Below are 57,671 nucleotides of genomic sequence, written 5' to 3'. Positions count from 1 at the left end.
ATTACCGTCACAATTCCGCTCACAACCATCGCAAGACTCGATGCCGCCGCAACTTCGTCGCCCATCTCCGCCGCTTTAGAAGTTCCGATGGCGTGACTTGCAGAGCCCAGTGCGAGCCCCTGTGCAATCGGATTTTTAATTTTAAATAGTTTAAAAATTCCGTTTGAAATAATGCTTCCAAAAATTCCCGTCATAATAATTGCAAAAACCGTTATCGACGGAATGCCGCCAATCGCTTCGCTCAGTCCGATGCCGATTGCGGTTGTTATACTCTTTGGAAGAAAACTCATAAAATGTTCGCGCTCAAGATTAAACACGAGCTTGATTAAAAAAATCGATGCGCCGCTTGTGATTACTCCGACGACCACGCCCACCAAAATCGCTTTCATATGCTTTTTGAGTTTTTTCATCTCGCGTCTCAATGGAATTGCAAGCGCAATAGTCGCAGGTGTCAAAAACAAATTTATAACGTCAGCGCCTTCTTTGTAGCTCTCGTAATCGATTTTTGTAAACATAAGAATCAAAATTATTGTGATAATACTTAAAAATAGCGGATTTAGATAATCCTTTCCAATTTTTTCCTTCAGTTTATTCATAATTAAATAAACTATAAGAGTCAATAAAATTCCTAAAATCATTTCTTTTTCTCCACCAACTTTTGTGTTACAACGCCCACCGCCGTCATTACAATAGCCGTCGAAAGAGTTATAACAAACACCATCGGAACGGCAACAATTTTTAATACGTCGAGATATTTAATAAGTCCGACCCCCGCCGGGACAAAAAGTATCGGCATAATTTTTATCAAATAGTCGCCCGTCATTTCCACGTCTTCGGTCTTTAATACTTTTAACTCCAACAGCACAAACAAAATTACAATGCCTATGATTGACGGTGGAATATTTATCGGCAAAAGTTTTGCTATAATTTCCGAAATAAAAGTAATGCCGCAATAAATTGCTAGTTCTTTTAATAGTTTCATCTCTACCTCCAAAGATATTATAACAAAAAATAATTTATTAAACTATATATTATGCTAATTTAAATTATAAAGCTTCTATCTATTAAATTTTACGCAGTAAAAATACAGTTTTGAAATATTTACAAATTTGTTAATTTCTAAAATTCAAAAACAGTTATCACTAATTATTATTTTTTATTATTAGAAATTGAAATCCATTAAACGCTTAATTTCAAATATATTTTTATATGTTTACACTCATTTGATAATTATTCCTTGCTTTTAATTATATAGAATAATTAAACTTTTTGAAAGAATTTAATATATATATTGTAAACAGTGTTAAAAATAAAATAAAATGATTACAATTTGTTTAATATGCTCAAAATCTCTTTATTTTCTTCCAATATTTTTGTATAATAAAAAAAATCAAAACATGGAACGAGAACGGGTCAATTTCTGCTTGATTTTTATACAGAAATTGTAAAGTACTAAATTTATTTCAGGAGGTTTTTATGGAACTACAAGAAAAAAAGATTAGCACAAAGACTATGACTTTTATGTGCTTTTCAACTCTTTGGGGATTCGGCAATGTTTTAAACGGATACGTTTATTTCAACGGCGTTCAAGTCATAATTCCTTGGCTCTGCATGTTTTTATTATATTTCATTCCATATGCCCTTATGGTGGGTGAGCTCGGCTCCGCATTCAAACACTTGGGCGGCGGCGTGACTTCGTGGATTCAGGAAACGACAAATGCAAAACTTGCTTATTATGCAGGATGGACCTATTGGGCGGTCCACATCGCATATATTGCAGGAAAAGGCTCGGGCGGACTTAAAGCCTTAAGCTGGATTATTTTTAGAAATGCCGACATATACGACAACTTTAAAACCATCTACGTTCAACTCGCAACGATTGCAATACTCTTTTTCTTCTGTTGGATGGCGACAAAAGGCATCAGCCCTTTGAAAAAATTAGGCGCATTGGCAGGTTCAAGCATGTTCATTATGGGAATTTTATTTATAATTATGATGTATGCAGCACCTATGATAAGCCCGAATTCAGCATTTTTGAAACAAGACTATTCATTTGCATCGCTTCTTCCGAAAGTGGACAAAAACTTTTTGAGTAACCTCGCAATTCTCGTGTTTGCAGTCGGCGGTATTGAAAAAATATCTCCTTATGTAAACAAGATGGACGGCGATCCTGCGAAGGAATTTCCAAAAACAATAATGCTCTCAACGCTCATGGTCGTTGTTAGCGCAATTTTCGGAACTATTGCGATGGGCATGATGTTCGACGTTGCAGAAATCAACGCAAACTTCGACTCATACGCCGCAAACGGTGCATATTGGGCATTCCAAAGACTCGGCGAATACTACCACGTCGGAAATCTATTTTTAATCATCTATGCACTCTGCAATATGATTGGACAGTTCTCAACTCTTCTTATAAGCATTGACGCACCTTTGAGAATGCTTCTCGAAGACCCGAACGCAAGCCAATTCATTCCGAGAAAACTTCTTAAGAAAAACGAAAAAGGTGCATACACTCGAGGCATCGTTATGGTCGCTTGTCTCTCCGGACTCATTGCAGTTGTGCAAATGTTCGGTCCGGGCGCCGCAACGGTTATGAGACAGCTCACTAAATTAGGCGGTGTCACAATGCCTCTAAGATATCTTTGGGTGTTTGTCGCATATATTGCACTCAAGAAGAATCGCGGCGAACTTGAACGCGGCTACTCATTTATAAAAAATAAGAGCCTTGGAATTTTCGTCGGTGCTTGGTGCTTTGTAATCACACTCGCATGTTGTATTATGGGCATGTGGTCACCGGACAGAGTTCAAATGGCTCTAAATATTGCAACACCTGCAATTATAATTTTACTTGGGCTGCTCCTTCCGGTTATCAGAAAATCCGAAGACAAAAAGCTCGTTTAGAATATTTTTAAAAGGCTATGAGAAAAAACTCATAGCCTTTATTTATTAATCATACATATTAAGTTTTCTGAAATCCGGAAGAATCTCTCCCGCTCCTTTTTCATTTTTAAGAACTTCGGAAATCAAGTTCTGTGCAACCGAAATTTTCTTTTCGTCGAGCTCATCATTTGCAGCCAAGACTGCAACAAGTCCTCCCAAGAGGTCGCCGGTGCCGTGGAATTTTTCGGGAATGTATTTCGATTTTATAGTGTGAATTTCTTCGCCGTTTGTAAAAGTGTTCACAAAATTTTCGCCGTCAAATTCACCTTTTAACAAAATATTTTTTGCGCCCATATGTTTTAATTTTTTTAAGATTTCCAATTTTAAACTCTCGTCATTTTCGCTGAAATTCGAAAGCTCGATTCCCGACAAAATCATCCCCTCTGTAGTGTTCGGCAATATTATTTCGGCGTGCGGAATGAGCGATTTGTAAAAATCTATCTGGTCCGGTCCAGTTCCCGAATATAGCCTGCCGTTATCGCCCATTATCGGGTCCAAAACAGTCTTTGTCTCCATGTGCTTGATAACAAATTCGGTTATTCTTTTAGAGACCGCTACGTCGTCGATAAAGCCGATTAAAGTCGCATCGAAATTTCCGTAGATGCTTTCAATTGAATTTACATAATTTTGAAACTCCGGCATTTTATTTCGAACGAAACCTTTGTAGTTCATAGGCGCCGAAAAAATTCCTGTCGGTACCGAAACCGCTTCGATTCCGTTTGCCATAACTGCGAGCATATTCATTTTAAGTGCGACTGTTCCAATTCCGCAGAAGTCGTTAAATATTATTATTCTTTTTCTTTCCATTATTTCTTCAAACTCCTTAAAAGCTCAATCTCAACTCTGTGTCCCTCTTCGTCGGTCGGCGTTTCCAAAATGAGCGGAAGTTTTTGTAATCTTTCGTCGTTCACAATCTCCGAAAAAGTTTCAAGCCCGATGCTTCCCTTTCCTATTAGCTCGTGTCTGTCCTTTCTTGCGCCGCATTCGTTCTTCGAATCGTTTAAATGAAGTGCGACAAGTTTCTCGAGTCCGATTTCTCTGTCAAAGTTTAAAAGAAGCTCATCAATTCCCTCTCTTACATCCATTCCCGACTCGAACACGTGACAAGTGTCGAGACATACTCCAACTTTTTCCTTTAAATCAACTCCATCAATTATCCTTTTTATTTCGGAAAAGTTTCGCCCAATTTCCGTACCTTTTCCCGCCATTGTTTCAATCGCAACAATCGTCGTCATATCTTCACTCAATACTTCATTTAATAAATTCGTCGTATATTGGATTCCAACGTCAAGCCCCTGTCCGACGTGACTTCCCGGGTGAAAATTATAAATATTTCCCGGCATCATCTCCATAATTTCCAAATCTTCTTTAATAACACTTCGCCCGAATTCCCTGACATATTCCTTGTCGGAGCACGGATTTAATGTGTAAGGAGCATGGGCGACAACTTTTCCGAAATTGTTTTCCAGTAAAAATGCATTAAATAATCTCATATCTTCTTCGTCAATTTTTTTCATCGAACCTCCGCGCGGATTTCTTGTGAAAAATTGAAAAGTATTTGCGCCGATTTCTTTTGCAAGTTTCGCCATGCTGAAATAACCTCTTCCAATCGACAAATGGCATCCTATATAATTCATCTAATCACCCTTTTACATAAATTTTAATATAAATACAATTCTTAATTAATATTATAACATATATCATTGAAATTGTTTTATTGAAAGCGCTTCTATATATGTGGTATAATTTTTATGGAGGTGCGATATGGATAATGAATTAAAACTTTTCTTCTATAAAAACAGACGTTGGATTTATTGTTTGGAATATATATTGTATTCCGTGATTTTGCTTGCAATTGTTACATATGTCGATTCGACCTATTCAAGCGCCGAGAGTCATATTCCGCGCTTCATGCTCTCGAGCGTGAGCCTTGCAAAGACGGTACTCTCTTCACTTGTAGCAGCTCTTCTAACAATCACAACTTTTACGTTTTCGACAATTTTAACAGTTTTTTCTCTCTATCACAATTCTTTTACCCCAAGAAGCGTTGAAAACTTTTTAGATAAGAAAATCACCATGAAAGTTTTGGGAATTTTCATCGGCGGTTTTGTATACTGTCTTGTTAGTTTGAATTTTATGGAAGCTTCACAGGACCAAAGACTGGTAATTGCCGGAACCGTCGGCGTTATATATGCAATTTGGGCGGCGATTTATTTTGTGATTTTCGTTCAAACTGTTTTAAACGGCATAAATTATACAAATCTTCTTGAAGAAATTTCCGAAAATACAGAAAAACTGATAGAAAAAGAAATTGAAGCAAGGAATTTTGAATATGTAAATGAAGATGAACTTACAAAAAATCAAGTCGAGCTCTTAGCCAATGAAACGGGATATCTTGAACTCATAGGAATGGATAAATTAAAAAGCCTAATCGAAGAAGAGGACGTTGTTTTGACAATCGCATCTTCAATCGGCGATTTCGTCATGAAAGGTGAAACTATCGCTTATTTAAGTAGAGATGTTTTTGACTACGAAACAATCGAAAAAATACAAAATCAGTTCACCTTTACCCAAAAAAGAATTGCCGAAGAGGACTACAAGGAAGGGATTCGAAAGATTTCAGAAATAGCAGTTCGTGCACTCTCGCCCGGAATCAATGACCCGAACACCGCAATTCACTGTATAAGAAAAATATGTATTTTGCTTGCGGAACTTGCAAAAGTCGACGGTCACTACCACTATGTCGAAACTGACGGCATGGCTCGAATCTACTATACAAGTAAAGCTTTCAAGGAAACTTTGGTTGAGCATATTTATCCCATTTTAAACTACGGCGAATCCGATGCGTCAGTTCTTCGTGCAATATTTCAAGGACTGCTTCTTATAAAAATGGGTGCAACTCCGACCAACAGAAAAATCGTTACAGAAATGTGCGAAGACATATACAACAACGCGGTTCAAAATTTCCATAGAGAAATGGATTTAGAGCTTTTTATGGATGTATACCAAGAGATAATAACCGGCTCTAAAGAAGAAAATGAAATAGAATATGAGATAATAATAAAAAATGACTAGTTTACGCTAGCCATTTTTTTATTCTTAAAAACTATTCTATTCAAAAGATATATCGATATAATACATGTTAAAATTTCCGAAACCGCCGGCACAAACCATATTTTGTCATCTTGAAATGCAAGTTCATAAATCTTCATTACAATTGTTATGAAAATCGGCGTTCTTAAAAGAGAAATGAGTATTGCACATTTACCCTTTCTGAGACTTGCAAAAAGCGTGACCATCAAAACATTTATCCCGATAAATATATAGGCACTCGAATATTTCTTAATTGCAGCTGTTGCGCTATTAAAAAGTTCGGAGTTTTCATTTAAAAAGAATCCGACGATTTCACTCGAAAACAGTTGGAGCACAAAAATAAAAACTGTTCCTATAAATACAACCGATAAAAATCCCAATTTAATAAGTTGTTTTATTTTACCCATGTCGTTTCTTCCGCTTTCATAGCTGAAGAGCGGAGCAAGTCCTTGTGCAATTCCCGTCATTGTGACCGTTGCAAAAATCGATACATATGAAATGACGGTATAAATTATAACTCCTTCTTTTCCCATATATTTTTGGAGCGTGGTATTAAAAAGTAGAACTGTGTAGCCTATTGCAATTTCAGCAAGTGCATCCCCTCCGCCGAGTGGCAGTGTTTTCTTTAAGTTTTTAAAATTTATACTTTTTGAAAAAGCGATGTTTCCCCTTCGTTTTAAAAAGTGTGCAGTCATCAACGCCGTGCTTACAACTTGAGCAATTCCCGTTCCAAGCGCTGCTCCGTGAAGTCCCCAATCGAATTGAGCGATAAAAACATAGTCGAGGAGAAGATTCGTGAATGCGGCAACCAATACAGAAACCGCAGAAATAATTGGAAAGCCGTCGACTTTTACCAATACCTCGAGCTGATAGGTAGTCATAAAAAACACTCCGAAAGGCACGACTGTCCTTAAATATTCATAAACATATTCATGTGTTTCACTTGTAGATCCAAGAAATCCAATAACATCTCTCAAAAAAATAGAAATTAATATTGTGTATAAAATTCCAACAAACAAAATCGAAACAATGCCCGTTGTAAAAACCTCATTCGCAGTCTTTATATTTTTTTGTCCCAAATTAAATCCGACCAAAGCCTGCGTTCCAATGCTGAATAAAATTCCAAGCGCAAAGAAACTTGTGACAATAGGCATCGAGATATTTATTGCACTAAATTCGACTTCACCGCAAAAATTTGACACAAAAAAACCGTCAACCATTGTGTAAAGTGCATACACCCACATCGAAAGAATCGATGGGATGATATATTTTAAAAAGCGTTTCATATTTAATTCTCCTTTTCGCATTCTAAAGAAAGTCAGTAAACTGACAGCTTAAAATTAAATAAAACGCTAATTGCACCTGTCCCAATAATTGGCGGGATTTTTATATCTAAACATTTAAAATCTCCATGAGTATTTCGCACCAAAATTTTGATTTACATCTAAATCATACAAATATATTTTAGCATTTCATAAATATAAAGTCAAAAAAAGAGAGGCTCTTTCGCCTCTCACAATTTTATTCGTTGTCGTGTTTGAAATCTTCAGGACTCCAGAGTTCTGAAAGAAGTTCATCACTTGATTTTTCATTTGTAACGATGCCGAATTTTTTATAGTCATCTAAAATGTCTTTTAGAGTTTTTTCAGTCATATCGTTTGAACATTGCCAATCATATGATTCCATCATTCTTACAGCTTGTTCAAAGTCTCCGCTTGCCCAATTGTTGTCGAACAATACTTGAGTTGCTTCTTTAACATTGTGTGCAACATAATCTGAAACTTCGAAAAGTGCAGCCGTCATTTTCTTTGCAGTAATAGGGTTTTGGTCGTTGAAATCTTTGTTGAATGCATAGATACAGCAAGTTTCTTTTTTGAAGTCGTCATCCCATGTCAAACTTCTGATAACAGCAAGTGTACCATCATTCATGAATTTTTCAGCAAATTGGTCGGAAAGAATTACAGAGTCGATTTCGCCGTTTTGAAGAGCAAGAATTGAAGCTGATGATTCAACCGGTTTCCATACGATTTCGTTAGGGTCGATTCCATCGTGGTTCATAAATCTGATTGCAATATTGTGGTCTGAGTTACCGATTCCATTAGGAAGTCCTACGCTCTTTCCAACTAGATCCTTTGTGCTTTTGATAGGACCGTCTTTAAGAACATAGAGTGATTTACAACCTGTTTGAACGCCTTTTTTAAATACCATATTTACACCGTTTGTTGCAGGAACAACCATTGCAGAGATGTGGTTTGTAACCATATCAACTTTACCTGTTCCGACAGCGTCAACTGTTCCAACAGTTCCGTCCATCTTTACAAGTTCAACGTCGAGTCCTTGTTTTTTGAACATTCCGAGTGTGTCTGCAATTCCAGGTGCACCTGTGCAAAGTCCGCCGTTGTATCCGATTTTAACCGGTTTACCGTATGCAGGTTCTTTTTTCCAAGCTTCTTCTTCAGACATTTCTGAATTTGCTTCTGTGGTGTCTTTGTTTTCTTCAGTTTGTGTTTCTGTGGTTGTGCTATCTTTCTTTTCTTCATTTACCGTTGTCTTACATGCGGTGAATAACATTAAACATGCAAGAACAACCGCCATAATTGCTGTTAATCTTTTCATTAATACCTAAAACCTTTCTTATTTAATTTCGTGTTTAAAATCTTCTTCGTGCCATACTTCACTCAAGAGTTCATCTGATGATTTATCTGATGTGATAACGCCGAATTCTTTATAGTCGTCCAAAATATTTTTTAGAGCTGTGCTTGTCATTTCATTTGTAACTTGCCAGTTGTATGATTTCATCATTCTTACAGCTTGGTCGAAGTCTCCGCTTGCCCAGTTGTTGTCAAAGAGTGTTTGTGTTGCTTCTTCAATATTGTTTTGGATATAATCTGAAACTCTGAAGAGAACTTTTGTGATTTTCTTTGCTGTAATAGGATTTTCTTTTGCAAATGTTTTGTTGAATGCATATACGCAGCATGGTTCAAGTTTGAAGTCTTCGTCATATGTGAGTGAACGAATCATTTTGATTTTACCGTCATTTACAAATTTTTCTGCAAATTGGTCGGAAAGAACAACTGCTTGGATTTCTCCGTTTTCAAGTGCCAAAATTGAAGCACTTCCTTCTACAGGTAAGAATTTAACATCTTGTGGAGCTATATCGTCGTGGTTTAAGAATCTTAGAGCGATATTGTGGTCAGAGTTACCGATTCCGTCAGGAAGTCCGATAGCTTTTCCCTTTAAGTCAGCTGTAGAATTGATTTCGCCGTTGTCCAAAACATAAAGAGATTTACATCCTGTTTGTGCAGCAGCTTTAAATTCCATATCTACTCCGTTTACAGCAGGAACAAGCATTGTTGCGATGTGGTCACATGTGAGATCAACTTTTCCTGTTCCGATAGCGTCAACTTTTGATTGAACATTAACGATTTCAGTTTCAATTCCTTCGTCTTTGAACATTCCAAGTGCTGAAGCAAGTCCAGGACCGCCTGTGCAAAGTCCTCCGTTGTAACCGATTTTAATAGCCTTGCCATATGCCGGTTCTTTCTTCCATGCTTCGTCTTCAGATTCAGCATCTGTTGATGTTTCTTCTGTCTTGTCTGTTGTTGTTTCAGTCGGAGCTGTTTCGTCTTTTTTGTCATTATTTACTGTTGTCTTACATGCTGTAAACATAAAAAGGCAAGCCATAATAACGGCAATAACTTTAATTAATTTGTTCATTTAAATTACCCTCCTTGTGACCCATATCCAATAGGTCCATAATTATTTTTCTGTATTCCAGAAATTCATCCGAAATTCTATTTCTAAAGCCTTCTTCGAGATCTATTTTGATATCTTTTAGAACTCTGCCGGGCCTTGGGGCCATAACTATAATTCTTGTGGACATATAAATCGCTTCGTCCACATCGTGAGTAACCATAATCATTGTGTTTCTCTTTTGAAGCCACAAACTTATGAGCTCATCTTGTATATTCATTCTTGTAAATGCATCAAGCGCTCCTAGCGGTTCGTCCAAAAGAAATACCGCCGGTTCGTTGATCATCGTCCTTATAAGGGAAACTCTTTGAGCCATACCGCCGGAGAGTTGATTCGGATAACTGTCCTTAAATTCAGAAAGTCCAATCATATCGAGAAGTTCATCTACTCTGTGGAGTTCTTCTTTTTTATTTTGAACATTGAGACCGAAAGCGACGTTTTCTCCAACCGTGAGCCACGGAAAAAGTGTCGGTGCTTGGAAAACCATTCCTCTCTTTGCGGAAGTGCCATCTATTAATTCACCGTTAAGAGTAAGAGTTCCGCTTGTCGGTGGAATAAGGCCTGCAATAAGTCTTAAGATTGTAGATTTTCCGCATCCCGATGCTCCTACAATGCAGACGAACTCTCCGTCGTTTATCGTAAGATTGACATCTTGAAGTGCATGCGTGATTCCATCTCTGTCAGCTCTTGCAAACGATTTTGAAACGTGGTTTAATTTTAGCTCAGTCTTTAATCCTCCTGCCATTTCAAAACTCCTTTCTTAATCTTTGTGAGTATCCAGTTTACAATAATAAATGTGATACAAATTATTACGATTGCGGCGTACATCTTCGGAAACTCCGCCCATGATTTTTGCCATGTAATATACCAGCCGAGTCCGGATTCAACTCCGAGCATTTCAGCAACCAAAAGCGCAGTACAAGCGCTGCTCATACCTTGTGTCATCCCTTGTAAAATACTTGGAAGCGCACTTGGAATAGCAATCTTTGTTATAAGTTGATTGCCCTTTGCTCCAAGAGTTCTTGCCGCAAGAAAATATTCTCTATTTACATTCGTTATACCTGTGATTGTTGCAATTGTTACCGAAAACCAAACGCCGAGCGCGATGATAAATACAGCACCTTTAAAAAGCGAACTCATAAGAACCATAACGAGCGGAAGCCATGTTGTGCTTGGAATCGGCCCCAAGAGTTTGATAAATGGCATAACCCAATAGCTTACCCTTTTGCTGTATCCACAAAGAATTCCCGTTATAATTCCAAGCGCTACACCGATAAAATATCCGGTAAATAAAAGTATGAGAGAATTCTTAACGCAGTCAATCAAATATGCTCTGTCTTGAATTGCAGCATTCATAATTTTATCGACCCAAGGGAAATACGGCATCATAAGTTTTCCGCTTTTAAGCGTGAGCATATCGTAGCCCATCAAAAGAAAAAACACAAATGTGTAAAAAGGCGCCTTGTGTCTGTAGTAGTAAAATGTTTTCTTATTAAACAAAGATATAATCGCTCCGATAAGGCATGCCAAGCCCAAAACTATAATAAATCCACCGTAGACATGCGTGTTTGTGTTTGCCCCGTAATTCGGCATGTAATAATACTCGGCCAAATGTAAGAGAGCCATAAGGATTGGAAGAAACATAATGACTCTGTCCAGAATTCTTTGTGCTTTTGTCTTCGGTTTTTCTTCCATTGCCATCAACTCGTCTTTGTTTTTGGCGACGTATTTGGTTTTTTCACCAGAATTATATTCCATCATTACCTCCATAAATATATTTTTTCGATTGGGAATCGTAGTTTTTAATTTCGTAAACTCTTTACTTGCCTAACAGCATTAAAGTTCTTATGAAATTAAAAAGTGAATTAAAATTCACTTCTAATCATTTTGCCTGAGTAATAGTCCAAGTTCGTCCTTGTTCATCTTCTTTATCGAGCGAAGAGTTGAAATCGGACCCATAAGTGTTGCAATAATGAGAACCGCTAAAAATATAACTACAAGCACTGCAAAATTCGGTGCCAAGAAAGGCATTTTGAAACTTTGTGAGAACCATCTTCCGAATAAAATTGAAATTACAAATCCAAGCGTTGCACCTGTAATAGCGCCGATGAAATTTATAATTAAAACTTCATATAGTATTATATTTGAAAGCGTTTTCTTTGTCGCCCCCAAAATTCTCATTGTTGCGAGCTCGCGTTTTCTCTCTTTTATAGTTATCGAATAAACGAGCGATAGAACTATGAATGTGAGAATCCAGACAAGTGCAATCAATATATATACATAATTTATCATATCGAGTGCGGAGTTGCTTACTTCATTCATCATCGATTTAGAAAGAAGCGGGAAAACTCCGTCATTTAAACATTCTCTTCTGATTGCGTTTTGCACTTTTGTCGGCTCAACGCCTTTTTTTATCTTTAGCATTATTGACGAAATCATATTGTCGTCATATTTGTTTTCAATTTCAAGAATTTTTTCGTATTCCTTCGCAAGTCTTCTTGCTTCGTCGAAATTTAAAAATACCGTGTTGTCAAAGCCCATTCCCGTTTTTTGGAGACGACCTTTGATTTTAAATTCCTGTTCGAAAAATTTGACATTCGAGTTGACATCTCCGACAACATTGTTTCCAACAACAACTTCTCCCTTTTCAAGAGGCAATTTCATTTGTTCTTGGAGCCATGGAGTTACAACGAAATCCGTTTCGGCGTCAAACCCGATTATTTGAATCGGAAATGAACAACATCCTGCGGAAAGTGTTGCAAGAAAAAGTTGCGGCGTCGCTTCTTCTACACCGTCTATGCCTTCAATCTTTTTAAGAATTGACTTATCCATAAAAAATGTATTCGGTTCGCCTCTTAAAATCGCGCCTTCGACTTTTGTGTCATATCCTTCCGGGACGACTATGATGTCCGCTCCCATTCTGTCGGAAAGAGAATTCATCCCGTTCTTTAAAGAAAAAATCAAAAAGCTGGACAAAAAGAGAACCAGCGCAAGTACAGCCGTCAAAATGACAAGCGATGCGCTTCTTCCTGATTTATTATTTATATTTAAAAGTGCAATTTTTTTACTTGTCAGCATTTTGAACCACCTCTTTCAGTTTTCCGTCACTCATCTCGAGAAGTCTCGAGCCGTATCTCAGAAGGTCGTCATCGTGCGTAACAATTATAATCGTCGTTCCGCCATCATTTATCTTTTTTAACATCTCCATAATTTCATATGAAGTTGCGGAATCCAAATCGCTTGTCGGTTCGTCTGCAAGAAGAATTTTCGGCTCATTCATAAGTGCCCTTGCGATCAAAACTCTTTTTACTTCGCCTCCCGAAAGATTTCTCGGGAATTCATCCTTTAAATGTAAAATTCCGCACATATCGAGAAGTTCTTCAGCCCTTTTCATTCCGTCTCCGTCTCTCTTTATAAAGAAGTGAGGAAGACGTACATTGTCTATAACATTTAGAGTCGAAAGCGTTCCCAAAGATTGCGGGACATATCCGACGAACTCATTTCTATAATTGCTCTTTTCGTCGTCAGTCATTTCAGAAATCTTTCTTTCTAAAACCTTGACTTCGCCTTTTGTAGGTTCCTGTATTGCTGACAAAATAGTGAGAAGCGTTGATTTTCCGCTCCCGCTTTTTCCTATAATGTTAATAAAATCCCCTGAATTTACGGAAAAACTCACGTCGTTTAACGCTGTAAAATCTCTTCCGCCTCTTTCAAAGATTTTATAAACATTATTCACATCTATTAGAAGCATTTTTTCTCCTATTTAAAATCATAGCAGCAATAGCTACCAGTGTGTATATGCCTGCCAAAATGTAAACAGTCGGCATAGTTTTTGCTTGGCACATCATTTCCTTGTTCATGCATCCGCCTATCAAATAAGCCGGAATAAGAATTGTGTAAATTCCAACAATGAATGATGAAAAGCCAAATGCAAATTTAACATTTGATGAGCATACATAAAAATATGCGCCGCCCAAAATCGCCATCATTACACCTGCGCCTGTGACAGCACGTCCCATCCAGTGACATTTCATAAACATGCCGTTTTCCATAGGACCGCATGTCGGTGCAATTGTGCACGGTGTTAGTGCTACGAGAATTCCAAGGGCAATAAATATAATGCCGATAATCTTGTCTCTTTTCATAAAAGCCTCCATAGAATATATTTGAAAAAGCCTTAACTTTTTCTTAATCAAATTTCCTTTTAACTTACGTATTTTACACCACTTTTAGGTAATAGTCAACCCGAAATTATTAGTTATAGAAAATTCAAATACCGAATAAAAATAAATAGGTTTTCATTATATTTAGGTTACAATAAGTTTAAATTTTTCACAAAAAAATACCCCTTAAGTCCAAATATGGATTTAAGGGATATTTTAATTTTTTAGATTGTTTTTATTTATCTTCTTCTATATTTTTTACAATCTCAACTTCGCTCTCCGGAGCTTCGATTTTATCTTCCGGCGAAACGTGCCTATTGAATATTTCCATAAACTCGTCTCCGGTAATTGTTTCTTTTTCGATTAAATGATTTGCAATATCGTGTAGTGCTTCTTCATTTCTCTTTAAAATATCAACTGCCTTTTCATGTGCAGATTTTATTAAATCAAGAACAACTTCATCCGCTTCTTTATGGGTACCTTCACTCACAATCACTTGCGAACCGCCTCCAAGATATATGTTACTATCTTGAACAAGAGTTGCCATTCCGAATCTGTCGGTCATACCATATCTCATAACTATTGCATTTGCAATATTTGTGATTTTTTCAATATCGTTTGACGCTCCCGTCGTTTGCGTGTTAAAGATAACCTCTTCAGCTGCACGACCTCCCGAAAGAGTGACCATTTGATTGTATAGCTCTTCTTTACTCATGAGGAATTTTTCCTCTTTGTCGATTTGAAGAGTGTAGCCGAGCGCACCGCTTGTTCTCGGAATAATTGTAATTTTTGCAACAGGCGCCGAGTGTGTTTGACTTGCGGCGACAAGAGCGTGCCCAACTTCGTGGTATGCAATTATTCGCTTTTCAGCCGGCGAAATGACCATTGATTTTCTTTCATATCCGGCTATAACGACTTCAACGCTTTCAACGATATCCCTTTGGGTTACTTCAGTTCTACCTTCTCTAACGGCTCTAAGCGCCGCTTCATTTATCATATTTGCAAGATCCGCACCGCTTGCGCCTGCAGTTGCAAGACCGATTTGCTCGAAGTTTATATTGTCCTCGTGTCTTACATTTCTTATATGAACTTTTAGAATGTCAATTCTTCCCTTTAAGTCAGGAAGCTCAACCGGAATTCTTCTATCGAAACGTCCCGGTCTTAAAAGTGCAGGGTCCAAAATTTCAGGTCTGTTTGTTGCCGCCAAAATGACAACGCCTTTTTTTCCGTCAAAACCGTCCATTTCAGCCAAGAGCTGATTGAGAGTTTGTTCTCTTTCATCATTTCCGCCTAATTGCGAATCTCTTCTCTTTCCGATTGTATCAATTTCGTCGATAAAAACAATACATGGTGCTTTTTCGTTCGCCTGTTTGAAAAGATCTCTCACACGGCTTGCGCCCATTCCGACAAACATTTCAACAAATTCCGAGCCGGAAATTGAGAAAAACGGAACATGTGCTTCTCCCGCAACTGCTTGTGCAAGAAGAGTTTTACCCGTTCCCGGAGGACCCACAAGAAGCGCACCCTTCGGAAGTTTCGCACCGATTCTTGCGTATTTTGCCGGGTTATGAAGGAAACTTACGATTTCGCTCAGCGCCTCTTTCGCTTCCTCTTGTCCCGCAACGTCTTTAAAAGATTTTCCCGTGTTCGCCTCAACATAAACTTTGGCGTTACTCTTTCCGAAACTCATCGGACCGACGCCACCCATGCTCTTTGCAAGTGAACGTGAAAGTATTCTTCCTCCGACGATTATTATGATTATAGGTAAAAACCAACTCAATACGCTTACAAATAGCCCCGGCTCTTCTTGAATCTTTGAGCCGAAATCAATATTCTTTTCATGAAGAAGTTTTGTGAGTCCCGGGTCATCCCACGGGCCTGTTTTATAAATGACTTCCTTACCGTCTTCTTCCGCTACAAATAACCATTGATTTGATTGTTTTTCAACTTTCTTTACAACTCCGGCTTCTATCTTTTCGAGCATGTCCGAATACCCGACTTCCGTTACACTCTGTTTAAGTAAATAAGGATATAGAACTAAATTAACGAGAAGTAGTATTCCGACAACAATACCGTAATATATAAATATGGAATAAGATTTCTTCGGTTTCTTCATTTTCATCTTCCTTTCCTGATAATATAACTTATTTATACCCTCAGTTTTTCATATCTAACCACTTAACGCTACATTATAAATTATGCGCAAATAAAAACGGGGTTTCCCCCGTTATATATTAACCTGCAAATGCAAGTGTTCCTTTTTGCTTTGTATCAAATCCTCTGTATTGATAAACTTGACCTTGATAGAACATATATACTTTTCCTGTGTATTTATCCACAAGGAAGTCCCAAACAACAGGGATTACATAATATCTGTCATTTTCGTCCTTGACGGAGAAGCCTTCTTTGATTTTCCATCTCATTTCGTCCTCAGGAGCGTTTCCTTGGGTTTCGCCTTCCTTCGGCTCTGTCCATTTTTTGCCGAAATTGGTTTTATATGCTTTTTTAAGTTCTTTCGTCAAAATCTTTATCGCTTCATCTTTTGTAAGAGGCTCGGATTTTTCAGGATATTTCCAAACGAAAATTTGTTGGAAATTCGGAATTAAAGGAGCAACTTCACTCGATTCATCTCCGAGAACGTATTTTACATTGAAGTTGAAATATTCAAAGAATTGTTTAAGTGGAACATAAACAATCTTTCCTTCTCTTACAGGAAGGACGTCTAAAAATTCAGGTTTATCATTTAGCTCAGCCGATTGGTCATTGAGTCTGAATGTGATTTTTGTCTCTTTTGTTTTTATAGTGAACTCGTCACCGTTTTGCGGATTTACTTTAACCTCTCCTCCGACAATGTCACTTAAAACATCGACCGGAAGCATCGAGGAGCCTTCCACAATTTCAATGTTGGAACTTTTTATAATATTTCCATTTGCAACAAGAAACATTCTCGGTGGATTTCCAAGTGCAATCTTGTCATTTTGACCAAATTGAATATATTTTTCTTCGTCGGTGGAAATATCCACTCCATCAATATTCGTTTCGGCGATTCTTGCCGATGACTTTGGTCTGAATATTACAAATAAAACGATTATAAGTAATACAGCGAGGACCAAATAAACCTCTTTTCTCAATCTTACTCTCATGTTATCCTCCTTTTACAATTTAAGACTTTAGTTATTTATATTATACCCAACCATATAAAATAATAACTCAAATTGCTATTCCTTTGATTTTTTTATATCTAATTTTGTATCAATGTCTGTAAGTGTAATTTTCACTTTTTTTATTCTTCTGTCCTCAACTTCGAGCACTCTTATGCTTGCGTTTTCGAATTCGATTTCAGAAATTCTATTTGTGTTCGGAATATATCCCAATTTATTTATTATAAATCCGGAGATTGTGTCATAGTCCATATCCTCAGGAAAATTTGTGCCGAGCATATCATTGATATCCTTTATCGACGTGCTTCCCTGAACGACCGCTTCGTTTGTTGTAAGCGCATATACATCAGGCTCATCATTGTCAAACTCGTCGTCGATGTCGCCCATAATTTCCTCTGTCAAGTCTTCCATTGTGACTATTCCGCTGAATCCGCCATATTCGTCCATGAGAAGCGAAAGATGTCTTTGCTCTCTTTGCATCTCTTGAAAGAGCATATGAATATTTTTTCTTTCCGGCACAAAATATGCCGGCTTTATTAGTTTTTTTATATCGAGATTTTTAATCCCCTCTTTATAGACAACTTTAAAAATATCCTTGAGATAAATTACACCTACAATATTGTCGATGTCATCATCATACACAGGAATTCTCGAGTATCTGTATTCCGCGAGTTCATCCATATATTCTTCCGGCTTTTTGTTTATATCCACCATGAAAACTTCTGTTCTCGGAGTCATAATTTCCTCCGCAACTCTCGAGTTAAATCCCATAACTCCGTCAATCATTTCTTTTTCAGCGGAGTTTAGAATGCCTTGTTCCTCTCCGAGTTCAACCATCGATGTGATTTGATCAATCGTCACGACCGGTTTTAAATCCGGAAGATTAAAAATTCCTATAATCGTATTTTTGAGCCATTTCTCCGCTTTATAAATCGGAGTTATAATAAGAACAAAAAGATATATAACGAATTTTAAAGACTTGATATTCTTGTCCGGATTTACACTTCCGAATCTGTCAGGAAAGTCAACCGTCAAAATGTTGTAGATTAAAAGAGAAATTAAAACAACCAATGTGACAACAATAAACGAAAGTCCCTTTTCAAGTTCAAGATTTATATACATATTTTGAGCAAGAAGCAGCAGTTCAAATATAAATGCAAGTTTTATAAGATTATAAAACAAGTCCAAACTCAAAATCATATCCTCTTTTTTGTCCGAGAAATCCATTTCTTCTTCTCTGTCGAGATTAAATTCGGCACACATTACAGTAGTTCTTAAAAATCTTGTAAAAAATGATAATATTATATTTATTAAAAAAAATACCACAAACCTTATACACGAGTCAGTGTCCATTAAGCATTGTTCTCCTTCTTATAGTCTTCGATTAAAATTTTCAAAATTCTTTCCGCCGCAAAACCGTCTCCATACGGATTTTTAGCGTGGCTCATACTTTTGTACATATCGCCCTTTTCTATTAATTCTTCGATGTTTTTTCTTATATTGTCATAATCCGTTCCGACCAATTTACATGTGCCGGCGTCTATTCCCTCAGGTCTTTCGGTTTCCTCTCTTATTACGAGCACAGGCTTTCCAAAGCCCGGCGCTTCCTCTTGAAGTCCGCCGCTGTCCGTGACGACAAACGAAACTTTACTCAAAAGGTGAACCATATCATGATATGAAAGCGGCTCTATCAGTTCCACATTTTTCATATCTCCGAAATATTTTTTCGCATATTCTCTAATCTTCGGTGTAAAGTGCATCGGGAAAATGAGTTTCACATTCTTTTCCTTTATAGCATCTTTCACAGCGCCGAAAATATCGTCCAAATGATTTTGATTTTCCCTTCTGTGACAAGTCAAGAGAATTATATCTTCGTCCCTCAAATGGTTCAAAGCATCATATGTGAAGGTGTAATTGTCTTTTTTCGAAAGTCTCAAAGTATCAATTACAGTATTTCCCGTAACAAAAACACACTCTTTTTTAACTCCTTCATTTATAAGATTTTCCATCGAAAGAGATGTCGGTGCGAAATTTAAGGATGCCAAAGAGCTTACCATCTTTCTGTTCGCTTCTTCAGGGAACGGACTCAAAATATTGTTTGAGCGTAGACCCGCTTCTATATGACCGACCTTTATACCGTTGTAAAAAGCCCACAAAGCGCCAGCAAAAACAGTCGTCGTGTCCCCTTGAACAAGACAGTAGTCAAAATCCTTGTCCTCAAGGCTTTCAAGAGCATTGAGTGCGTGCGATGTGATGTGTGAAAGACTTTGTCCCGATTCGAAAATTCTAAGATTTGTGAAATTTTCAATGTCCAAATCCTCTATCATCATATCGAGAAGTTCTCTATGTTGCCCCGTAAAAACCACACTCAAGTCGAATTTACCGTCTTCACGCATCGCTTTTATTATCGGATAGCATTTTATAATTTCGGGTCTTGTCCCGATAATTAATACAACCTTTATCAAATTAATCCCCCTCAGTGATTTCATCTTCGTTTTTTTTGCCGTCTTTTCTGAAAAGACCGAATATTGTAGCCAAAACTATGATCATAATTATTGTGAGCGCACTCAAAACCATACCGAAAGCAGGTGGAACTTTTGAAATTAAAAGTCCCATGAGCGAGCAGGTGATGGACAAGCCATACATAATTAAAACAGCTTGTTTTACAGTGTATCCGCTTTGTACAAGCCTGTGGTGAAGGTGTCCCTTGTCCGCCATCATGATTTTTTTGCCGTTGATTGCACGTCTGAAAATTGCAAAGAGCGTGTCAAAAACAGGTAGCGCAAGTATTAAAACCGGCACAATCAAAGTCATTGTCGTGACCGATTTCATAACGCCCTCAACCGAAAGACATGCAAGTATAAATCCAATCGAAAGAGCCCCCGTGTCGCCCATAAAAATTTTAGCCGGGTTGAAATTGTACGGTAAAAATCCAAGTGTACTTCCTGCAATTGCAAGAGAAAGCGTCGGAACAAAGCCAACTTTTTCACTCGAAAAATAAAAAGTAAGTGCACTTATTGTGGAAAGTCCGGCGCAAAGTCCATCCATTCCGTCAATAAAATTTAGAGCATTTGAAACACCCACAATCCAGATGACCGAAAGAACAGGTCCGACAACGCCGAGACTTATAGTTTCCTGCGGACGGAAAGGATTTGTTATATGGGTTATTTTAACTCCCGCCGAAACCACTATGACCGCTGCAATTATTTGAAGAATAAGTTTAACTTTCGGTTTTATGTCAATCTTGTCGTCGACCATTCCTGTAATGACAAGAATTCCGCTTCCCGCCAAAATTGCAATAAGCTTCGGCGAAAGGTCGACAAATAGAAGAATTGTTATTAAAAACGCGATGAAGATGCCGAGCCCTCCAATCGTCGCAACGGCATCTTTGTGCATCCTTCTATTGTCTTTCGGAATATCTATAAAACCGTATTTTTTTGATATATAAATATTAATAGGTGTAAGTGCAAAACTTATGCAAAATGCCACCATAAAAATATAAAAAACGTTCATTATTTAGTACCGAAAAGTCTATCTCCCGCATCTCCGAGTCCAGGTATAATATACTTGTTGTCATTGAGTTTTTCGTCAACCGAGCATACATATACATCAACATCCGGATGAACCTTGTGGAATTCTTCAATTCCTTCCGGAGCGCCTATAATATTTGCGACTTTAATATTTGTAACGCCCATTTTTTTGAGTTCAGAAACTGCGTCGATTGCGCTTCCGCCGGTTGCAATCATCGGGTCAATAACAATGACTTGACGATTTGTAATATCTTCCGGCATCTTGCAGTAGTAACTTACCGGTTTGAATGTCTTCGGGTCTCTGTAGAGTCCTATGTGTCCGACCTTTGCGGCAGGAATAAGATTTAAAAAACCGTCGACCATGCCGAGACCTGCTCTTAAAATCGGTACAATTGCAACTTTTTTACCCGAGATTGACTTTACATGTGTCTTTCCCATCGGAGTTTCAATTTCCACTTCTTCGAGCGGAAAATCTTTTGTGAGCTCATATCCCATAAGCATTGCAATTTCAGTTACAAGTTCTCTGAACTCTTTTGCGCCTGTGTCTTTTTGTCTTAAAATCCCCAATTTGTGTTGAATTAAAGGATGATCACAAATAATAGTTTTTCCCATCATTATTCCTCCATTTTACTAATTTTATCTAATCTTTTTTGGTGTCTTTCGCCTTGAAATTCTGCATTTAAAAATGATTTTACAATCTTTATCGCAAGTTCTTCGCCCAAAACTCTGCCGCCAAGAGCAATCATATTTGCATTGTTGTGCTCTTTTGCCATTTGAGCTGAAAAACAATCCGAAAGAAGAGCACATCTTATTCCCTTGACTTTGTTTGCAGCAATCGAAATCCCAATTCCCGTTCCGCAGAAAAGAATCCCCAAATCGACTTCCTTGTTTACAACTGCATCAGCAGTCTTTTTTGCATAGTCCGGATAGTCGACTCTTTCGCCTTCGAATGAGCCGTAGTCGAAAAGTTCGTATCCTTCTTCCTTCGACAAAGCTTCCATAACTTTCAATTTTAAATCGTATCCGCCGTGGTCACTACCAAATCCAATCTTCATCTTTATCCTCCAAAATTCTGTGTTTTGAGCTCTTCATCATCCTTTCATAAAGCGCGAGCCCAATTCTATCTTTCTTAAAAGCTTGAACAATAATTATGTCGCCGTCCATTTTATCCGCATCTCTTAGAGCGTGAAAATATCTGTGACTTGCTTCCTCAGGTTTTTCATAGTCGCCTATAACAATGCTGTTGTCACGTTTTCTGTTTTGCTCCGAAAGAATATAAATACCGTTTATATTTAGTTTGTCCAAATATTCGTCCGTGTCTTTCGGATCAATATCCATAAGAACCGTCGGTTTACTTGCCATATAGTGGCCGTACTTTTGTCCCGGACTGAGTGGCTTTTCCTTTGTCTTCATATCAATCAGACAATCTCCGACTTCCCTTGCGATTTCTTCCCTCGTAATTTTTCCCGGGCGAAGAATCACAGGCGGATAACTCGTACAAAGCACAACCGTGCTTTCAAGTCCGATTTCCGTATCGTCTCCCTTTATAATCGGCACGTTTTTTTGACTCAAATCGTAGTAAACATCGTCAAATGTCGTCGGCGACGGTCTGCCCGAAATATTTGCGCTCGGTGCCGCAATCGGAACTCCGCACGCATCTATAAAATCGCGCGCAAGCTTTAAGCTCGGCATCCTTATAGCAACAGTGTCGAGTCCCGCTGTAACCGCTTTCGGCACAGATGCATCCGCCGGCACAATCATGCTTAACGGACCCGGCCAAAATTTTTCCATCATAACTTTTACATACGACGGATAACTTGCTGCAATTTTGTCAAAATCTTCTTTGTGTGCGATGTGAAGAATGAGAGGATTGTCCCCCGGTCTTCCCTTCGCTTCGAAAATTTTCTTTACAGCGTCGGAATCAAATCCGTTTGCGCCGAGACCGTAAACCGTTTCGGTCGGAAATGCAACAATATTTCCGGATTTTATAATCTCCGCCGCTCTTTTTATTCCTTCTTCATTTGGTTCTATTATTTCACTCATTAGAAACTCACTTCATCCAACTTTCTTAAATTATTGTCGTTTATAATTTTTATAAGTTTGCCCGGATAACCCGAATCGGTTGCGTATCCGGCTCTTCTTATCGCATATGCTCCTCTCACATAGTCAAACATAACATCTCTGAAAATTTGATATCTTTCTTTTGTGAGAAGCAGTTTTTTGTGGTCATTCCAACTTTCGTTCACGCTGTTATACGCTCTGAAATAGTCGTCGATTCTATATAAAACTCCGTTGTATTCTTCCCAAGTGTTTGAGATTATGGAACCTGCAGAGCCCTTGCCTTTTATACCGAAAAGGTTTCTGGAAATCCTTCCCGTGTATTTATCTACAGGAACATATTGTCCCCATCCCGTTTCAAGAATGGCTTGTGCCATTTGAATCGATGCCGCCATTCCGGTTTTATTCATCGCTTCGATTGCAAGCGGTGAAAATTCTTCGATAAATTTATTCTTCTGCACTATCGGAGCCGGTCCGAAAATCTTTTCATTGTGAATTTTTACACTCACAACATCGCTCTTAAGTTTTCCTTTATTTGTTTCGATTTCAGCGTAAATCTTGTATGTTCCGCTCTTTCTGTTTGCCGGAGAAAATTTTGTCTTTCCGCCGACAATACCTTTTACTGTGAAGGATGACGGTCCGCTGAAGACATAATTTACACTCTTTGCTTCGAGATTCGAGTCGTATGAAAGTTCCGTTTCGCCCGTGATAACTGCATTAGGTCCAACCCCTTGAAGAAGAAGTCTTCTTCCGCCCTTAATCGTGACATTAACCTTATCGGTCGATAAAATTTCACCGTTTGGAAGGGTGACCTCCGCTCTCAAATAATAGCTTCCGTTTAAATCTTCGGATGGATTAAAAATATACTCACCATAAGGTTTTTCCTTCAGTAGTGTTTCTCCTGCAACATTTCCGAGATAATATCTGGTCGAGGTGACGTCAAAATTTCTATTTACATTTAACGTAACCGTCTTATTTATAACCTCATTCGGTTTAACTCCCGTAAGGGCAAATCTTCTTGAAGTTTGAATTTCGAAATTGACGGGATTTGAAATATAATTGTTTCCGTCGATGTCAACCGCATTTATTGTAACTTGAACATTTCTCGATTCTCCACCCGGCACTTCAAATTGCCAAGGTGCAAACGGGTCTTTGTTTTCGTATTTTTTTGCCTTTCCGCTGTTGTTGTCAAGAACTGTATAGCTCAAAGACACCGGAACAAAATTGAATTTCGGTGTAAGTTCCGCTTTTTCGTAAACTACTGCGCCTTCCGTCACTCCTTCAAGCGATACTTCAGGAACGAGTTTCGTATTCACTTTCTTTCCGCGACCGGTGACAATATTTCCATTTTTGTCATAACTTGCGATCAAAATTATACTAAAATCCTTCGCCTTTACCGGAGTGTATGAAATATTCAAATTTGTAGACTTTGCATTTATAATACCTTTTTTCGTAATCGGGTCAACTATGAACAAATTTGATTTTACAATTCGCGGCGCTATATTTTTGCCCGGAATTATAGTATAGTTTTGAATTGTCCTTGCGACGTCGTCAAAACCTTGAATTTGGTATGAGTCGTCGGGATTTGGAGTTCCCTCCTCAATTGTAACCGTGTTTGTCGGAAAATCGTAGCTTACAGCCATGTTAAAACTTTCCGCAATAACTCTCACCGGCACATATGTTCTGTCATTAATAAGTTGAGCCGGAACGTCGGACAATATATATTCTCCGTTCGGAAGTTCTATCAAACGACTTCCGATTTGAAGAGTCATCTTTCCCGATGTGTCGCTTATAACAACTTCCTTTGAATAATCTATATAATTTACTTCCTTATTCAGCGCTTCCGAAATAAATCTTATAGGCACAAGGATTCTGTCATCTTTATTCACAGACTGTGCAACATCCGTTATATCATTTCCATTCACAATAATCTTCGTCTTTGGACGAGCATATATTTTTGAAATGGACAAAAAAATAATTCCAAATATAAGTAAAAATTTTGATATTCTTTTCATATTGTCCCTCCGTCTTTTATTTATATTGTACTTAACTACATTATATATTAACGGCGTGCTTTTTTCAAGATTTTCATCGCATGATATAATATTGTAACATAATGAAATGCTTGAAATATTAATAAAACGTGATATAATATATGTATTAATTTAGGTGGTGAGAAAAATGGAATTATTAAAACAAAAAATATTAACTGAGGGAAGAGTTGAAGATGGCGGAGTTTTAAGAGTCGACAGCTTTTTAAATCACAGATTGGATATAGAATTTTTAAACGAAGTAGGACTTTATTTCAGAGACAAATTCAAGGGGCTCGGCATAAACAAAATTCTCACAATTGAAAGTTCCGGAATTGCAATTGCTACAATAACTGCTCAATATCTTCACGTGCCGGTTGTGTTTGCAAAGAAAAACGTGCATATAAATTTGCCGGACGAAGTTTATATTGAAGACGTCCATAGCTTCACGCAAAAGAAAAACAACAAACTTGTCGTTGCAAAAAAATATTTGAACGAAGACGACAAAATTCTTATCGTTGACGATTTCCTCGCAAAGGGAAATGCTTTAAGAGCGCTTCTCAGTATGGTAAAAAAAGCCGGAGGTTCCGTAGAAGGTATCGGCATCGTAATCGAAAAAACTTATCAAGGCGGCGGCGATGAAATCAGAAAAGAAGGCTACAATCTTGTATCGCTCGCAAAAATTAAATCAATGGAAAACGGCACCGTTCAATTCGCCGATTAAGAAATCATGGAGATGTCCATGATTTTTTTTATTTGCTTTATAATATCTATGGTGAAATAAAACTCTCCATAGATATTTTTATGTAAAAAAATAACGAGATAAATCTCGCTATCTTCTATATTTTCCACCTGATTCATTGTTTTTTTCAAGAATTTCAACCCAGTCGAGGCTCTTTCCCGTTCCAATTGCCACACATTCGATTGTGTTTTCGGCAACTCGAACATTGATTCCGGTTCTTTCCTGAATGATTTCAGGAAGCCCTTTTAGAAGCGCTCCACCGCCGGTCAAAATAATTCCTTGATTTGAAATATCCGCTGCAAGTTCAGGCGGAGTTTTTTCAAGCACATAGTGAACAGCTTCGAGAATTTCCTGAACAGGTTCCTTCAAAGCTTCGAGCATATCGTTCGAGCTTACAACAACATTCATCGGAAGTCCGGAAACAAGATTTCTTCCCTTTACTTCCAAGAATTGTTCCTCTTCGAGCGGATATGCACAGCCGATATTTACCTTAAGTTCTTCAGCCGTTCTTTCTCCAATCATCATATTGTGTTTCTTTCTTACATATTTTGTGATTGATTCATCGAAATTGTCTCCGGCAACTTTGATTGACTTTGAAACAACAATTCCTCCGAGGGAAATTACTGCAACGTCTGTTGTTCCTCCTCCGATATCGACAACCATATTTCCGGTCGGCTCTGTTATATCAAGACCTGCACCGATTGCAGCAGCAATTGGCTCTTCAATCAAATAAGTTTTAACAGCGCCTGCTTCATTTGCAGCTTCAATAACCGCTCTCTTTTCAACTTCCGTACATCCCGAAGGAACGCAAACAATCAAGCGCGGCTTCAAAAGCATTCTGCCGAGAGATTTCTCGATAAAATATTTAAGCATCCTTTGAGTAATATTGTAATCTGAAATGACACCTTCCTTTAAAGGTCTTACAGCAACAATATTTCCAGGTGTCCTTCCAAGCATTTTTCTCGCTTCTTCTCCAACGGCGAGAAATTTATTTGTAAATTGATCAATTGCAACGACCGACGGTTCTTGAAGAACAATGCCCTTGCCTTTTACATAAACAAGCACACTCGCCGTTCCAAGGTCAATTCCAACGTCGTTTCTAAGCATAAAACCCATAATTATCTCCTTCTTTGTATATTACATTACTCTCTTTATATCTGCACCCAAAGCTCTAAACTTCTCTATTACATCCTCATAGCCTCTGTCTATATGATAGACGTCGCCTATTTCCGTTTCACCTTTAACAGTTAATGCCGCAATTATAAGAGCTGCACCGCATCTCAAGTCGGTCGCCTTCACCTTTGCCGCTCTAAGTTTTTCAACACCTTGCACAATCGCCGTTCTTCCGTCGATATTAATATTTGCGCCCATTCTCTTAAACTCGTCGGCGTGCATGAATCTGTTTTCAAAAACCGTTTCGATGACCACGCTCGTGCCTTCCGCAATCGTTGCAAGTGCCATAAATTGCGCCTGCATGTCCGTCGGCATGCCCGGGTATGGAAGTGTTTTTATGTCAAAACCCTTTACTCTTCCGTGGTGGCTGACATTTATCGTGTCTCCGTTTTCCGAAATATTCACTCCACATTCCTTGAGCTTCGCAATAACCGGTCTCATGTGACTTGTGATAACATTTTCGATGATTATATCTCCGCCCGTTGCCGCCGCCAAAATCATAAATGTGCCCGCTTCAATTCTGTCCGGAATAATTTGGTGTCTGCAGCCGTGAAGTTTTTTTACTCCTCTGATTTTTATAGTCGAAGTTCCGGCGCCTCTTACTTCCGCGCCCATTTTATTTAAAAAGTTCGACAAATCAACAACTTCAGGTTCCATAGCCGCATTTTCGATTGTGGTTTCTCCCTCAGCCAAAACTGCCGCCATCATAATATTTTGCGTTGCGCCGACACTCGGGAAGTCGAGATAAATATCGTCGCCGATAAGTTTTTCGGCGCTTGCATTTACCATACCTTTTGAAATGCTGACTTCAGCTCCCAAAGCCTTGAATCCCTTTATGTGTAAATCAATCGGTCTTGTGCCGATTGCACAACCGCCCGGCAAAGCATTTCCCGTGTGACCCATTCTTGAAAGAAGCGGACCCATAACGCAAAAACTTGCGCGCATCTTGCTCATAAGCTCTTCGCCGGTAACCGTATTCGTAATACTTTCCGCATTTATAACATATAAATTTTTATCTCTATGCTCAACTTTTACTCCGAGTCCTCGTAAAACTTCGCATAGTATTTCAACGTCTTTTAATTCAGGCACATCCTCAAGTACAATTTCCTCTCCGCAGAGAATTGTTGCACACAAAATAGGAAGCGCCGCATTTTTCGAACCGCTTACTCGAACACTTCCCTTTAATTCACCTGTGCCTCTTACAATAAATCTTTCCAAAAGTTATCATCCTTTGTATATAATCAATTAATTTTACCATATATAAAAATTTTAATCAAGATAAAAAATTTATACGATGTAGATAATGGCGTTTAGACCGTAATCTTTTCCCTCGCGTCTATAGCTGTGAAAACGCCTGTCGCAATAGGTGTCGATGTCCTCAATAAAAATATTCTCCGGTTTTATGCCGAAATTTATAAGTTCAAATTTTACAAAGTTTTTTAAATCATATAAATATTTGCCAGGCACTTTGTCCTTTGTCGCAAATGTTCGAAAACCGTATCTTTCCTTGAACTCGTCCATAAAATCTTCGCCCACTTGAAAAGACGGCTTTGAAATCGAAGGAAGAAGATAAATGTCCAAATCTTTTTTGTCTTCATCCATTTTGTTTATCGCTTCAAAATAAATTCTCTTTTGAACGCCTCGCCATCCCGCATGAACAAGAGCGGTCCGCTTTTTACCTTTAATTAAAATCGGAATGCAATCCGCCGTCACAATCATAATCGGATTGGACGACGTTACGAAGCCGTCCACATTATAATATTCACCCGGATGTGGATTTAAAACCACATTTCTCGTGTGTTTTTGAAAGGTCTTGGCAATATTTTTTTCGGTCAAACCGTAAAATCTTAAAAATTTATTTGTGTTTTTTAAATTGTACTTTCTGAAATTAAAATCAATCCCGGTCATAATCAGACTCGAATTGTCCGAAAAATCTTTTCTATAAAAGATTTTATCCTTTATTTTTACCGGCTCTAAAAAATTACTTCGCATAATAAATTACCAAAATTATCGCCGCCGGCACACCGAAAATCCCGACTAAAATACAGTTCAAGTTTGTGAGAGGAACAAATAAGTCGAAATTTGAAAGAAGAAAATTTACAATCAAAAGTAAAACCGCTCCCGCAATTGCATTAATAATAAGTTTAAATATAATTTTAAATGGAACTGACAATATTTTTAAAATTAAAAATAAAATCACTCCGCCGATAATAAAATACATTCTATCACCTAAGCCAATCTCTTAATCCATTTTTTCTTGAGTATTCTCGGTGTTCCGATTGCAAGTTTTACAACTTCATCAGTCGACGAAAGAAGAAGTGCGCCCCAAAGCGGCACCCCGAAAAATACAACTCCAATTGCTGCAAAAGGAATTCCCACGCACCACGAGCAGAACAGTTCCAATAACATCGAATACTTTACGTCTCCACCTCCACGAAATACTCCGACAATAGAAACGGAGTTATACATTCTGAAAGGATATGTCGCGCCGAACGCCATTAATGCTAGTCTTGCCGATTCACGCACGCCCGGAGTTAAGTCCGGGAAGACCTTCAGCAAAATGTGCGGAATAAAAATTAAAACCGAGCCTAAAATCACACCCGCCGTAAATCCGACAGTCAAACTTTTAAGCGCCATATCGTGTGCTCTGTCGAGCTTGTTTTCACCAATTTTTATGCCGAGAATAACAGCAGATGCCGAGGAAACTCCTCTCGCAATGACATAAAGCATATTTGAAATTGCCTGTGCAACTTGAATTGCCGCAGTCGCTTCAACGCCGATTTTTGCATATATTGCTCCGTAAACCACTTGCGCAAGACTCCAAAGCGTTTCTTCGACAGTTACAGGTGCAACAACGCGCACAAAATACTTTCTGAAGTCCTTGTCGATTGAAAATAAATCCTTGACATTCGCATAAAGAGGACCTTTGTATTTTCTGATTACATAAATAAGTACAAAGCATTCGGTAAATCTTGCAAAAATCGTTCCGACTGCGGCACCCTTTACTCCGAGAGCCGGAAAGCCGAATTTCCCGAAAATGAAACAGTAGTTAAAAAATGCATTAACAAAAAACGAAATAAAACTTGCGATGAACGGGCTTCGTGCATTTCCGGTGCTTCGCATTGCAATCCCGATTGCAAAACTCATGCCCGTTACGATGTATGAAAGGGAAACCACTTTCATATATTTTGCGCCTTCGGCAATTACTCCCAAATCATCCGTAAAAAGCGAAATCAAATATTCAGGAACAAAATAGGCAAGTATGTTGAAAACAATAGATACCGCAATCGAAAATTTGAGGGCGTAACCGAGAGTTTTCTTAACTCTGTCCATCTCATTTGCACCAAAAAATTGAGCAAGCATGATTGACGCCCCCGTATTTATTCCAAATAGTATAAAGCTGTAAAAAAAGAAAACCTGATTTGCAAGTCCGACTCCGGCAATCGAGTTTGTGCCGAGCTTCGTTATCATGAAAGTATCGAGTGTATTGAGGCTGCTCGTAATTAAACTTTGAAGCATAACCGGTACAGCGATTTTTGTCAGCGAACTTGTAAATTCTTTGTCCTTAATAATTTTTCTCCACATATATTATCCCTCAATTCATTATAATTATCCACTATTATACTGTTTTTATATGTTCTAAATTTTATCTCATAATTATATTCATCTTTAAACCATCTGTTTAAAAAATTTAAGTAGTTGTCTCCTTCTCTCGACTTCACACGAAGTTCACGTTTTCTTTTGTCCGCATTCACAAAAAATCCCAAATCTCTGTACTTGTCAAGATTCGGAGTCGAGGTGTAACTTCCCTCCAATATCGTTATGTCCCCTTCCGGAATCCATTTTTTATAAAACTTGCCGCTCCTGCAATCATACGCTCTAATAAAGAAGCCACTCCCACTTTTTATTTGAGGAATGACTTCTTTTATAAATCGTCTTACATTAAAATTGCCGGCTCTTTTATCTCTCTTTTCTCCACGTCGGTAGAAAAAATCATCCGCTTCTATTAACCTTACTCCGGAAATATTGCACTCAAGTTTTTTCGCCAGTGTCGATTTCCCGCTTCCGGAAAATCCGTCTAATGTAATAAACATATCTTATCTGTTGTTGTTTTCAAGCAATTTTCTGAGCATAATAACAATCGGCGGAACTATTACGACAAGCATTATGATGCCTGCGATAACCATTGCGAATGCTCCCGCGATAAATGCTTTGAATGTGAAAGGTTCAACCCCTGCAACAACTTGAACTTCGATAAATTTCATAAGTGCATAAACAACTCTTCCTGCAAGCATTGCGAGCACCAAAGAGATGAGTGTTCCAACATAGTCTTTTTTAAACATACGTTGGAAAAGTCCTGCAAAAAGTCCATAGCTTGCGAGTTCAGGAATCATTACGAGCCATTTTGCAACCGGTGGCATTCCTGTTATAAGTCCGCTTAAAACTACGGAAAATGCTCCGGTTAAAAGACCGCTTACCGGTCCGAGTAAAAGTCCTGCCACAAGTGCCGGAAGATGCATAGGTAAGAATGTCCATGCATTCGGAACACTGTGAAATGCCCATGGTATTATTACGCCCAAAGCAATAAATACAGCAGTTAATACCATTTCTCGTGTAGTAATTTTTTGTTTCATAAAAACCTCCTAGCTTAATTCTCCGTCGCCGTAAACGGCAAAGAAGAATCTTTCATCTGTATCCTCTATTTTTTCGAGTAAATCGATACAGGTGTCAAGACTTATATTTCTTGTTGTAATAACAAAACTGTCTTGCGTTTCAAAAATCGAGTGCACATACGGAAGCAAAATTCTTTCGATTTTATAGGAGCCTTGGTCAAACGAAAAATAAAATCTGTGTGTGATTCTAGTTTCGTCAATTTTAGCTTTTTCAGGCAGGGTCAGCTTTATATCATCGCCATTAATAATTTCTATCAAATCAAGTAAAACCCCGTTCGATGCGGAATATTTTCCCGCTCCTTCACCTATAATCTGCACTTCTCCAATAATATCCCCGACCATGCCGAGCATATTGTTGTTGCCTCGTACATTCGCTCTCAAAGTGGACTGTTCATACAAAGTCGGCGCAACAATTGCTGCAATCTTGTCGTTGTCAATCATTGCATAGCTCATGAGTTTCGGGGTCAGTTTATGTCTTTCAAAAAAACCGAAATCGAGATTTCTAATGTTTTGGATTCCGTATGTCGGAATATCTTCTGGAACTACATATTTATTAAATGCGAGCATCATTGAAATAATGAGCTTATTTCTCGAATCCACTCCTGTAATGTCATCAAAATAATCTGGCTCCTGATATCTCAAAATTCTACTTTTTAAAAGAGCTTCTTTGAAATCAATGCCGTCCCTTTTCATCATGTCCAAAATAAAATTGCTGGTTCCGTTGAAATTGCCGTAAACCTTGCTGATATTATTTATCTTTCCATACTCGGAAAGAGTTTTGATCCACGGAAGACCCGCGCCGACCGTCGATTCAAATCTGAACTTGACATTGTTTTCATTTGCGAGCTCAATAAACTCAGCTAAATGATTTGCGACGATTTCCTTGTTTGCGGAAACAACATTCTTCCCTCTTTTCAAAGCCTCGGTTGCGATTTCGTATGCAACATCGTTGTCACCAATTGCAATTACAATCGTGTCGATTTCGTTGTCATTCAAAATCTCCTCCCTGTCGGTTGTGAAGAGAAGACTGTCTCGTCCTTTAAGACCGCGAACCAATATTTTTTTTACTTTTATGTCGCTCATTTTTGAATTTATCAGCTCGTATACTCCGCTGCCGATAGTTCCAAACCCCATAAGGCCGATTTGCATCAATACCACCTCAATACAATTCTACCATTAAATTAAAATTCTGTAAACAGAAAAACAAAATTTAACCCATATAATATAATTCTTTTCTATAAATTATTCCGGCCGAGTACATTAAATACTCCATCGCATTTGAGAGAAATAGTCCCCACATAAGTCCAACAGCGACGTCCGTCGGATAATGAACGCCGAAATAAAGCCTTGTAAATGCAACATATGTTGCAAAAAGTGTGCCGAAAACCGCCGTGATTCTGCATGTCTTTTTTGACGATGTGCTATTTCTTATTATTAAATACAAACATCCGAAAAAACATGCGGAAGCGGCACTGTGTCCCGAAGGAAACGAATGCCCCGACTCGAGAAAGTGCGCATATGAAGGTCGCACTCTCGTGTAAAATGATTTTATTCCCTCGTTTATCCCGGTTGACAGTAACATTGTTAAAGCGAGGTAAAAACCGTATCTCCATCTTTTTATTGCGATTAAAATTATAACCGCAACTGCACACAATATTACCGCATTTATAGGATTAAAAATACTCGTTATGAACAAATTGAAATCATAAATTGATTCGCTTTTGTCTCCCAAGAAAATCATCGCGATATCTTTATCAAGTTCCGAAAAAATTCCCGTCGGAATTATTATCGTAAGTAAAATTGTTACAATTCCAAAAATGAGAAGATTTTTTCTCTTCATCCGAGTAGCCTTTCAATTTCCGCTCTAAGCTCATCCGCATTGTGCGCCACATTTAAATCATAGTCCACTTCGCGACCGTTAAAATAAATAGCCATCATTCCTGCGGACAGCGCACCCATAACATCGCCTTGAGGATTGTCCCCAATCATAATCGATTGCTTTTTGTCACAACCGCTCTTGTGGATTACGTGCGCATAAAATTTCGGGTCCGGCTTTCCATATCCGAAGTCGCCCGAGACGAAAATGTCTTTAAAGAGATGGCGAATGCCCAAAGTGTCAATTTTTTTGTGTTGAATTTCGCTAAGTCCGTTTGTGACGATTCCGAGTTTGTGCTCTTTACTTAAATCCGTCAAAAGTTCAACCATCCCCGGAAGTGCTTCCGTATAATCGTTTCTTCTTTTTAAAACTGTTTCATAAAATTCATCTTTCGAAACTCCGCTGAAAATATCCTTCAAGTCGCTCCATACTGCTTCCTTAAAAAGTTCCATATGCTCTTCTTCGTACGGAGTTTCCATCAACAGAAAATCGAGCGGGTCAATTCCAATTGTTTCATTGTATTGAAATTCGAAATATTTAATCATTCTCGGTCTTAAAGACGTTCTTAGTTTTCTTCTGAACAAATCCGCATCCATGTCGACTTTTAAATCCGCTCTTATTCTTTCATAAATTCTTTTGTTGCAATTTTTGGTATCCAAAATTGTGTCATCCAAATCAAAAAAAATCATAATTCCTCCATAAAATTTATAATAACAACTTCCGCTCTGTTAAAAAACCTCGGCACCAAATATTTTTTCTTCGATGCGCCGGAAGTTAAAAACATATTCTGCTCCCCTTTTGTGTATAGTCCCTTTTGAAACTTCGGAAAAAAACCTTGCCCCGGGGCAACAATTGCACCGATAAACGGCAGTCTCGCGTGTCCCCCGTGAGCGTGTCCGGTGAGTACCAAATCGAAACCCGCATCCATATATTTTTCAAAATATTCCGGGCGATGCACGAGTAAAATATTAAACTTCTCATTGTCGAGCGTTTCTTTAAAATAAAGAAGTGAATAATTAAAATCGCTTTCATTCACAGTCGCGTCGTCAATTCCATATATCTCAAAATTCGAAATCGAAATCGGAGAAGTTTTTCTCGAGAGATATGTCGAATTATTTTTAAAATAGTTTATAAGTTCCGGTAGATCTTTTCGACGAACTTCGTGGTTTCCAACCACATAAAAAGTTTCTCTCTCGCCGATTTCCGAAAAGAGTTCATCGACATTGTAATCCTCCGCTTTATCATCAACTATGTCGCCACCCAAAAACACAAAATCCGAGTCCTCTGCCTCACTTTTTATAATCTCAAGCACTCCGTCCGCAGGGTTCGAATGATAATCCGCAATAAAAATCGCTTTGAAATTTCCACGCATTTTTTTCGATTTTATTTCGAGAATCGTCTTCTTCGCTTTCTTTGAATATAAAAATCCGAAAATAGTGAGTAGAACAAGTTCCAATATCAATAGCTTCAGCGATTTAAAAATAAAAACATTCGAAAAAACAAATGCCGCAAACACTATAAATTTAAACAAAAAATTCTTTCGCATATTAAAATTCATTTTAAAATTTTACAAAATCAAAAATTATGCCTATGAAAAACGCTCCCAAAATAATAAATCCCGGGTGCAGTTTGTTTAGTTTTTCCCTCATAAAAAATACAAGTGCCATAATCGCGACCATTCCAAGAGTGTAAAGACCCTCCACTTCTTTGAAAAACGAAATGTAAATCGGTATTATAGCCGCAGCGATAAATCCGATTGAAACCGGTTTTAATGTCTTTAAAATATTTTGCATATATGGACTTTTTCTGTATTTTTCAATGAGTTTTGCAATCATTATCACAATTATTAAAGATGGCAAAACTAAACTCAAGGGTGCTATAATTCCGTATAAAATTCCGCCCGCCTTTATTCCGGCAAACGTCGCCATATTTATTCCAATAGGTCCCGGTGTCGACTCGCTCACGGCAATCATAGTCAGGAGTTCATCCTGCGTAAAATATCCGAAAGTTTCGCCCATCTTTGCCAAAAACGGAATTGTCGCAAGTCCGCCCCCAATCGAGAAGAGTCCTGTTTTAAAAAATTCATAAATCAGTCTTAGCATATTTCACCTCAATCATCGAAACGATTGCAAACATAAGCACAATTAAAGGAAGCGGCACTTTTAAAAATGCGAGAGTTAGAGCGATTGCGATATAAGCGAGGCTCCTTACCGACTTTGCTTCCTTTATAAACATCTTGTACAAGGTGTGCAGTATCAGCGCCGAGACCGTAATTTTCACGAGTTTTGTGCCGTAGTAAAATTTGTCCGACAAAATATCTATAAATCTGTATATGATGCTTATAATTATAATCGACGGCGCAATAAATCCGAGTGTCGCAACAATCGCACCCGGAACTTTTGCATGCTTATAACCCACAAATGTCGCCGTGTTTACACCGATTATGCCGGGAGTCGCTTGTCCGATCGCAAAGTATTCCAAGAGTTCGTCTTCTGTCGCCCATTTTTTGTTTTCGGCAATTTCTCGTATTAAAATAGGAAGCATTGCATAACCCCCACCGAATGTGGTAATTCCTATCTTAAAAAAAGCGATAAATAATTCAATCACGCATATGCCTCCCTCACCGTCTCGTCGACCAGTACATTCATTGCATCTATTACATTGTCATTTTTTATATCCAAAAGAGAAAGCTCCGTACATGCAAGGATTACTCCCGCTTTTTCAGATTTTTCCTCGAGCATTTTTCGAAATTCCGGGAAATTTTGAAGCTTCGGCTCCTCGCCCTGTTTAATCCTATAAATTGTATCGTTGGATATTCTCTTTTCTTCGTCTGTTAAAGGCAAATATTCTTTGTTTTCCTGCTCGAGATATTTTTTATAAATTTTCGACTTATATGTCCCCTCCGTCGCAAAAACATAAGTTTTGTCACTCGCCTTTTTAGCCGCAAGATGAATCATATTCAAAATTTTTATATCGGTCATCTTTACAAACTCATCATAATAAAAATGGCTGGTGTTGCAAGGAATAATTATAAAATCCGCACCCCAAACTTCCGCCATCTTAAAATTGTTCTTAAAATGCTCCAACAACTCTTTGGAGTCGCCGCTTACAATGGATTTCGTTCTGTCCGGCATAAGACAATCGGAAATTATCAGCGTTTCTATATGCTCCTGGTCCTTTGTCGCAGGAGATTTTTCAATTATTCTCGTATAACAATCCGAAGTTGCAAGCGGACCCATCCCGCCGACAATACATAATTTCCTCATTATCTTCCCTCAAATTCTTTTGATGTTCTTACCGACTCGAAATGTCCGTCAATTAAAACTTTTCTGACGCGTCCGTAAAAATCAAATCTTGAAATCATGACCTCGCGGCCACAACCCACACATTTGATTTTCATATCGACTCCGGTCTTTATTATTTGCCACTCATTTTTTCCGCAAGGATGCGGTTTTTTCATCGTGACTATATCGCCTTCAAATATCTTAAGCATTTTTCTCCGTCTTTAAATTGATATCCATCTTGTTGTATGGAATTTCAATATTATTCCTATCCAATATATTTTTAATTTCTTCTCTCATTTCGCGCTCAATTCTCCATTGTTCACCCGGAACCGCATATGCCACAACTCTTAATAGCACCCCGGAATCCATAAGTTCAACCGGTGCTTGAAGAACCGGTGCTTCGATAACCGATTTCGCCCCGTCAAATTTTTCTGCGAGACCTTTTGTAAGCAATTCCTTCGCTCTCGCTAAATCCGATTCATAGGAAATCGACACTTCAACCATCGCCCTTTGAATGTTTTTGGACCTGTTTGTGACGATTTTTATAAGATTGTTCGGAATTGTGTGAAGCTCGCCGTTGAAATCTCTTATAGTTGTGATTCTAAGAGCAACGTCAACAACAACTCCTTCCTTCCCCGCAATAGAAACATAGTCTCCAATGTTGAAAGCGTTTTCAGCAAGAATAAATATTCCACTTATAAAATCCTCTATAAATGTCTTTGCTGCAAGACCGATTGCAAGACCCCCGATTCCGGCGGTAGCAACAAGTCCTTTCGCATCAATTCCGAAAATACTTAAAGATGCAAAAAACCAAATTATAAGTATAAAGGTTTTTGTGAGCGATTCAACGAGAGAGATGAGCGTTTGAAATCTCTTTCCCTCAGGTCCGTGAAGCGATGTAAACCTCTTTTTTATAGATTTAAGTATAACTTTTTGTATCACTCTCACAATGAGAAAAGACACAATTAAAAGTCCTCCGGCAAGCAAAAGCTTGCTGAAGAACTTCAATTCACCATTTTCATTTAATAAAAATGTCTTTAAAACTTCCAAATTTATCTCCTAAATTTCGATTAAATGTCCTGCATTCTTAACTGTTGTGTAGATGTCGTACATATTTGTGATTGTTCCGACTTTTACGCTTTCTTTAAGCTTGAAGAAATCGAGGCAGAGTCCGCATGCTGCAACTTTTACGCCGTTTGATTCCAATTTTTTCAAGTCTTCCAAGATGTCGCCTTCTTCGCAAACAAGTTTTACACCTTCGTTTACAAATAACATTTTGTCCGGAAGATTTCCACTTTCAAGAACTGTGTAAATAAAGCTCTTGATGAGAATCTTTCCAAGTTCCTTATCACTTCCGAAGAAGTTTTGTTTGAACAAAATTACGGAATCACCATTAATAAATGTTCCTTTGCCCTCTGTTGAGTGAGCTTCGCCGTCTTTTGTGATTGTGACTTCAAAATCGCTTCCGACTTCCTTTGCCACAACTTTACAGTTCAAAGATTCGCCGAGTTTTCTCAAATTTTCTCTTGCAACTTCGTTGTCAACAACAGAAGTTACCTCATTAACATCAGCCTTATCCAATTCTTTTTTGGTTCTAATAACCGGTTCCGGACAATCAAGTCCTCTTAAATCAAGTTTCATTTAAACACCTCCTAGTATATTATGAAACCATTTCTAAATTCTACAATCGGTCTGTCCTCTCCATACATGTTCAAGATATCCCGATCAGTTTTCACCCTTTTACTTATACCCGTATCATCAACGATTAAAAACTCTCTGTTGGTGAAAATCAAAACTTTGTTATTGAAATTTTTAATACGGTCAAATCCGGACAACTCCTCTTTGACCACAATCTCCATATTCGGTTTCAAAACATAAAGAATATTATCCGCAAACAGACAATAATTCTTTTGAAGCTTATAAAGTCCTCTGAAACCTTCGTATGAAATCTTTCCCTCGATATTTTTTCCGTCATAGAAGACAAGCTCCTTGTCGGTTGCTATCAAATAACCGTCTTTAGTGTTGTAAAACTTGTATGGAACATATCCGCCAAGCTCCAAAACCGTCTCTGTTTCATCGTCCTTGATGCGATTTAAAACCGACGAAAGCCCCTCTTCCGTCTTCTTTATATTCAAAACTTCGAAAGCATCGTCGAGTATTGAAACGTCAATCGTCGCATCCTTTTGTACATATGTCTTGAGAATGTTCAAATCGTCGTCGTAAATCGTAGTCTTATAGTTTTCCGAATCTCTCGAAAAAATTGCAAAACCTTTTAAAATAGGAGAAATTCCGTCAATCTCTCCCTCACCGTCCATTTCCTTAATAAGGTGATTCTCATCGTCAAGTATTATAACCTTTTTGTTGTTCATCAAAAAAATCTTGTCCTTGACACCCGTCATTTTGAAATCTTCAGTATCGAGAATCCTTTCGTAAAGAGTCTTTCCTTCGAAATCGACTCCCGTAAATCTGCCCTTGTTCAAAGTATAAATAACGTTGTTGTAGACATAACTGTCACCTTGTGAATGAACTTCGATATATTTATATTGTACGCCCGGCTCTTCATTCAGCTTTTTTTCCTTAACATAATAGACCACATCTTCAAGATTTATATACAAAAATGCGGCTGTGATTAAAAAAATCACAAAAAAGCCGATGAAAAACTTTTTAAACAAACTCATAAAGTCACTTTGCCCCAAACAATTTTATTTTCTTCTTTGTCCGCGCTGATTTTAAGTTCAAACTTGTCGTCCGAAATAAAAACCGCAACCTCATTTTTATCAAGCGTAACGCTCTTTTTCTTAGAAATTATTTGAACGCCGTCTTCCAAACTGTAGAAAAACAGAATTTTGGATTTTTTTATGTCGTCCTTAATCAAAAGCTCGTGATAAAATTTCACAACCTCGAGCTTACCGACCAAATCTTCCGACAGCATGAGATTTAAATCGTGCCCCGTGCTTTCGGAGACGATATCGTCGCTTCCATCAAAATAAAATGCGGTATATTTTTTTATAGGAATTTTATTTCCCTTCATATTTAAAACAAGCGTGTTTGTAATCGGAATCAAATATCTCTTGTAGCCGGGAAGCTTTGTGAAATCCGTTCCCGTGACGTCGACACTCGCTTCTGAAAATCTGATTTTAAAATCCCTGTCCTTGTAGCTCGAATCGACGGGATAAATAAAATATTCTCTCGTCTTTCCCCCGCTCCACGAAGTTTCTTTGTATTCGTCCAATTTATATAAATTTTCCATTCTTCCTCCAGAAAAACAAAATTATTAGTAATTATTCATTAAATAATTATACCACATCTGTCGCTATTAATAAAGCTTGAAGCGAACATCCGAATCGTAAAAAAATTTTAAATCGTAAAATATTTATATAAAACAATCAAAATGAGCAAATTAATTTCCTAAAATCGTCAATTATGTGTTATAATATTTATAATAAAAATAAAGGAGACAAATATGTACATTCACAATTTTGCAAGAGAAGACTCCAAAGGCGCCTTCGTTGAACTGTCCGATTTTTCTTTTGACATCGGAAAAATTTTAATCAATTTCGTCAAGTACGACGAAAACACTCACAAGACCGAATTTACAATTCCAATCTATCTCGACTTCAAGGAATATTTCGCACTTGTCGAGGAGGTGCGCTCCGGTCGCATCTATCGCAGAATAAGCGAAGAAAAAAGCAAAGGCAATATGTATGCGAATGTAAATCAAATTCTTTCGGGCGATTCCGCTGAAAAAGCGAAGACGAAAAAATATCCGTTTGAAGTTCCAAACGGCAAAGCTGTAAGCAAGTCTTTCTCTTTTTCAGTCAGCAAAAAGTCCGGCTATCTTTTAAAAGCGAGCTTGGGACTTGGCCGCGAAGATGAAAAGGGACTTATAATTCCCGACGGCAAAATTATAAATTACATTCAAATTCCAATAAACCACAAAGAGCTCTACGGATTTTTAAGATACGGTGAAATTCGAATTATGGCGTATGAAAATATGAAAATGATGCACTTTAAGGATGAGTTTGATCTCTCGAATTGGACATGGCAAAAATAGACAACAAAAAAAGACCTCGCGAGGTCTTTTTTATTTGCTATTTATTTTCATCAAGCAAATGCTTTGCAGCAATGCCCGGTTTTGTGAGTTCCATCGGATTCATGATTTCATTGAAATCTTTTTCATCCAAAATTTTATCTCTAAGAACTATACTCTTTACGGATTCGCCGGTTTTCAAACTTTCTTTTGCGATTGAAGCAGCGCTCTTGTATCCGATGTGTGGAGCGAGAGCTGTGACCATTCCGACAGAAGCGTTCAAGAGTTCTTCGATTCTCTTTTCATTTGCAGTGATTCCGTCGATGCAGTTGATTCTCAAAGTATTGATTGCACCTGTCAAGGTTTCAATTGATTCATAAAGTGATTTGAAGAGTACAGGTTCAAATGCGTTTAGCTCGAGTTGTCCTGCTTCAGCGCACATTGTAATAGTAACATCGTTTCCTGCAACCAAATATGCAACTTGTGTCACAACTTCAGGAATAACCGGATTTATTTTGCCCGGCATGATTGATGAACCGTTTTGTTTTGCCGGCAAATTGATTTCGCCGATTCCCGTTTTCGGTCCGCTGCTCATAAGTCTGAGGTCATTACTCATCTTTGATAGAGTCATAGCCATCGCTTTTAAAGAGCCTGAGAGGAATAGAAGTGCGTCGAGGTTTTGAGTTCCGTCGACCAAATCTTCCGCTTGTGTCAAATCATAACCTGTAATTTTATTAAGTTCCGGAACGATTAATTCGAGATATTTTGTATCGACATTTATTCCCGTTCCGATTGCACTTGCACCCATATTTACAACTTTTATTCCGTCGAGTGCATAATTTATTCTCTTAACATCGCGGCTTAGCGCGTCTTTGTATGCTTTAAATTCTTGACCGAGTCTGATTGGAACAGCGTCTTGAAGTTGAGTTCTTCCCATTTTTACAATGCCGTCAAATTCAACCGCTTTTTTGTCCAATGAGGAAATAAGTTCATCAAGTTCGGCAAGCATCTTATTTGCGAGTTCAATTGCTCCGAGCTTTCCGGAGGTAGGATATACGTCATTTGTCGATTGACCCATATTTACATGGTCATTAGGATGAACAAATTTATATTCTCCCGGTACTCCTCCCATTTTCATCTCAGCAATGTTTGCAATAACTTCATTAGCGTTCATATTTGCAGTTGTGCCTGCGCCGCCTTGAACAGGGTCTGTAAAAAATGCTTCATGATATTTGCCTTCAATAATTTCATCGCATGACTTTTCAATTGCTTCGGCTTTGTCAGCATCCAAAACTCCTGCTTTGCAGTTTGCAATAGCACATGCTTTTTTAATTTCTGCAAGCGCTTTTATCATTGCAGGATGTAGTGTCAATCCCGTAATTTGAAAGTTATCATGTCCTCTTAAAGATTGTACGCCATATAATGCATCAATTGGAACTTGTTTTTCACCGACTGAATCGCTTTCCAGTCTGAATTTTTCATTATCCATTGAAACCTCCTTCAGTTTATTACGTCTAAAGTATAACACAACAACATTTAAAAATCAAACAATTAATAGATATTGATAAATTATATAATTAGGTGACAGAAATCACCCAACTTACTCCACAATTAATCCGTCGACAAGTTTTATTGCTTCCAAAATCTCGTCGCTGTTCATCTTGTCGCTGAATGCAATTCCATAAAATCCGAGCTTATATACATACTGCGCTTCATCGTAACTGTTTAAAACTGCAACTATTCTGTCGAGCGGGAAATTTTGCTCCTTCAAAGTTCTCAAATTGTGCACCGCCTGGTCGCTCGAAATAAATGCAATCTTCTTTTTTTCATCCGCCATAAAATCCTTCAACCCGTCAATCGTGTTAAACTTTTCGTCGACGATTTCAATCGACTCGGTTTCGTAGTTGTAGTTCGCGCTAACCTTTCTAAAATAGTTATCCGCTTTTTTATTATTCAGATTTATCTTTTTAATTTCCTTTTCTTTCGGAAGGTCGGACTTCTCTTCAAACTGTTCCGTTTCACCAAAGGAATATATCTTCGGCTCCTTGTCCATGAAATATGTGCGCTCTTTTAAATTCTCATCAAATGCGCTCTCAAAAATTATCTCCGAGTTGTTCTCATACATCGACGCCTTCATACTTTCATCAATTTCGTCGCCCGCAATCATAATCCGGTATCCATTTTGCCTTACCGAAATATATTCATAGTCCTCGAGATTTTTCACAACCAAAATCAGATTTCTGTAAAGTCCCGGCATTTTTCTAATATAGTCCGCAAACTCCCTCGGGTTTTTTGCATCGATTATAAATGAAACGTCTTCGTCATATCCTCGTGCCAAATCCCCGAGAGTCATAAGATTCGGTTTAGCAGTTTTTAAATCTTTCAAATTGCCTTTTTCATCTGCCGTCGTGTAAAATCCGTCGTCGCTCTTAAAAAATTCGAGTCTAAAAGTTCTAAAGCCCTTTTTAAATCCGCTTTCGAATTCATCTTTGTTTTTAATCTCGACTGCATTTCTGACTTTTATATTGTTTTTGACTTCGATATTTTCATCGGTGTTTCCCTCTTTTATCATCGACTCCAAGAGGTCGTTTTCGAGCACATATTTCGAATAATCGATTTCTTTTAACGATCTCTTATAAAGTTCTCTTGCATTTTCACGGTCCACAACCTCGCCCGTCTTTCGACTTCTGAGCTCCCCGTTTTCAAAAATGCCGTCGCGCTTCATTTGGAAAATATAATCGTCGTTTATAAAAGAACCTCTTATCAAGTAACTTTGTGGGAAAACAACGCCCGGATTTTTATCCGACAAAATATCCGTTCCCATCATCACATAATTCTTCTTGCTTATGCCGAAAAGATTTAAAATTGTCGGTGCAAAATCGAGTTGACTTCTCACGCCTTCGACCGTTTTTGTCTCCTCATATCCGCCGACGTGAATGATGAGAGGAATATTTAACATAGTATCAAAATCAAAATTCTTCCCTACAAAATTTCCGACTCGTCTGTTGTCGTCCGGATTATTCATTAAAATCCCATGGTGATCACCGTAAATCGCGATGACCGAATTGTCATAGAGTCCATTTTGTTTTAACTCTTCTATAAATTCTCCAATCGCCTCATCAGTATATCTTACGGCGTTCAAATAATTTCCGAAAATCGAACCCTCGTCTTCTTTTTTTATTTTTATTGTCTTTGTCTCTTCCGGCATTTCATACGGCACGTGCGAAGTGAGTGTTATTAAAAACGAAAAGAACGGTTGTTTTTGCTCGGACTTCATTATTTCCGCGGATTGTTTGAAAAAGCTCTTATCCGAAAGTCCCATTCCGATTTTGTCCGACAAATCAAAATTGTCCTCCGCATAAAACTTGTCAAATCCGATGTGAGGATATGCTCTGTCCCTTATCCAAAAATCTCTTTTGTATCCGTGATACGCCGCAACGTCGTAGCCGAAGTCTTTGAAAATTTTCGGAAGACCGTAGAGATATGAATCGAGATACACTTCATAACTCGGATTCTTCATAGAAGGATACATCGAATGCAGACTTACAAACTCCGCATCACTTGTGTTTCCCGCGCCCAAAAGTTCAAAATAGTCTTTCGCATAAATCGTTCCCTTTTCCTCAATCAGTCGATTTAGATTCGGAGTTATCTCTTCGCCCTCATATTTTCGCCCGATCGGGAAATTGTTCAAGCTCTCGACTTGAATCATTATAAAGTTTTTGCCCTTAGCAATTCCTGTTAATTCATTTTTTTCGTCTTCGCTTATAAAATTTTCCTGTGTAACGTCAATCTCCGAATTCTCGTCCTCAAGTTTTCCAAAAATATCGAGAGTGTGATAAGAAAAAAGAGAAAGTTTTTTCACAGAGCTCAGTTTGTTCGCATTTATTAAAAGCACTATTCCCGTCAAGATAACAAAAAATGTAGGAATAATAATTTTTCTTATTTTAAACTTCTCCACAATAAATTTGTCGAGCGCATCCAATTTTCTCTTCGCCGCCAAATAAATCACAATCGGCAAGTCCAAAATAAAGAGCAGATTTTTTATATTTAAAAGCATTAAAACCGCACTCTTTACATCGCCGAGATTACCGGCGTGTCCCAGTTCTTTTATGACCGGAAGTCGATTAAAATAAGAAAAATATGTCGCATCGGCAAACATCACGAGCGACAAAATTAAATATAAGCCGAAATAGACGGACTTTGCGCCTTTAAGTTTTGTATTTCCAAGTAAATAAAAACAAGAAAAAATAAACACGTCAACAGACAGAACGACAAGCGGACTGTATGTGACGTGTGTAAGATTATAAAACAATATAAATTTAAGAATTAATAGAAATAATAAAATCATTTTTCCTCCAAATAAAAATGCACCGGCTATGCCGATGCTAATATGTAGGCGCAGCCGAATTCGAACATTTACAACCGTGCTCATATTATAAACTTTGCTCCCACAGAGTTGCCAAATGTCACACGAAAGTTTTGACTATCGCTGCTTCGTTCCCGACCTGACGAGGTTCACCAAACCTGTTCGTTGCAAAAGGGCCCCATGATCAACACAACGCCTATAACCAGCTTTCGACCATAAATGTCCTCCAACGGTTTTAGACCCTGCTATAGCGGATTACAGGTTACAAGGAACCGCTACTTCCCCATCTGCGCCATGGCGGAGAGAGAGGGATTCGAACCCTCGATACGCTATCAACGTATACCCGCTTTCCAGGCGAGCGCCTTCAACCACTCAACCATCTCTCCAAGTGCTCTACTTTTCATATGTTACCATATTTTATATTGCTTGTCAAGTAAAAGTTTATTAAATGTAAAAAAGGATCGGTCCATCAAGAACCAATCCTGTCATTTGTTATTTTATTAAATAAAATCGCATATTTCGAAAGCTTTTCTTCGTGCAAAAGTTTATCGAGTTCATCTTTATATTGATTTGCATCGATTGGAACATGCGTAAATTTTTTAAATGCTATTGCATCTTTTATGTCGCCGCTTCTATCCATCTGTATGAATGCATCGTTTGTGATAAACGAGCCCTCTTCAAGATATCCCGACGGCATGCAGTTGTTCTTCGGTCGATTTATTAAATCGCTTCCAAAGATTACACCCTTGCTCTTCGGAATGCCGTAAAGATTTAAAAGTGTCGGCAAAATATCAATTTGCGAGCATGTGTTTTGAAAAACTTGGTGCTCGAAATTTTTGTTTCTTATAACAAGCGGAATATTCATCATGTCGTCGTACGAATAACCGTATACATAATCCATAAGCTCTGCCATATCCGAGGCGTCGACTGTGTTCGCAGCGGAAATCGCAAAGTGGTCGCCGTATAAAACAACTGTTGACCTTTCCATAAGTCCGCTCGTTTCCATTTTTTCAAAAAACATTCCGAGCGCTTTGTCCGCATAATTTATCGAGTTCAAATATCTTCCGACCATCGTGCCTTCCGCTTCATCTCCCGCAACTTTCGAATTGAACTTGTCCGGAAGGTTAAACGGCGTGTGGCTTGAAAGTGTTATTATAAATGCACACACCGGTCCATTTTTTTCTTCTTCAATAATATAATCAAAAGTTTGACTCAAAAAATCTTCATCGTTTATTCCGAATCCGATTTTATTTTCCGCCTTGAATTTATAATCCTCTTTGCCGAAAAACTTGTCAAACCCGAGATTTGGATACATTTCATTTCTGTTGTAATAGTGCTTTTCATTTCCGTGAAAAATCATAGTCGTATATCCGAGGTCTTTAAAAGCTTTCGGAAGTGAATAATACTCTCTGTCCGGAAAGTCCATATATACCGGCGCCTTTCTCGGCGGATATAAAGATGTGAGCGTTGCAAACTCAGCATCACTTGTGTTGCCGCGTCCGATAATTTGAAACATATTGTCGAAGTAAAAGCTGTTTTTATCCTCTGCAAATTTTCTCAAATTCGGAACGACATCTACCCCGCGATAGTCTTTTTGAAACAAAAAGTTTTGAAGTGCTTCCACCTGAATCACAATCAAGTTTGTTCCCTTTGCTGCTCCATAGAGTTTATCATGCTTGTCGGTTTTATAAATATAGTTTTTCAGCTCATTTTCATCGATCTCTTTTTTTATTTGTGCGGCTTCAATGCCGATTGTATCCAAAATGTCGATTCCGTGATACAAGACCAAATCCTGTTTCACAACTTGTTTACTCTTGTTGAAATATAAAAGCTCAAGTACGAAAATTATAAAAATCAAAAATACAACTCTAAAACTTGCTCCTCCTGTTATAAATCTTATCGCCTCGTCCGGCAAAAACGGGATTATAATCAAATCGATTACAAGCACAAGCATGCTCCAGTCGAACAAAACGGCGAGCGAATCCCCGACTGTAGAGAGATGCTTTATCTGTTTCAAAAGATTTATAGTTGTGAGTTGGTTGAAATGTTTATAGTAAACGACGTCGATAAGCATAACGATTGAAAGTGTGTAGTACATGATCGCCCACCATTCAATACCTGATCTTATCGAGAGAAGTTTCAGCCCCATGGCAAAAATCGACACCGAAAGTGTCGAAAATATAACCGTGTAGATGTAGTTCTTCTGAACATTTACTTTGCTGTAAAAGTAGAAGAACTTCACCAATATTAAAAGCATTAAAATCATTCAAGGTCTTCCTTAAATTGTTTGTGTCTCAAAAAGTTGTAGAGCGCAACTACCAAAAGCACGATGATTACACCCGAAAGTATATAGTATCCGGTGACACCGATTTGTTTTACAACTCTCGGTTGCATTATGAGATTTATTCCGTAAAGAATTGCGTAAATTATCGTGAGCGGAAGAAATTTTTTCGTTTCTTCATCATGGTATTCGTGAAGCAATTCCTTGTAGAATTTTACAGGTTCTCTGTGAACGCTTTTTACAAGCAAATAGTTCGCATTGTTTCTCGTCGGTCTTTCCACAACCGTGAAAGAAAGTCCGAACGCCCTTATATATTTTTTTCTCACATAAAGTTCAACATATCCATATCCGCTTTGTTTATAAATATCTCTCAGTTCCTTGCTGTTTTGCGGAATCAAAAAGTTGTAAGTCTTGACACTTTTTTCAAGTTGCAAATTGTTTTTTTGAACATCTACAACTTCATAGCCATGCCTCGTTTCCTGATCCAAATCTCTCTTTAAAGTTTCAGGATAACTTATATGTCCTTGCTTAACCTTAAATTCCATCAATAGTTACCTCCATTATTTTTTCGGCGCACTTGAGTCCGTCAAGCGCCGCACTTACTATTCCACCTGCATATCCCGCACCTTCGCCGCATGCGAAAAGATTCGTTATATTCGTTCTGAAATACTCATCCCTATTTATGCGCACCGGAGAACTCGTCTTTGTTTCCGGAGCGGTTATTATTGCATCGTCAATAAAACCGTTCATCTTTTTGTCCATTTGAAGAAGCCCTTTTCTCAAATCGTTCGCAAAACCCTTTTCAAAAATCTCATCAATCTTTGTGTATCTCACACCGGTCTTTATGCTTGGTCTTACATTCATAAGAGTCTTCGCTTCTTTGTTATCTATAAAATCTCGAACGTGAATCGCCGGAGCGGTATAATCTTCGCCGCCCAAAATAAAAGCCCTTCGCTCGATTTCTCTTTGATACTCAATCGCTTTTATCGGATCTTCGATGTCGTTTACCGTTCTTACAATCGCCGAGTTTGCATTCGGAAGTCCACGGTCGTGAAAACTCATACCATTTACCGAAAGGTGAAACTCTTCACTAGCACTCGGCACAACAATTCCTCCCGGACACATGCAAAAACTGTAAACGCCGTTGTCGCCCGCCTTTGCGGTCAAGCTATATTCGCCGTGCAAAAGTCTTCTGTGCCCGACATAGTTTCTAAACTGCGCCTTGTCGACAAAAAGTTGACTGTGCTCAATTCTAAACCCGACCGAAAAAGATTTCCCCTCGAGTTTAACTCCCTCGGCAATTAAATTCAAAAAAGTATCCCTTGCTGCATTGCCGATAGCAAGTATCACTATATCATAGTAATATTTACCCGTTTCAGTCTCAATTCCAACAACTTTTTCGCCTTCAAAAATAAGTCTCTTAGCTTTCGAATTGAAATTTATATTAACGCCTCTTTTTAGCAAATCATTTCTGAAATTTTTTATAACTTCCGTCATTATGTCAGTCCCGATATGAGGCTTGTGCATAATCTTTATATCCTCGGGCGCACCGAATGAATAGAGCGTGTCCTTAACGTACTCCTTGCGGTCGTCCTTGCTTCTCGAAGTGAGCTTACCGTCGCTGAATGTGCCGGCGCCGCCTTCTCCGAAAGAGATGTTTGACTCCGGATTTAAAACTCTTGATTCGATAAATTTAAAGACTTCCTCTTTTCTCTTGTCCACATCGGAGCCGCGCTCATATACATCGACGCCGAAGCCCGCAAGATTTAAAATATGCGCCGCATAAATTCCCGCAGGACCGAAACCGACAATTCCGACTTTTAATTTGTTCTTCGGAAGCACTCTCGGTTTATATTTTTCACGATATTTTCCGGAGCCCTTTATTTCAAAATCAAAATCCACCAAAAGCTTCAAATTGAATTTCAAAATGCTCCTTCTAGCATCGAGACTTCTTTCAATAATTTCGTATGACTCCAACTTTAAATTGTAATCTTTTTTCGCCGCTCTCTTTATCTCCGAATCGTCGTAGTCGAGCGAAACATTCACATTTATGGTTTGCTTCATAGCGACTTTTCACCGTCAAGCAGTCTTAAAATCGACTCAAGCATAAGATTCGGCAACTTCTTAAAGTGATAATCTTCATCAAAAACATATTCGCCGTTTATAAGTTTTGTCATTGCACCCATCGTAACCGAAGGGATTCCGAGTTCCTTGCTAATGTCCAGCATACCCACATGTTCTTTTTTGTCTCCCGGCACAAGTTCCGTCGCCGCTTTTAAATCGCGATATTCTTCCGTAAAATCGAAGAACGAACTGTAACTCACTTCAGGGAAGAAAAATCTTCTCTTGATTGTCGGGTCGACCGCATTTATTGAAGATGTGACTGCAAGCATCAAATCCCTTTGTGCATCCGACGTCCCCGTAATGTCGACTCTGTGGAAAGGAAATTCCTCGAGATACAAAATCAAAACAGGTTCATTTGCCGTTCTGAAATTGTCATATAAATATCGCACCATTCGAAGTCTTATTTCGCTCGGGTTAACATCGTCTTCGCGATTTTCCATATTCTTAAACTTGTTTTTTAGAGACGCATTCACAACCTCGCCCCTAACGGTTGCGACCTCGTTTAAATATTCGTCCCAAGTATAAATCTTCGGCATATTTTTCATCGGCGTGAATTTTATGTCGCGTTTAAGACAATATTTTGCATATTTCGTATTTATTTCGTCAATCGACTTTTTCAAAGAGTCCGTAAGAACTCTTTTGAACTCTTTCATAAATCCAACAATCGAATGCGACACACTTGTTGTTGTGAATGAAACATATCCGAAAGCGGCACTTTGAAACTCCGTTCCGCCCGGAACGAGCAAACGATTTACATAAATAGGCTCGCTCACCTCGTTTTGATAAATATCCATTAGCTCACTGTTTAGAGTTATGTCTCTTACAATCGTCGAGAGAATGTAGCCCGGGTCAATTCCGTCGTAAAACGCTGTGGTTCTAGCCATCTTTCCCGCAAAAAATATGCTCGGTCGCAAAATTGCCTGTGAGCCGAAGAATACACTTTCTTCGCCGTTTGAAAGATAAAGCGAAGTTTGGAAGAGTGCTTTAAAATTGTAGCCCTCATCCTTGAGCTCTTTTACAAATTTCGACGCCTTTTTTATGCCCTCGTGTTCGCCATATCTGTCGCATACATTTATAAGTACAACTTTTCCTTCTTTAAGTTTTTCGGACAAATCCTCCATCATTTTAAAAAGCGCGGCAGTCGTCGCCTTCATCGACATTATGTCGAGGCGTGAAAGTTTTTCCGAAAGTGCCGGCTCGTCAATTGTGTTCACAATTAAAACCGCATCTTTTGATTCGCCCTTTTCCAAAATCGAAACCTGATTGAAGCGCAAAATGCTCTTTTCATCGGTCGATACAAGCTTTAAATTTTGAGGATTTTCCTTGAAATACGGCAGCTCCATAAAAATATTATAGAGCAGTTTCGCCATATCGACTTCGCCTTTTGTATATGTTATGGCGTCCATTTCCAATAACTTTTGATAAATATTTTCTATATTAAACATGATTCAAGAGCCACCAAAATCATATCGTTGAATGATTTTTCCCTTTCTTTAGGAGTTGTTTGTTCTTTTAAGTGAAAACTGTCCGAAACAGTTAAAATCCCGAGAGCTTTTTTGCCCAATTTTTGCGCAGTTAAATAAAGTCCGTAGCATTCCATCTCAACTGCCAAAATTCCCAACTCTTCCCATCTTTTCCACTCGTCTTCGTTGTTGTTGTAAAAAATATCGGATGAGAAAACATTTCCGACTCTCACATTCATATCGAGTTTTTCAGCCGACGTCACAGCTTTTCTAAGTAAATCAAAATCGCAAATTGCAGAAATTGTTCCCGGCAAATTAAATTGATGTGCAAAATTCGAATCGCTCGACGCCCCCATCGCAATGACGAGGTCGAAGAGTTTTAAATCTTTACTGTATGCTCCGCACGAGCCGACTCTAATAATATTTTTTACATCATATTGTTCGTAAAGCTCATGCGCATAAATACCGATTGAAGGAATGCCCATGCCCGATCCCATGACAGACAATTCTTTTCCCTTGTACTTGCCCGAATAGCCGAACATATTTCGAACGGCGTTGAACTGTTTTACATCTGTCAAAAAATTCTCTGCAATATATTTCGCACGAAGCGGATCTCCCGGCATCAAAACCGTATCCTTTATATCGCCTCTTTTTGCTTCGTTGTGTGGTGTCATAAAATCCTCCTAACGCTTTCTGATTTTTATCTTCGAAAGTTCCAAAATCGAAATCAAAACCATTAAAACTATATAAACTATCGGTGAAATATTTCTTCTAAAAATTAAAAGCACCGCAAGAAGACTTCCGCCGATTGTGATTGGAAGTCCCATAAAACTGTTGTCTTCATCGAGCCCAACTATATTGTATCTCGCGAGGCGAAGAGCGCCCGCACAAATCAGCATGACCGTCGCAATGCCTCCCAAAAGTTTAATATTGTTCGGCGCATGCAAAAAAACGGAGTTGTACGCATGCACAGACGGCGCAACGCCGAAACTTATAATGTCGCCCATACTGTCCATTTGAACGCCCATGTCGCTCGAAGTTCCGAGCATTCTTGCTACCATCCCGTCATATCTGTCGGCAATCGCCGCAATCCAAATCATAGCAATGGCAGTTTTGTATCTCCCGCTAAGCGTTGCAACGATTGATATCGAACCGCAAACCATATTAAGTAGCGTGACGAAATTTGCCGCATTATTTATAATAATATTATTATCTTTCTTCATTTTATTTCTCCTTCTTGAGAATATGCTTCATTTATATTATACTAGATTTATTCTTAGTAATCAAATAAAGAACGGAGTTGTAAAATTGAAACCATTTAAAATTTTAATAGATTTCTGTAATCTCGGTTTTATAAATAAAATATTTTATAAATTGATGCGCACAAAATTTTCTGCGCTTTTTATTCCGATTTATAAAAAAAGTTATAAAATCGACGAATCAATAATTGTTGACAACAAATTCGATTCGCTCGAAGATTTTTTCACACGAAAAATAGATATGACAAAAAGACCCGAAGGCGCGGGAAAATATATTTCTCCGTGTGACGGTTTTATTAGTGCAGCCGGAAAACTTAGCGAGGATAAAACATTCAAAGTTAAAGGTCACATAGTCGACACTCTTTCTCTCACCGGAGACTCTGAAAGCTACAAATATTATCAGGTGATTTATTTGAGTCCGAGCGACTACCACAGATTTCACGCAATAGACGAAAACGAATTTGTTTCGTCAAAGACAATCGGCAAAAAATCGATTCCCGTGAATGACAAAGGTTTTAAAATCGGAAATCCGTTTTTAAAAAACTATCGCATAATTTTAAAGTCAAAAGATTATGCATACATTCCAGTCGGTGCAACAAATGTAAACAGCATCGATATAAAAAAGCACAAGTTTTTAAAGGGCGAAGAGATTGGACAGTTCGGATTCGGCTCCACTATTGTTATTCTTTATAAAGAAACTCCCGGCACGTCAAAATTCGGTAAAATAAAAGTTCGTGAAGATTTATTTGCATGATTTGTTTTTTCAGCTTGAAATTGTGCGTCGATAAGTGATATAATATCAAGAGATTTCCACTAAAGAATGAATAGTTAAACTGGAGGAATTATGAAAAAGAGACTATATCTTTTACTTTTGATAGTCTTTGTGTTATCTGTTTGCGGCTGCAAAGAAAGAAGCTACAATAACGGTAATAACGGCAGCGAAAACAACCCTGACACAACAGAAAATACAGCAAAAGTTCATAAAGACCTTAAAAAATATATAAAAGAAAATATCAACACTTCCGACAAAAAAGAAAATACTGATTTTCTTATGGATTTGGAAGATGCGCTCACCGAAAATCTTTCCGTTGTCGAAAATATAGTTCTTCAAGAGGACATTCAAAATTATCTTTTAAACAATTTTGAAAAAACTGTTTTGAGTGAAGAAGACATTGAAACGATTGAAGATGAAGACATAAAAAATGAGCTGAAAAAGATTTATAAGTCCGGATATTTTGTCTTGAAAATGGGCGTAAACTATCTTCCGGCAATAGATTATAAGAGTTTTCTCATTGCTGAAGACTGTCTTCAAGACGACGTTCGTGAGTACTATGCCCTGAAAGCACACGGGGTTGTAAATCCGGTGCTTGCAAGCGGAAAAGTTTTGATTAAGCCGGTTGAAATTTTAAAGAGAATAAATAATATTGAGAGTTTTATAAAAAAATATCCCGACTTTCCACGAAACAACGACTTCACCGTTCGCTATCAAAGTTGGCTCTATCTGCTTTTGACGGGAACAACTTTAAATCCTATTACAGACGAAAATAACAATCTGACTCCCGACTATGCGGAACTTGTAAAAGCGACGGAAAATCCTGTGACAATGGCGGAAAGCGGAATAAAAGAAGGATATGAGTTACTCCAAAAGGCAAACTATTCAAACGATGAAAAAACAATGGCTTCTTTAAGGGGAATTGTAAAAGAAAAGACAGAAAATTTAAGACTAATTTCTAATAGAGAAGAGGATAATTAATGAAAAAAAAGTTTATAATATCATTTTTGGTTGCATTTTTAACTTTCGCAGCTTTTTATGCATATGCCGAGATTAATCATGCGCCAAATCCGTTTGCGAAATTGATCGGCATCGATGAGGAGCCGACTGCAAACGAAATGGACAATGTCGAAAAAGATAAAACGGAAGAAGAGACTCCGGATGAACCTAAGGAACCTGAAACTCCTGAAAAGGAAATTACGGGCGAGCTTTTCTTTGTAGTCATGGGTGTTGACGGCGACGACGTCAAAGACATCAACGCTGTCAAAGGTCAAAGAACCGACACTATGATTTTAACGAAACTGAATTTTGACACGGGCGAGATTGATATGATGAATCTTCCGCGTGACACAATGGTAAATATTCCGAACCACGGTACAAACAAGCTCAATGCAGGTCATGCATTCGGTGGAAACGAAGGTGCTATGAGTGCAATAAGAGATCTCACGAATTTGGATTTGAGACACTTCGTAAAAGTTGACTACGAAGCGGTCAGAAATCTTGTAGATGCAATCGGCGGAGTCGAGTTTGACGTTCCGGTAAGAATGAAATACTACGACCCGACCGCAAAGCCACCGCTCAACATCGATCTTCAAAAGGGTCCTCAAACAATTGACGGCGACAAAGCAATCCAACTTTTGAGATGGAGACACAACTCCGACTGGACAACCGGCGGATACGGAAACGGCTCGGACATTTCGAGAATTAAAACTCAACAGGATTTTATAAAAGCGACAATAACACAAGCGCTAACATTTAAAAACATCTTTAAACTCCCGTCAATTCTTCAAAAAGTTCTTCCGAATGTCGACACAAATATTTCGATTGAAAAAATGATTTCGGCTGCGGCAAGTGCAGGAAAACTCGATGCGGATAATATCAGAATGGAAACACTTCCGGGAGATGCTCAATATATCGGCGGCGCAAGTTATTGGGTCTATGATAAAACAAAATCAAAAGAACTTATCACTTCCCTCTTTGGGAACTACTATATCGGAGATTAATTTTGAAAAAGTTAAATACAGATTTTGAACAAGCTATGATAAGAAAAATTGAACACCTTTTCTTTTGCGACAATTGCAAAAGAACGGGTGTTTTTAATAATGTAAAACTTGAGCCGGAGGAGCTCTTGGGTTTGTCGCTTGAAGACATAGATACAAGTGTGAACTTTTTGGACATGAAACTCTCCTTCCCGTCTTATATAAACGCAATTACGGGCGGTTCATATATCTCGGAAAGTGTCAATCGAAAACTCGCAATACTATCGCGCGAATTCGACATTCCGGTTATGACGGGTTCGATGTCAGTATTTTTAAAATATGGCGAAATAAAAAGCTATTTGCCTCTGAAAAAAGGATACAAAGTCATCGTGAACCTGAGCGCAAGAAATACAGTTTCCGAGCTTTTAAAATGCGCTGAAGCGATGGACACGGATTATGCCTGTCTTCATCTAAACACGGCACAGGAGCTCATTCAACCCGAAGGCGACACCTCATTTACAGATGAAACAAAAAATATAAAAGACGCCGTAAATGAATTTGGAGATAAGCTTATTGTGAAAGCGGTGGGACAGGGTTTCAGCAGAGGCACAATTGAAAGACTTTTGAGTCTCGGTGTGAAAAACATCGACATAAGCGGTGCCGGCGGCACTGATTTTTCAGAAATTGAAAGAATGCGAACGATTGAAAAAGTCGAAGCTTTTCCGTCAATTGACACAGAGACAAGTCTCGGATATTTAAATGCCTTTGATGTCTATAAAATTGCAAGCGGCGGAATCGACACACCGCTCGACGCAATAAAAGCGATAAAATCGGGTGCAGACATAACGGCAAGCGCCTACTACTATCTTACGCTTACAAGAATGAACAAATACGAAGCGGTCGCAAAACTTAAAAATGACAGAATGACATTCAAAAAACTCATGCTGCTTCTCGGCAAAAAGAATTTACACGAACTCGGAGGTGATTAAAATTATAAATCATCTACCGCCACCATATGACGAATTTGGAAAAAGTAAAAGAAAACAACGAAAAGTCGCAATAGGACTTTCGCTATTTATAGTCATTTCAATTTTTCTTTTGTATGTATTTGCATATCAAAAAAAGGCACCGGTTGAAGAAGTCGAAGTGAATGAACCTATTATAAAAAAAGCTGAAACACTTCCGAAACTCGACGAGAAAAGCGACGACGAAGTGAAAATAATCACCGAAGAAATAAAACCAAACAGCGAAGAAGAAAATGCTGAAACGGAAAACGATATGGCTGATGAAGCTCCGGAAGAGCAGGAAATTGAAACCGAAGGCACTTTCTCGGACAAAGGCTCGACTGAAGAAATTGATTATACAAATGAGGATATCGAAAAAGACGCATTTTTATTCCCATCTGATTCCGTTTTAATCACGGAAGGTGAACTCGAAAAGCTCGACGACAAAACCGTTGAACTTATAAAAAACGAAATTTATGCAAGACACGGTTATATCTTTACAAACCGCTCACTCAAAAAATATTTCGAAAGCTTCAATTGGTACGAGCCGAGCGAAGAATACAGTCCGAATCTTTTGAATCCAACTGAAAAAGCAAATCTGAAAACCATAAAAAAATTTCAGTCACGTGAAAAATAAGTCAAAATCCTTGACTTATTTTTTTATCTATTGTAAAATGTACTTATGGTTGATGACAAAGTCTTCATGAGAGAAGCTCTAAAACAGGCAAAGAAGGCCTATGAAAAAAATGAAATTCCAATCGGCGCCGTTCTTGTAAAAGACGGTAAAATTATTGCACGCGGCAGAAACTCCGTCATTGAAAAAAACGATATGACTTCGCACGCAGAGATAAACGCTCTTAGAAAAGCGGGAAAAAAATTGGAAAACTATCGCCTTCCGGGGCTCACGCTCTACACAACTCTTGAGCCATGCTCAATGTGTGCAGGCGCAATCATCGAATCGCGAATAGAAAGAATCGTGATTGGAGCTCTCGACCCGAAAAGGGGTGCCGTGATTTCAAATCTTGAACTCACAAAATCAACCGTCTCGAATACCGACATCGCCGTTACATCCGGCGTCATGGAAAAAGAATGCCTCGAAATCATACAGGAATTCTTTAGGGAACTGCGAGAAAGAAAAAAGAAATAAGAATGGAAAAGTACCGAAGTGGTCGTAACGGGGCGCTCTCGAAAAGCGTTTGCGGGCAACCGCACGTGGGTTCGAATCCCACCTTTTCCGCCATAATGAAAAAGTGGGCACGAAGTGCCCGCTTTTTTATTGTGAAGGTGGGATTCTCTCCGCAGATTGTTGTTCTCAATCGAACTTCGCTTCGCTCGTTCTCTTGTACAACAAATTGCGTTAGTCCTACTAGCCAATCGAGCTTCCCTACGGTTGCTCTCTTGGATTAGGGCTTAAACGCCGAACATTTCCCGAGCGAATAGCGAGGAATCAGAAATGCGAGGCCGGACGATTGGATTGCCACCTTTTCCGCTTTTTAAAGGTTGGTGGGATTCTCTCCGCAGATTGTTGTTCACAATCGAACTTCGCTTCGCTCGTTCTCTTGTACAACAAATTGCGTTAGTCCTACTAGCCAATCGAGCTTCCCTACGGTCGCTCTCTTGGGTTAGGGCTTAAACGCCGAGCATTTCCCGAGCTAATAGCGAGCAAAAATAAATGCGAGGCCGGACGATAAAAAAACAACCTTTTCCGCTTCTTTAATAAAATAGGATTCGGCGCCAAGCATTTCCTTAAGCGACACGAAAATTAAGAAATGCGAGGCCGGACGATTGGATTGCCACCTTTTCCGCCATAATGAAAAAGTGGGCACGAAGTGCCCGCTTTTTTATTGTGAAGGTGGGATTCTCTCCGCAGATTGTTGTTCTCAATCGAACTTCGCTTCGCTCGTTCTCTTGTAC

General features: G+C 38.4%; 58 protein-coding genes, 2 tRNA genes and 1 other RNA gene (1 of these 61 running past the window's edge). 11 read left to right on the top strand and 50 right to left on the bottom strand.

Annotated features, from left to right (window positions below):
- On the bottom strand, positions 1-638 hold the 5' portion of the coding sequence (locus SPI61_RS00830; RefSeq protein WP_321136249.1) for an LrgB family protein. 19 nt of this gene lie to the left of the window's left edge; only the first 638 of its 657 coding nucleotides appear in the window; its start codon is at positions 636-638; its stop codon lies off the left edge, out of view.
- Positions 635-982: a CidA/LrgA family protein gene (locus SPI61_RS00825; protein ID WP_321136248.1), complete on the bottom strand. Its 348-nt coding sequence runs from the start codon at positions 980-982 to the stop codon at positions 635-637. The genes SPI61_RS00830 and SPI61_RS00825 overlap by 4 nt, the downstream gene beginning before the upstream one ends.
- A gap of 494 nt (positions 983-1,476) precedes the next feature.
- On the opposite strand from SPI61_RS00825, the gene SPI61_RS00820 reads away from it, so the two are divergent.
- A complete protein-coding gene (locus SPI61_RS00820; protein WP_321136247.1) occupies positions 1,477-2,904 on the top strand; it encodes an APC family permease in 1,428 nt (475 codons plus the stop codon).
- A 45-nt stretch (positions 2,905-2,949) separates the two neighbouring features.
- Here the strand turns inward: SPI61_RS00820 and SPI61_RS00815 are convergent, their stop codons facing one another.
- A complete protein-coding gene (locus SPI61_RS00815; RefSeq protein WP_321136246.1) occupies positions 2,950-3,750 on the bottom strand; it encodes a bifunctional hydroxymethylpyrimidine kinase/phosphomethylpyrimidine kinase in 801 nt (266 codons plus the stop codon).
- Entirely contained in the window at positions 3,750-4,580 is an 831-nt protein-coding gene (locus SPI61_RS00810; RefSeq protein ID WP_321136245.1) for a deoxyribonuclease IV, read from the bottom strand. Before SPI61_RS00810 ends, SPI61_RS00815 begins: the two co-directional genes overlap by 1 nt.
- A 127-nt stretch (positions 4,581-4,707) precedes the next feature.
- Between SPI61_RS00810 and SPI61_RS00805 the strand changes: the two genes are divergently transcribed.
- The gene (locus tag SPI61_RS00805; protein WP_321136243.1) at positions 4,708-6,018 is read left to right on the top strand and encodes a DUF2254 domain-containing protein; all 1,311 of its coding nucleotides are present in this window, start codon (positions 4,708-4,710) and stop codon (positions 6,016-6,018) included.
- Here SPI61_RS00805 and SPI61_RS00800 read toward each other — a convergent pair.
- The 17 genes from SPI61_RS00800 to SPI61_RS00720 all read right to left on the bottom strand — a co-directional run bounded on the left by SPI61_RS00800 (position 6,015) and on the right by SPI61_RS00720 (position 24,716).
- Positions 6,015-7,322, bottom strand: coding sequence for an MATE family efflux transporter (locus SPI61_RS00800; protein WP_321136241.1), 1,308 nt, complete (start codon positions 7,320-7,322; stop codon positions 6,015-6,017). The genes SPI61_RS00805 and SPI61_RS00800 overlap by 4 nt on opposite strands.
- Before the next feature lie 235 nt (positions 7,323-7,557).
- Positions 7,558-8,652, bottom strand: coding sequence for an ABC transporter substrate-binding protein (locus SPI61_RS00795; RefSeq protein WP_321136240.1), 1,095 nt, complete (start codon positions 8,650-8,652; stop codon positions 7,558-7,560).
- Between the two features lie 18 nt (positions 8,653-8,670).
- Positions 8,671-9,753 carry an ABC transporter substrate-binding protein gene (locus SPI61_RS00790; protein WP_321136239.1) on the bottom strand — a complete coding sequence of 361 codons (1,083 nt, stop codon included), beginning with the start codon at positions 9,751-9,753 and terminating at the stop codon, positions 8,671-8,673.
- On the bottom strand, positions 9,737-10,534 hold the full coding sequence (locus SPI61_RS00785) for an ABC transporter ATP-binding protein (RefSeq protein WP_321136238.1): 798 nt from the start codon (positions 10,532-10,534) through the stop codon (positions 9,737-9,739). Before SPI61_RS00785 ends, SPI61_RS00790 begins: the two co-directional genes overlap by 17 nt.
- Positions 10,519-11,547 (bottom strand): ABC transporter permease, encoded by a 1,029-nt coding sequence (locus SPI61_RS00780; RefSeq protein ID WP_321136236.1) that lies wholly within the window; start codon positions 11,545-11,547, stop codon positions 10,519-10,521. Before SPI61_RS00780 ends, SPI61_RS00785 begins: the two co-directional genes overlap by 16 nt.
- A 120-nt stretch (positions 11,548-11,667) precedes the next feature.
- Positions 11,668-12,867 carry an ABC transporter permease gene (locus SPI61_RS00775; protein ID WP_321136234.1) on the bottom strand — a complete coding sequence of 400 codons (1,200 nt, stop codon included), beginning with the start codon at positions 12,865-12,867 and terminating at the stop codon, positions 11,668-11,670.
- Complete coding sequence (locus SPI61_RS00770) at positions 12,854-13,540, bottom strand: ABC transporter ATP-binding protein (RefSeq protein WP_321136232.1); 687 nt, start codon at positions 13,538-13,540, stop codon at positions 12,854-12,856. Before SPI61_RS00770 ends, SPI61_RS00775 begins: the two co-directional genes overlap by 14 nt.
- Positions 13,518-13,934, bottom strand: a complete 417-nt coding sequence (locus tag SPI61_RS00765) for a DUF4418 family protein (RefSeq protein WP_321136231.1) — start codon at positions 13,932-13,934, stop codon at positions 13,518-13,520. The genes SPI61_RS00770 and SPI61_RS00765 overlap by 23 nt, the downstream gene beginning before the upstream one ends.
- A 253-nt stretch (positions 13,935-14,187) precedes the next feature.
- The gene (gene ftsH / locus SPI61_RS00760; RefSeq protein WP_321136229.1) at positions 14,188-16,074 is read right to left on the bottom strand and encodes an ATP-dependent zinc metalloprotease FtsH; all 1,887 of its coding nucleotides are present in this window, start codon (positions 16,072-16,074) and stop codon (positions 14,188-14,190) included.
- 112 nt (positions 16,075-16,186) lie between these two features.
- A complete protein-coding gene (locus SPI61_RS00755) occupies positions 16,187-17,095 on the bottom strand; it encodes a copper amine oxidase N-terminal domain-containing protein (protein WP_321136228.1) in 909 nt (302 codons plus the stop codon).
- A 75-nt stretch (positions 17,096-17,170) separates the two neighbouring features.
- Positions 17,171-18,466, bottom strand: coding sequence for a hemolysin family protein (locus tag SPI61_RS00750; protein ID WP_321136227.1), 1,296 nt, complete (start codon positions 18,464-18,466; stop codon positions 17,171-17,173).
- The gene (wecB, locus tag SPI61_RS00745) at positions 18,466-19,578 is read right to left on the bottom strand and encodes a non-hydrolyzing UDP-N-acetylglucosamine 2-epimerase (RefSeq protein WP_321136226.1); all 1,113 of its coding nucleotides are present in this window, start codon (positions 19,576-19,578) and stop codon (positions 18,466-18,468) included. Before wecB ends, SPI61_RS00750 begins: the two co-directional genes overlap by 1 nt.
- Before the next feature lies 1 nt (position 19,579).
- On the bottom strand, positions 19,580-20,626 hold the full coding sequence (locus SPI61_RS00740; RefSeq protein WP_321136225.1) for an MraY family glycosyltransferase: 1,047 nt from the start codon (positions 20,624-20,626) through the stop codon (positions 19,580-19,582).
- Positions 20,626-21,255 (bottom strand): uracil phosphoribosyltransferase, encoded by a 630-nt coding sequence (upp, locus tag SPI61_RS00735; protein WP_321136303.1) that lies wholly within the window; start codon positions 21,253-21,255, stop codon positions 20,626-20,628. Before upp ends, SPI61_RS00740 begins: the two co-directional genes overlap by 1 nt.
- Before the next feature lie 2 nt (positions 21,256-21,257).
- Positions 21,258-21,698 (bottom strand): ribose 5-phosphate isomerase B, encoded by a 441-nt coding sequence (gene rpiB, locus SPI61_RS00730; RefSeq protein WP_321136223.1) that lies wholly within the window; start codon positions 21,696-21,698, stop codon positions 21,258-21,260.
- Positions 21,679-22,686, bottom strand: coding sequence for an L-threonylcarbamoyladenylate synthase (locus tag SPI61_RS00725; RefSeq protein WP_321136221.1), 1,008 nt, complete (start codon positions 22,684-22,686; stop codon positions 21,679-21,681). The genes rpiB and SPI61_RS00725 overlap by 20 nt, the downstream gene beginning before the upstream one ends.
- A complete protein-coding gene (locus SPI61_RS00720) occupies positions 22,686-24,716 on the bottom strand; it encodes a glucosaminidase domain-containing protein (protein ID WP_321136219.1) in 2,031 nt (676 codons plus the stop codon). Before SPI61_RS00720 ends, SPI61_RS00725 begins: the two co-directional genes overlap by 1 nt.
- A 166-nt stretch (positions 24,717-24,882) precedes the next feature.
- Here SPI61_RS00720 and SPI61_RS00715 point away from each other — a divergent pair, with 166 nt between their 5' ends.
- Complete coding sequence (locus tag SPI61_RS00715; protein WP_321136218.1) at positions 24,883-25,455, top strand: xanthine phosphoribosyltransferase; 573 nt, start codon at positions 24,883-24,885, stop codon at positions 25,453-25,455.
- A gap of 108 nt (positions 25,456-25,563) precedes the next feature.
- Here SPI61_RS00715 and SPI61_RS00710 read toward each other — a convergent pair whose 3' ends face one another.
- The 19 genes from SPI61_RS00710 to SPI61_RS00620 form a co-directional block, all read right to left on the bottom strand.
- The gene (locus tag SPI61_RS00710) at positions 25,564-26,589 is read right to left on the bottom strand and encodes a rod shape-determining protein MreB (protein ID WP_321136217.1); all 1,026 of its coding nucleotides are present in this window, start codon (positions 26,587-26,589) and stop codon (positions 25,564-25,566) included.
- A gap of 21 nt (positions 26,590-26,610) precedes the next feature.
- A complete protein-coding gene (murA, locus tag SPI61_RS00705; RefSeq protein ID WP_321136216.1) occupies positions 26,611-27,864 on the bottom strand; it encodes a UDP-N-acetylglucosamine 1-carboxyvinyltransferase in 1,254 nt (417 codons plus the stop codon).
- 69 nt (positions 27,865-27,933) lie between these two features.
- Entirely contained in the window at positions 27,934-28,638 is a 705-nt protein-coding gene (locus SPI61_RS00700; RefSeq protein ID WP_321136215.1) for a polyphenol oxidase family protein, read from the bottom strand.
- Positions 28,628-28,867: a pro-sigmaK processing inhibitor BofA family protein gene (locus SPI61_RS00695; protein ID WP_321136214.1), complete on the bottom strand. Its 240-nt coding sequence runs from the start codon at positions 28,865-28,867 to the stop codon at positions 28,628-28,630. Before SPI61_RS00695 ends, SPI61_RS00700 begins: the two co-directional genes overlap by 11 nt.
- Positions 28,868-28,875: 8 nt before the next feature.
- Complete coding sequence (locus tag SPI61_RS00690; RefSeq protein WP_321136213.1) at positions 28,876-30,231, bottom strand: MATE family efflux transporter; 1,356 nt, start codon at positions 30,229-30,231, stop codon at positions 28,876-28,878.
- The gene (locus tag SPI61_RS00685; protein ID WP_321136211.1) at positions 30,186-30,740 is read right to left on the bottom strand and encodes a hypothetical protein; all 555 of its coding nucleotides are present in this window, start codon (positions 30,738-30,740) and stop codon (positions 30,186-30,188) included. Before SPI61_RS00685 ends, SPI61_RS00690 begins: the two co-directional genes overlap by 46 nt.
- 3 nt (positions 30,741-30,743) lie before the next feature.
- Positions 30,744-31,280 (bottom strand): ECF transporter S component, encoded by a 537-nt coding sequence (locus tag SPI61_RS00680; RefSeq protein WP_321136210.1) that lies wholly within the window; start codon positions 31,278-31,280, stop codon positions 30,744-30,746.
- 9 nt (positions 31,281-31,289) lie between these two features.
- Positions 31,290-32,468, bottom strand: coding sequence for a homoserine dehydrogenase (locus SPI61_RS00675; protein ID WP_321136208.1), 1,179 nt, complete (start codon positions 32,466-32,468; stop codon positions 31,290-31,292).
- 61 nt (positions 32,469-32,529) lie between these two features.
- A complete protein-coding gene (locus SPI61_RS00670; protein ID WP_321136207.1) occupies positions 32,530-33,159 on the bottom strand; it encodes a phosphatase PAP2 family protein in 630 nt (209 codons plus the stop codon).
- Positions 33,156-33,884 (bottom strand): HAD family hydrolase, encoded by a 729-nt coding sequence (locus tag SPI61_RS00665; protein ID WP_321136206.1) that lies wholly within the window; start codon positions 33,882-33,884, stop codon positions 33,156-33,158. The genes SPI61_RS00670 and SPI61_RS00665 overlap by 4 nt, the downstream gene beginning before the upstream one ends.
- Positions 33,881-34,726, bottom strand: coding sequence for a metallophosphoesterase (locus tag SPI61_RS00660; RefSeq protein ID WP_321136205.1), 846 nt, complete (start codon positions 34,724-34,726; stop codon positions 33,881-33,883). The genes SPI61_RS00665 and SPI61_RS00660 overlap by 4 nt, the downstream gene beginning before the upstream one ends.
- Positions 34,727-34,754: 28 nt before the next feature.
- On the bottom strand, positions 34,755-35,297 hold the full coding sequence (locus SPI61_RS00655; RefSeq protein ID WP_321136203.1) for a chromate transporter: 543 nt from the start codon (positions 35,295-35,297) through the stop codon (positions 34,755-34,757).
- A complete protein-coding gene (locus SPI61_RS00650) occupies positions 35,278-35,802 on the bottom strand; it encodes a chromate transporter (RefSeq protein ID WP_321136202.1) in 525 nt (174 codons plus the stop codon). Before SPI61_RS00650 ends, SPI61_RS00655 begins: the two co-directional genes overlap by 20 nt.
- Positions 35,799-36,461, bottom strand: coding sequence for an aspartate/glutamate racemase family protein (locus SPI61_RS00645; RefSeq protein WP_321136201.1), 663 nt, complete (start codon positions 36,459-36,461; stop codon positions 35,799-35,801). The genes SPI61_RS00650 and SPI61_RS00645 overlap by 4 nt, the downstream gene beginning before the upstream one ends.
- The gene (locus tag SPI61_RS00640) at positions 36,461-36,688 is read right to left on the bottom strand and encodes a DUF951 domain-containing protein (protein WP_321136199.1); all 228 of its coding nucleotides are present in this window, start codon (positions 36,686-36,688) and stop codon (positions 36,461-36,463) included. The genes SPI61_RS00645 and SPI61_RS00640 overlap by 1 nt, the downstream gene beginning before the upstream one ends.
- Positions 36,681-37,529, bottom strand: coding sequence for a mechanosensitive ion channel family protein (locus SPI61_RS00635; protein WP_321136198.1), 849 nt, complete (start codon positions 37,527-37,529; stop codon positions 36,681-36,683). The genes SPI61_RS00640 and SPI61_RS00635 overlap by 8 nt, the downstream gene beginning before the upstream one ends.
- 9 nt (positions 37,530-37,538) lie before the next feature.
- Positions 37,539-38,120, bottom strand: coding sequence for a sulfurtransferase-like selenium metabolism protein YedF (yedF, locus tag SPI61_RS00630; protein WP_321136197.1), 582 nt, complete (start codon positions 38,118-38,120; stop codon positions 37,539-37,541).
- A gap of 11 nt (positions 38,121-38,131) precedes the next feature.
- Positions 38,132-39,157 carry a hypothetical protein gene (locus SPI61_RS00625; protein ID WP_321136195.1) on the bottom strand — a complete coding sequence of 342 codons (1,026 nt, stop codon included), beginning with the start codon at positions 39,155-39,157 and terminating at the stop codon, positions 38,132-38,134.
- Positions 39,154-39,729: a HutD family protein gene (locus tag SPI61_RS00620; protein ID WP_321136194.1), complete on the bottom strand. Its 576-nt coding sequence runs from the start codon at positions 39,727-39,729 to the stop codon at positions 39,154-39,156. The genes SPI61_RS00625 and SPI61_RS00620 overlap by 4 nt, the downstream gene beginning before the upstream one ends.
- Before the next feature lie 213 nt (positions 39,730-39,942).
- On the opposite strand from SPI61_RS00620, the gene SPI61_RS00615 reads away from it, so the two are divergent.
- Complete coding sequence (locus tag SPI61_RS00615) at positions 39,943-40,533, top strand: hypothetical protein (protein ID WP_321136193.1); 591 nt, start codon at positions 39,943-39,945, stop codon at positions 40,531-40,533.
- Between the two features lie 37 nt (positions 40,534-40,570).
- On the opposite strand, the gene SPI61_RS00610 is transcribed toward SPI61_RS00615, so the two are convergent.
- From SPI61_RS00610 to pssA, 10 genes are all read right to left on the bottom strand, one after another.
- Positions 40,571-41,998, bottom strand: coding sequence for an aspartate ammonia-lyase (locus SPI61_RS00610; protein WP_321136191.1), 1,428 nt, complete (start codon positions 41,996-41,998; stop codon positions 40,571-40,573).
- 111 nt (positions 41,999-42,109) lie between these two features.
- On the bottom strand, positions 42,110-44,857 hold the full coding sequence (locus SPI61_RS00605; RefSeq protein ID WP_321136190.1) for an LTA synthase family protein: 2,748 nt from the start codon (positions 44,855-44,857) through the stop codon (positions 42,110-42,112).
- Positions 44,858-44,903: 46 nt separating this feature from the next.
- Positions 44,904-45,170: signal recognition particle sRNA large type (gene ffs, locus SPI61_RS00600), an RNA gene on the bottom strand.
- Positions 45,171-45,261 (bottom strand) — tRNA-Ser (locus tag SPI61_RS00595).
- 83 nt (positions 45,262-45,344) lie between these two features.
- Positions 45,345-47,141, bottom strand: a complete 1,797-nt coding sequence (locus SPI61_RS00590; protein WP_321136189.1) for an LTA synthase family protein — start codon at positions 47,139-47,141, stop codon at positions 45,345-45,347.
- On the bottom strand, positions 47,138-47,704 hold the full coding sequence (locus SPI61_RS00585; protein WP_321136187.1) for a hypothetical protein: 567 nt from the start codon (positions 47,702-47,704) through the stop codon (positions 47,138-47,140). The genes SPI61_RS00590 and SPI61_RS00585 overlap by 4 nt, the downstream gene beginning before the upstream one ends.
- The gene (locus SPI61_RS00580; RefSeq protein ID WP_321136186.1) at positions 47,691-49,220 is read right to left on the bottom strand and encodes an NAD(P)/FAD-dependent oxidoreductase; all 1,530 of its coding nucleotides are present in this window, start codon (positions 49,218-49,220) and stop codon (positions 47,691-47,693) included. Before SPI61_RS00580 ends, SPI61_RS00585 begins: the two co-directional genes overlap by 14 nt.
- A complete protein-coding gene (locus SPI61_RS00575) occupies positions 49,217-50,725 on the bottom strand; it encodes a hypothetical protein (RefSeq protein WP_321136185.1) in 1,509 nt (502 codons plus the stop codon). Before SPI61_RS00575 ends, SPI61_RS00580 begins: the two co-directional genes overlap by 4 nt.
- A complete protein-coding gene (gene deoD, locus SPI61_RS00570) occupies positions 50,713-51,417 on the bottom strand; it encodes a purine-nucleoside phosphorylase (RefSeq protein WP_321136184.1) in 705 nt (234 codons plus the stop codon). Before deoD ends, SPI61_RS00575 begins: the two co-directional genes overlap by 13 nt.
- A gap of 9 nt (positions 51,418-51,426) precedes the next feature.
- Entirely contained in the window at positions 51,427-51,966 is a 540-nt protein-coding gene (pssA, locus tag SPI61_RS00565) for a CDP-diacylglycerol--serine O-phosphatidyltransferase (protein WP_321136183.1), read from the bottom strand.
- A gap of 85 nt (positions 51,967-52,051) precedes the next feature.
- On the opposite strand from pssA, the gene SPI61_RS00560 reads away from it, so the two are divergent.
- From SPI61_RS00560 to SPI61_RS00530, 7 genes are all read left to right on the top strand, one after another.
- Entirely contained in the window at positions 52,052-52,756 is a 705-nt protein-coding gene (locus SPI61_RS00560) for a phosphatidylserine decarboxylase (protein ID WP_321136182.1), read from the top strand.
- Positions 52,757-52,846: 90 nt separating this feature from the next.
- Positions 52,847-53,755 carry a hypothetical protein gene (locus SPI61_RS00555; protein WP_321136180.1) on the top strand — a complete coding sequence of 303 codons (909 nt, stop codon included), beginning with the start codon at positions 52,847-52,849 and terminating at the stop codon, positions 53,753-53,755.
- Positions 53,755-54,777 (top strand): LCP family protein, encoded by a 1,023-nt coding sequence (locus SPI61_RS00550; protein ID WP_321136179.1) that lies wholly within the window; start codon positions 53,755-53,757, stop codon positions 54,775-54,777. The genes SPI61_RS00555 and SPI61_RS00550 overlap by 1 nt, the downstream gene beginning before the upstream one ends.
- A 2-nt stretch (positions 54,778-54,779) precedes the next feature.
- Positions 54,780-55,742, top strand: a complete 963-nt coding sequence (locus SPI61_RS00545; protein ID WP_321136178.1) for an alpha-hydroxy-acid oxidizing protein — start codon at positions 54,780-54,782, stop codon at positions 55,740-55,742.
- Positions 55,735-56,394, top strand: coding sequence for a YARHG domain-containing protein (locus SPI61_RS00540; RefSeq protein WP_321136177.1), 660 nt, complete (start codon positions 55,735-55,737; stop codon positions 56,392-56,394). The genes SPI61_RS00545 and SPI61_RS00540 overlap by 8 nt, the downstream gene beginning before the upstream one ends.
- Before the next feature lie 45 nt (positions 56,395-56,439).
- Positions 56,440-56,904 carry a tRNA adenosine(34) deaminase TadA gene (gene tadA / locus SPI61_RS00535; protein ID WP_321136176.1) on the top strand — a complete coding sequence of 155 codons (465 nt, stop codon included), beginning with the start codon at positions 56,440-56,442 and terminating at the stop codon, positions 56,902-56,904.
- 4 nt (positions 56,905-56,908) lie between these two features.
- Positions 56,909-56,997, top strand: a tRNA-Ser gene (locus tag SPI61_RS00530).
- The last annotated feature ends 674 nt before the right edge of the window (positions 56,998-57,671 follow it).

The organism is Ezakiella sp., assembly GCF_034180565.1.
GTDB lineage: Bacteria > Bacillota > Clostridia > Tissierellales > Peptoniphilaceae > Ezakiella.
The sequence above is the reverse complement of the archived record's forward strand: the minus strand, read 5'-3'. Positions and strand labels throughout refer to the sequence as shown.

Excerpts from the sequence above, each read along its gene's own strand:
- SPI61_RS00710 (WP_321136217.1), bottom strand. The coding sequence starts at position 26,589 with ATGGGTTTTATGCTTAGAAACGACGTTGGAATTGACCTTGGAACGGCG.
- SPI61_RS00815 (WP_321136246.1), bottom strand. The coding sequence starts at position 3,750 with ATGGAAAGAAAAAGAATAATAATATTTAACGACTTCTGCGGAATTGGA.
- SPI61_RS00715 (WP_321136218.1), top strand. The coding sequence starts at position 24,883 with ATGGAATTATTAAAACAAAAAATATTAACTGAGGGAAGAGTTGAAGAT.
- SPI61_RS00615 (WP_321136193.1), top strand. The coding sequence starts at position 39,943 with ATGTACATTCACAATTTTGCAAGAGAAGACTCCAAAGGCGCCTTCGTT.
- SPI61_RS00555 (WP_321136180.1), top strand. The coding sequence starts at position 52,847 with ATGAAAAAGAGACTATATCTTTTACTTTTGATAGTCTTTGTGTTATCT.
- SPI61_RS00740 (WP_321136225.1), bottom strand. The coding sequence starts at position 20,626 with ATGAACGTTTTTTATATTTTTATGGTGGCATTTTGCATAAGTTTTGCA.
- upp (WP_321136303.1), bottom strand. The coding sequence starts at position 21,255 with ATGGGAAAAACTATTATTTGTGATCATCCTTTAATTCAACACAAATTG.
- SPI61_RS00700 (WP_321136215.1), bottom strand. The coding sequence starts at position 28,638 with ATGCGAAGTAATTTTTTAGAGCCGGTAAAAATAAAGGATAAAATCTTT.
- SPI61_RS00590 (WP_321136189.1), bottom strand. The coding sequence starts at position 47,141 with ATGATTTTAATGCTTTTAATATTGGTGAAGTTCTTCTACTTTTACAGC.
- rpiB (WP_321136223.1), bottom strand. The coding sequence starts at position 21,698 with ATGAAGATTGGATTTGGTAGTGACCACGGCGGATACGATTTAAAATTG.
- SPI61_RS00825 (WP_321136248.1), bottom strand. The coding sequence starts at position 982 with ATGAAACTATTAAAAGAACTAGCAATTTATTGCGGCATTACTTTTATT.
- SPI61_RS00645 (WP_321136201.1), bottom strand. The coding sequence starts at position 36,461 with ATGAGGAAATTATGTATTGTCGGCGGGATGGGTCCGCTTGCAACTTCG.
- SPI61_RS00725 (WP_321136221.1), bottom strand. The coding sequence starts at position 22,686 with ATGAGTGAAATAATAGAACCAAATGAAGAAGGAATAAAAAGAGCGGCG.
- SPI61_RS00800 (WP_321136241.1), bottom strand. The coding sequence starts at position 7,322 with ATGAAACGCTTTTTAAAATATATCATCCCATCGATTCTTTCGATGTGG.
- SPI61_RS00795 (WP_321136240.1), bottom strand. The coding sequence starts at position 8,652 with ATGAAAAGATTAACAGCAATTATGGCGGTTGTTCTTGCATGTTTAATG.
- SPI61_RS00780 (WP_321136236.1), bottom strand. The coding sequence starts at position 11,547 with ATGGAATATAATTCTGGTGAAAAAACCAAATACGTCGCCAAAAACAAA.
- ftsH (WP_321136229.1), bottom strand. The coding sequence starts at position 16,074 with ATGAAAATGAAGAAACCGAAGAAATCTTATTCCATATTTATATATTAC.
- SPI61_RS00805 (WP_321136243.1), top strand. The coding sequence starts at position 4,708 with ATGGATAATGAATTAAAACTTTTCTTCTATAAAAACAGACGTTGGATT.
- SPI61_RS00750 (WP_321136227.1), bottom strand. The coding sequence starts at position 18,466 with ATGGACACTGACTCGTGTATAAGGTTTGTGGTATTTTTTTTAATAAAT.
- SPI61_RS00785 (WP_321136238.1), bottom strand. The coding sequence starts at position 10,534 with ATGGCAGGAGGATTAAAGACTGAGCTAAAATTAAACCACGTTTCAAAA.
- SPI61_RS00695 (WP_321136214.1), bottom strand. The coding sequence starts at position 28,867 with ATGTATTTTATTATCGGCGGAGTGATTTTATTTTTAATTTTAAAAATA.
- SPI61_RS00755 (WP_321136228.1), bottom strand. The coding sequence starts at position 17,095 with ATGAGAGTAAGATTGAGAAAAGAGGTTTATTTGGTCCTCGCTGTATTA.
- SPI61_RS00625 (WP_321136195.1), bottom strand. The coding sequence starts at position 39,157 with ATGAGTTTGTTTAAAAAGTTTTTCATCGGCTTTTTTGTGATTTTTTTA.
- SPI61_RS00550 (WP_321136179.1), top strand. The coding sequence starts at position 53,755 with ATGAAAAAAAAGTTTATAATATCATTTTTGGTTGCATTTTTAACTTTC.
- pssA (WP_321136183.1), bottom strand. The coding sequence starts at position 51,966 with ATGAAGAAAGATAATAATATTATTATAAATAATGCGGCAAATTTCGTC.
- SPI61_RS00770 (WP_321136232.1), bottom strand. The coding sequence starts at position 13,540 with ATGCTTCTAATAGATGTGAATAATGTTTATAAAATCTTTGAAAGAGGC.
- SPI61_RS00620 (WP_321136194.1), bottom strand. The coding sequence starts at position 39,729 with ATGGAAAATTTATATAAATTGGACGAATACAAAGAAACTTCGTGGAGC.
- deoD (WP_321136184.1), bottom strand. The coding sequence starts at position 51,417 with ATGACACCACACAACGAAGCAAAAAGAGGCGATATAAAGGATACGGTT.
- SPI61_RS00765 (WP_321136231.1), bottom strand. The coding sequence starts at position 13,934 with ATGAAAAGAGACAAGATTATCGGCATTATATTTATTGCCCTTGGAATT.
- SPI61_RS00610 (WP_321136191.1), bottom strand. The coding sequence starts at position 41,998 with ATGGATAATGAAAAATTCAGACTGGAAAGCGATTCAGTCGGTGAAAAA.
- SPI61_RS00685 (WP_321136211.1), bottom strand. The coding sequence starts at position 30,740 with ATGTTTATTACATTAGACGGATTTTCCGGAAGCGGGAAATCGACACTG.
- SPI61_RS00655 (WP_321136203.1), bottom strand. The coding sequence starts at position 35,297 with ATGCTAAGACTGATTTATGAATTTTTTAAAACAGGACTCTTCTCGATT.
- SPI61_RS00820 (WP_321136247.1), top strand. The coding sequence starts at position 1,477 with ATGGAACTACAAGAAAAAAAGATTAGCACAAAGACTATGACTTTTATG.
- tadA (WP_321136176.1), top strand. The coding sequence starts at position 56,440 with ATGGTTGATGACAAAGTCTTCATGAGAGAAGCTCTAAAACAGGCAAAG.
- yedF (WP_321136197.1), bottom strand. The coding sequence starts at position 38,120 with ATGAAACTTGATTTAAGAGGACTTGATTGTCCGGAACCGGTTATTAGA.
- SPI61_RS00720 (WP_321136219.1), bottom strand. The coding sequence starts at position 24,716 with ATGAAAAGAATATCAAAATTTTTACTTATATTTGGAATTATTTTTTTG.
- SPI61_RS00690 (WP_321136213.1), bottom strand. The coding sequence starts at position 30,231 with ATGTGGAGAAAAATTATTAAGGACAAAGAATTTACAAGTTCGCTGACA.
- SPI61_RS00675 (WP_321136208.1), bottom strand. The coding sequence starts at position 32,468 with ATGCAAATCGGCCTTATGGGGTTTGGAACTATCGGCAGCGGAGTATAC.
- SPI61_RS00640 (WP_321136199.1), bottom strand. The coding sequence starts at position 36,688 with ATGCTTAAGATATTTGAAGGCGATATAGTCACGATGAAAAAACCGCAT.
- SPI61_RS00680 (WP_321136210.1), bottom strand. The coding sequence starts at position 31,280 with ATGAAACAAAAAATTACTACACGAGAAATGGTATTAACTGCTGTATTT.
- SPI61_RS00575 (WP_321136185.1), bottom strand. The coding sequence starts at position 50,725 with ATGTTTAATATAGAAAATATTTATCAAAAGTTATTGGAAATGGACGCC.
- SPI61_RS00665 (WP_321136206.1), bottom strand. The coding sequence starts at position 33,884 with ATGATTTTTTTTGATTTGGATGACACAATTTTGGATACCAAAAATTGC.
- SPI61_RS00605 (WP_321136190.1), bottom strand. The coding sequence starts at position 44,857 with ATGATTTTATTATTTCTATTAATTCTTAAATTTATATTGTTTTATAAT.
- SPI61_RS00580 (WP_321136186.1), bottom strand. The coding sequence starts at position 49,220 with ATGAAGCAAACCATAAATGTGAATGTTTCGCTCGACTACGACGATTCG.
- SPI61_RS00810 (WP_321136245.1), bottom strand. The coding sequence starts at position 4,580 with ATGAATTATATAGGATGCCATTTGTCGATTGGAAGAGGTTATTTCAGC.
- SPI61_RS00670 (WP_321136207.1), bottom strand. The coding sequence starts at position 33,159 with ATGAAGAGAAAAAATCTTCTCATTTTTGGAATTGTAACAATTTTACTT.
- SPI61_RS00775 (WP_321136234.1), bottom strand. The coding sequence starts at position 12,867 with ATGCTGACAAGTAAAAAAATTGCACTTTTAAATATAAATAATAAATCA.
- SPI61_RS00790 (WP_321136239.1), bottom strand. The coding sequence starts at position 9,753 with ATGAACAAATTAATTAAAGTTATTGCCGTTATTATGGCTTGCCTTTTT.